We start from the raw sequence: 55,644 nt of genomic DNA, 5'->3' as shown, positions 1-55,644 counted from the left end.
GCTCACGCAGTCCAGCAAGGCCGACCTGACCCGGCTCGGGGTGCTGCTCCCGTCCCGCAAGAAGAACGAGAAGGCGGAGGCGAGCGCCTGATGAGCCGGAACGCGAAGATCAACTCCCTGCTCCTGCTCGTCGTCGCGGCCCTTGCGGTGCTGCCGCTGGTCCTGGGCCTCGGCGACCACAAGGAGGAGCCGTTCGCCGGCGCGGACGGCGAGGCGGAGGCGGCGATCACGGAGATCGCTCCCGACTACGAGCCGTGGTTCAGCCCGCTCTACGAGCCTCCGTCCGGCGAGATCGAGTCGGCGCTCTTCTCCCTTCAGGCCGCGCTCGGCGCGGGCGTGCTGGCGTACTACTTCGGTGTGCACCGGGGCCGCAAGCAGGGGGAGGCGCGCGCCGAGGCGAAGGCGCTGCGGTCGGCGTCGTCCGGCGACGACGTCTAGCCGCCGGTGCTGCCGATCGACGCGGCGGCGCACAGCAGTCGCTGGCGCCGCCGTCATCCGTGCGAGAAGGCCGCGCTCGGCTTCGGTCTCACGCTGTGCGCGGTCTGTCTGCCGCCGTGGCCGGGTGCCGTCCTGGTCGCGGCGGCCACCCTGGCCGTCCTGCTCGGTCCGGCGGGCGTGCCGGGGCGTCAGCTGTGGCGCGCGTTCCGCATCCCGCTGGGCTTCTGTGTGACGGGCGCGATCCCGCTCCTCTTCGAGGTGGGCGGGGCGCGGGGTCTCGTCGTGCTCGCGCAGGACGGCCCCGTCCACGCCGGTGAGCTGCTGCTGCGGACCTCGTCGGCGTCCCTGGGCGTGCTGCTGTTCGCCTTCACCACGCCCGTGTCGGACGTGCTGCCCCGGCTCGTGCGGGCGGGGGTGCCGGCGCCGGTGGTGGATGTGGCGCTCGTGATGTACCGGATCAGCTTCCTCCTGCTGGACACGATGTCCAAGATCCGGCAGGCGCAGGCCGCCCGGCTGGGGCTGACGACCCGCGCGGCGACCTGGCGTTCGCTCGCCGGGCTCGGCGCGACCTCGTTCGTCCGCGCCTTCGACCGGGCCCAGCGGCTGCAGTCCGGGCTCGCCGGGCGGGGCTACGACGGGACGCTGCGCGTCCTGGTGCCCGAGGCGGCGGTCTCGGGCCGGTTCCTCGCCTCGACGGCCGGCCTGCTCACCGGACTCGTCGTCCTCACTCTCGTCCTGGAAAGGTCACTGCCGTGAGTCCCGCACCCCCTGTCGTGGAACTGGTGAAAGCCACGTTCGCCTACGAGGACGGGCCGCTGATCCTCGACGGTGTCGACTTCGCCGTGCCGGAGGGCCGGGCGCTCGCGCTGCTCGGCCGCAACGGCGGCGGCAAGACGACGTTGCTGCGGCTGCTCAGCGGTGGCCTGCGCTGCGGCGGCGGCGCGCTCCGGCTGGACGGTGCGGAGGTGTCGTACGACCGGAAGGGGCTGACGCGGCTGCGGACGACGGTGCAGCTCGTGGTCCAGGACCCGGACGACCAGCTCTTCGCCGCGTCGGTCGGGCAGGACGTGTCGTTCGGCCCGATGAACCTGGGGCTTCCGGAGGAGGAGGTACGGCTCCGGGTGCGCGAGGCGCTGGAGGCGCTGGACATCGTCGCGCTGGAGGACCGGCCGACGCATCTGCTGTCGTACGGGCAGCGGAAGCGGGCCGCGATCGCGGGCGCCGTCGCGATGCGCCCCCGGGTCCTGATCATGGACGAGCCGACCGCGGGGCTCGATCCGCACGGGCAGGAACGGCTCCTGGAGGTGCTCGGCCGGCTGCGAGACGCGGGCACGACGGTGGTGATGGCGACGCACGACGTCGACCTGGCCCTGCGCTGGGCGGACGAGGCCGCCGTCCTCACTCCGGAGGGCCTGCGGACCGGGCCGATCGAGGAGCTGCTCGCCGACGACGCCCTGCTCGACGCGGCGCGGCTGCGGCGGCCTTGGGGCATGGCGGTCACCCGTCTCCTCCGGTCCCATGGGCTGCTCGCCCCGGACGCGCCCGGTCCGCGTACGGCGGAGGAGCTCGCCGTGTGGGCGGAGACGGCGGTTACCGAGTAGTAGTACAGATCACTCGACCAGCCTTCTGCAACTAGTTGCATAACGGGGTCGGGGTCACTTAGAACAGGGGGGACGATCCTGCGCGAGGAGGCGCCCCCATGAACCCGACCCCGGCCGCGACCCCGTACCCGCACCTGTTGAGCCCGCTCGACCTCGGGTTCACCACCCTGCCCAACCGGGTGCTCATGGGTTCCATGCACGTCGGTCTCGAAGAGACCGAGAACGGGTTCGCGCGCATGGCCGCCTTCTACGCCGAGCGCGCCCGCGGCGGTGTCGGGCTCATCGTGACCGGCGGCATCGCCCCGAACGAGGCGGGCCGCCCGTGGGACGGCGGGGCCAAGCTGACCACCGAGGAGGAGGTCGCCGAGCACCGGCAGATCACTGACGCCGTGCACGCCGAGGGCGGGCGGATCGCCATGCAGATCCTTCACTTCGGCCGGTACGCCTACCACCCCGGGCTCGTCGCCCCGAGCGCGATCCAGGCGCCGATCAGCCCCTTCGTACCGAACGAGCTGACCGACGCCGAGGTCGAGCGGACGGTGGAGGACTACGCCCGCTGCGCCGAGCTCGCCAAGGAGGCCGGGTACGACGGCGTCGAGGTCATGGGCTCCGAGGGCTACCTCATCAACGAGTTCATCGCGGCCGCCACCAACCACCGCACCGACCGCTGGGGCGGCAGCTACGCCAACCGCGTGCGCTTCCCGCTGGAGATCGTCCGCCGGATCCGCGAGCAGGTCGGCGAGGACTTCATCGTCATCTACCGCCTCTCCATGCTGGACCTGGTGCCCGGCGGCTCCACGCTGGAGGAGGTCGTCTCCCTCGCGAAGGAGATCGAGGCCGCCGGCGCGACCATCATCAACACGGGCATCGGCTGGCACGAGGCCCGCATCCCGACCATCGCGACCTCCGTCCCGCGCGGCGCGTACACCTGGGTCACCCAGAAGCTGATGGGCTCGGTGAGCATCCCGCTCGTCACCAGCAACCGCATCAACACCCCCGAGGTCGCCGAGCGGATCCTCGCCGAGGGCCGCGCCGACATCGTCTCCATGGCCCGCCCCTTCCTGGCCGACCCCGACTTCGTCGCCAAGGCCGCCGCGGACCGCGCCGACACCATCAACACCTGCATCGGCTGCAACCAGGCCTGCCTCGACCACACCTTCAGCCTGAAGATCACCTCCTGTCTGGTGAACCCGCGCGCCTGCCACGAGACCGAACTGGTCCTCTCCCCCACCCGGCTCGCCAAGCGGATCGCCGTCGTCGGCGCGGGCCCGGCCGGTCTCGCCTTCTCCGTCTCCGCCGCCGAACGCGGCCACGCGGTCACCCTGTTCGACGCGGCCGACGAGATCGGCGGGCAGCTCAACATCGCCAAGCGCGTCCCCGGCAAGGAGGAGTTCGACGAGACGCTCCGCTACTACCGCGTCCAGCTGGACGCGCGCGGCGTCGAGGTCCGGCTGAACACCCCGGTCGAGGCCGGCGACCTGGAGGGGTACGACGAGATCGTCGTCGCCACCGGCGTCACGCCGCGCACCCCGGAGATCGAGGGCGTCGACCACCCGAGCGTCGTCAGCTACCTCGACGTCCTGCGCGACGGCGCGCCCGTCGGCGAGCGCGTCGCGATCCTCGGCGCGGGCGGCATCGGCTTCGACGTCGCCGAGTACCTGACGGACGGCGGCGAGGGCGCGAGCCAGGACCCCGAGACGTACTTCAAGCAGTGGGGCGTCGACACCTCGTACGAGGGCCGGGGCGGGCTGCGGGCCCCGGAGCGGCCCCGGCCGCCGCGCCAGGTCCACCTGCTGCAGCGCAAGACCTCCAAGGTCGGCGCCGGTCTCGGCAAGACCACCGGGTGGATCCACCGCGCGGAGATGAAGCACCGGGGCGTCACGATGGTCGCGGGCGTGGCGTACGAGCGGATCGACGACGAGGGCCTGCACCTCACCGTCGACGGCGAGTCACGGATCGTGCCGGTCGACACCGTCGTCCTGTGCACCGGCCAGGAGCCGCGCCGCGGTCTGTACGAGGAGCTGCTCGCCGCGGGCCGCACGGCGCACCTCATCGGCGGCGCGGACGTGGCCGCCGAACTGGACGCCAAGCGCGCGATCGACCAGGGCACGCGGCTCGCCGCCACCCTGTGATCGCGTCGGCGGGCCGAATCTAGGATGCGGGCATGTCCCTCCCGCACGCGATCCTCACGGCGCTGCTCGAGAAACCGTCCTCGGGCCTCGAACTGACGCGCCGCTTCGACCGGTCGATCGGCTACTTCTGGTCGGCGACGCACCAGCAGATCTATCGCGAGCTGGGCAAGCTGGAGCAGGCGGGGCACATCAGGGCCCTGCCCGCTCCGGTGCCGGCGCGTGGCCAGAAGAAGGAGTACGAGGTGCTGCCCGCGGGCCGCACCGAGCTGGCCGACTGGGTCGCCCGGACCGAGGACCCCAAGCCGCTCCGCTCCGCCCTCCTGCTCCGGATGCGCGCGGCGGCGGTGGTCGGGGCGCCGGGCATGCGCGCGGAGCTGCGCCGCCATCTCGATCTGCACCGGAAGCAGTGGGAGGAGTACCTGGCGATCGAGGCACGGGACTTCCCGGCCGCCCGCAGGGAGACCGAACCCGACCGGCTGCGCCACCTCGTCCTGCGGGGCGGGATCGACCTGGAGCGCTTCTGGGTGGAGTGGCTGACCCACGCGCTCGCCGAGCTGGAGGACTGAGCGCGTCACGGCGTCCGGGGACGCCCTTCCGCGGAGGCCTTGCGCCAGGCCGCGTCGCGCAGCAGGCGCAGGCCGTTGAGGCCCACCAGGACCGTGGAGCCCTCGTGTCCGGCCACACCGAGCGGGAGCGGCAGGTGGCCGACCAGGTCCCAGACGACCAGGGCGGCGATGCAGGTGCCCGCGATCACCAGGTTCTGCACGACCAGGCGGCGGGCGCGGCGGGAGAGGGCCACGACGGCGGGAACGGCGGCCAGTTCGTCGCGTACGACCACGGCGTCCGCGGTCTCCAGGGCCAGGTCGGAGCCGGCCCGGCCCATGGCGATGCCGCTGTGCGCGGCGGCCAGGGCGGGGGCGTCGTTGACGCCGTCGCCCACCACCAGGACCCGCGCGCCGGTCCGCTCCCACTCCCGTACCACCGCGACCTTGTCCTCGGGCAGGAGCCCGGAGCGCACGTCGGTGATGCCGGTCCGCTCGGCGATCCTGGCCGCCGCGCCCGCGTTGTCGCCGGTGAGCAGGGTGGGCGTGACGCCGGTGAGGCGGGTCAGCGCGGCCACCGCCTCGGGGGCGCCGTCACGGAGCCGGTCGGCGAGGGCGAGGACGGCGACGCGGGTGCCGTCGACGAGGACCTCGACGGCCGTGTCGGCGTGTTCGCCCGGCGCGCGGCGCACCCGTACCTCCCGCCCCTCGACCGTCGCCCGTACGCCCTCGCCCGGGATCGAGGCGAAGTCGCTCGCTTCGGGAACGCGCAGCCCACGCGCGCGTGCGGCGGCCACCACGGCGCGGGCCAGCGGGTGTTCGCTGGGCAGTTCGGCCGCGGCGGCGAGGGCGAGCGCCCGCTCGTCGCCCTCGACGCCGGTGACGCGTGGCGCGCCCTCGGTCAGGGTGCCGGTCTTGTCCAGCGCGACCCGGTCGACCGCGCCCAGGCGTTCCATGACCACGGCCGACTTGACGAGGACGCCGTGCCGGCCGGCGGTCGCGATGGCGGAGAGCAGCGGTGGCATGGTGGCGAGGACGACCGCGCAGGGCGAGGCGACGATCATGAAGGTCATGGCGCGCAGCAGGGTGGGGGTCAGGTCGGCGCCGAGGGCGAGCGGGATCACGAAGAGCGCGAGGGTGGCGACGACGACGCCGACGGAGTAGCGCTGTTCGATCTTCTCGACGAAGAGCTGCGTGGGCGCCTTGGTGGCGCTGGCCTCCTCGACGAGGGCGACGATCCGGGCGACGACGGAGTCGGCCGCGTCCTTGTCGACCCGTACCCGCAGCGCGCCCGTGCCGTTGAGGGTGGAGGCGAAGACCTCGTCGCCCGGCGCCTTGGGGGCGGGCAGCGGCTCGCCGGTGATGCCGGCCTGGTCGACGTCGCTCGCTCCGTCGAGCACGGTGCCGTCGGCGGGCAGCCGCTCCCCCGGTCGTACGAGGACGGTGTCCCCGACCCGCAGGTCGGCGACGTCCACCGGCTCCTCCCTCCCGGCGCCCGTGAGGCGGACGGCCCGGGCGGGTGCGAGGTCGAGGAGTCCGCGCACGGAGTCGGCGGTGCGGCGGGTGGCCAGCGCCTCCAGGGCGCCGGAGACGGCGAAGATGACGATGAGCAGACCACCGTCGAGGTACTGGCCGATCGCCGCGGCGCCGAGGGCGGCGACGACCATGAGCAGGTCGACGTCGAGGGTCTTCTCCCGCAGCGCGGCGAGGCCCTCCCGGCCGGGTTCCCAGCCGCCGGCGGCGTAGCAGACCGCGTAGAGCGGGCCCCAGGCCCAGGCAGGGGCTCCGGCCAGGTCGAGGGGCAGGGCGAGCAGGAAGGCGAGGGCGGACAGCGCCGCCCAGCGGACCTCCGGCAGGGCCCACGCGCGCGTGCGCCGGGGGGACGGCCCGGCCTTGTCGGGGGACGCGGCGGTCCGCGCGTCGAGCACCGGGGAAGCCATGGGCGGGCACCTCTTCGATCGTGGGGCGGGGCGGATGACGGGGGTGGCCGGCGGGCGGCCGACCCGACCACCATAGCGGAATACATGAAGAGGTCTTCATTCATCAGTTTCACATCCGCGGCGATTCCCCGACCGCGACTACGATGAGCCCATGGGACACGGAGCGAACGGCGGGACGACCCCGGCAACCCACCTGGACGCGGAGTCCGCGGCCACGATCGCCGCCACCCTCCAGGCGCTCGCGACACCCTCTCGGCTGATGATCCTCACCCGACTGCGGCAGGGCCCCTGCGGAGTCACCGAACTGGCCTCGGCCATCGAGATGGAACAGTCCGCCGTCTCCCACCAGTTGCGCCTGCTGCGGGCGCTGGGCCTGGTGACCGGGGTGCGGCAGGGCCGCCGGATCGAGTACAGCCTCTACGACAACCACGTCGCCCAACTCCTCGACGAGGCCGTGTACCACATCGAGCACCTCCGGCTCGGCGCACGCGACGTGCCCCGGGAGACGGTGGATACTGGATCGCCGTAGACCGGACTTCGTTGAAAGGGCGGGGATGACCGACGAGTTGGGGCACCGCGAGACACGACACGCGGTGGTCATCGGGGGCAGTCTCGCGGGCCTGCTGGCGGCGCGCGTACTCAGCGAACACGCGGAACGGGTCACGGTCGTCGAGCGCGACCGCTTCCCGGAAGGACCCGAAGCGCGGCCTGGCGTCCCCCAGTCGCGCCACGTGCACGTGCTGCTCGACTCGGGGCAGGAGGCGCTCGACGCGCTGCTGCCCGGCTTCATGGGCGAACTGAGCGAGCTCGGCGCACCGCGGGTGGGCATGCCCGCGGACATGGTGCAGTGGCAGAACGGACGCTGGTTCAGCCGTCTTCCGTCCACGACCCACCTCTACACCGGGCCGCGCGCCCAGCTCGAGTGGCTAGTGCGCCGCCGGGTCCTCGCCGATCCGCGGATCGAGCTCGTCGAGGGCACGGAGACCGTCGGCCTCCTCGGTGACGCCTCGCGCGTGCGGGGCGTGCGGCTGCGTGAGCGCGGCGCGGGCAAGGAGCGCGAGAGCCGCCCCCTGGAGGCGGACCTGGTGGTCGACGCCTCGGGGCGTGGCACACACGCCCCTGACTGGCTCGCGTCGATCGGCGCGGAGGCGCCGCACGAGGAGACGATCGACACCGGTCTCGGCTACGCGACCCGGATGTACCGGGGGCCGGCCGACCCCGGCATGGACGCCGTGGGCTTCAACATCGTCCCCAACCCCGAGCAGGTGTACGGCGGTGTGGCGCTGCCCGTCGGGGACGGACTCCACCTGGTCACCTTCTCGGGGCTGCGCGACGACCTGCCGCCCACCGACGAGGAGGGCTTCGAGGCGTTCGCGGCCAAGCTCCCGCACCCCGTCCTGAGCGAGTGGATCGCGAAGGCGACACCCGAGTCGCCGGTGCACGGATTCCGGCAGACGGCCAACGTCCGCCGCCGGTACGACCGTCCGGGCCGCAGGCCGGCCGGCTTCCTCGCCGTCGGCGACGCGCTCTGCGCGTTCAACCCCATCTACGGACAGGGCATGGCCGTGGCCGCGATGAGCGCGGTGACCCTGCGGCGGGTGCTCGCCGACCCGAAGCGGACCCCGACCACGCGGACCGTGCAGAAGGCGCTGCTCGACGCCTCCAAGCAGGCCTGGGACATCGCGGCAGGGGCGGACCGCAAGATGCCGGGCGCGACGGGGAACGACCTCGCCGCGCGGGCGGTGGACCGGCCGGTGGGCTGGTATCTGCGCCGGCTCCAGGAGCGGTACGGAGGGGACCCGGTCGTGGGCGCCGCGTTCCGCTCGGTGCTGACCCTCAAGGTGCCGATGACCGCCCTCTTCGCCCCTGCGGTCGCCCGACAGGTGCTCTTCGGCCCGGTGCCGAAGACCCCGGCCGAGCCGCCGATGCGGCGCGAGGCGCAGGGGCTGCGCGAGGCGTAGGGCGGCGCGAGACGTAGCCGCGGCTCGGCGGCGCCGGGGCGGGTGTCAGACGCCCGGCGCCGCGGTGATCACGCCCGCGGCGATCCCCGCGCCCAGGGCCGCGTAGTCGTCGGCGTTCTGGTCCGTGTAGCGCATCGCGAAGTCGGCGACGGCCTGGTCGAAGACACCCGACGAACCGAGGTAGGCGGCGATGGCGATGCGGTCGCCCGAGCGGGCGTGCGCGCGGGCCAGGGCGCGGCCGCAGAGGCCCGCGTACGCGCGGAGCATCGCGGGCGACATGGCCTCCACCTCGGCCGAGCCCTTCATGTCACGCAGCTGCCGCCAGTAGAAGTGACGCTTCTCCGGGCCGGTCATCCAGCCGAGGAAGATGTCGCTCGCGGCCTGGGTCAGTCGCTGGCCCCGGACGACCCGCTGCCCCTGGTGCCGGTACACGGTCGGCGGCAGGTACTCCTCCAGTACCGACGGGCCCGCCTCCTTGATCTGGAGGATCAGCGGGTCGCCGTCGTCCCTGCCCTGGAGCAGCAGGATGAAGCAGCGGGTGCCGACACTGCCGACGCCCACGACCTTCCGGGCCGCGTCCACGTAGTGGAAGCGGTCCAGGAGGAGCCGGCGCTCCTCGGAGAGCGAGCTGCGGTAGTCGCTGAAGACCTTGCCGAGGGTCACCCGGTCGAGGTCCGCGGCCCGTTCCAGGAGCGGGGGGTCGTCGACGATCTGCCGGACCCCCTGTTCGTCGAGGGCCGTGAGCTTGCCCAGCGCCTGCAGGCTCGTGCGGCGGCGGGCCTTGGCGAGGCGGTTCTCGAACGTGGCACGCCGGTTCCGGCGGACCAGCGGGGCCAGGTCGTCGGCGTCGATCCGCTCGTACCAGACGGCGAGCTCGCCGAGGCTCGCGAGGCGGCGCATGGCCTCGCGGTACGCCTCCCCCACTACGACGGCCGCCTGGCGGGCCTTGGCCTTGCTGGTGCCGTTCTGCAGGGCGGCGACGGCCACACTGGCGGCCAGCCGCTTGACGTCCCACTCGAAGGGTCCCGGCAGGGTCTCGTCGAAGTCGTTCACGTCGAAGAGGAGCGCCCGTTCGGGTGAGGCGTAGACGCCGAAATTGAGCAGATGGGCGTCGCCGCAGAGCTGGACGGTGAGTCCGGTGTGCCGTTGCGGGGCGAGGTCGGCGGCCATGACGGCGGCCGCGCCGCGCAGGAACGCGAACGGCGAGACGGCCATCCTGCCGTACCGGATCGGGATCAGTTCGGGCACCCGGTCGACGGACTGCCGCTCCAGGATGCGCAGGGGGTCCTGGCGCTGCGAGGGGGGTATCCAGCGGCCGTGTGAGGAGCGCGGCACTCTCTTGCGCGCCGCCTTCCCCGCCTCGGCCCGCTCCGCCGGTGTCGTCATCCGGCCTCACCCGCCTCTTCCGCAGCCATGTCCGGTTGAGACTCATTACAAGGTCAGACGGCGCGGTCCGCACTCCGGGGCGATCCGGCTTTCGGCCACTCCCTTTCGCCGCCCCTTCCTTAATGGTTTAGACCAATGATAGGAATTGATCACCCCTGCGGACCAGACTGTCACGCTGAGCAAAGAGAGGGGTTCGCACCATGACCGAAGCCGCACCCGTACCGGAACCCGAGCACCCGGCGGCGGTCCCGCTCTACCTGAAGGTCGCCGCGGCACTGCGGGACGACCTCGCCGACCGGCGGATCGCGCCGGGCAGCCGGCTCCCGTCCGAGCGCTCGCTCGCCCACCGCTACCACGTCAACCGGCAGACCGTCCGCAGCGCGCTCCAACTCCTGCGCGAGGAACGGCTCGTCGTCACCGACCGGCGCGGCACGTTCGCCGCGGGCACCGGACGCGAGCCGGGCGAACCGGCTCTGACGGTACGCCGGCAACTCTTCCCCGGCGGCACGGAGGCCGCCGACGCCCTCGTGCGCACCTCGCTCACCTGGGAGGCGCCGCCGGCCGGACTGACGACGCGACTCGGGCTCGTACCCGGCGAGCCGACCCTCGTCCACCGGCACGTCGTCCTCTCCCCCGGCGGGACGCCGATGCAACGGTCGGTCTCCTGGTTCTCGCGGGCCGCGCTGATCGAGATCCCGCAGCTCGCCAAGTACCGGCGCACCAGGGGCTCCGTGCTCCACCCGGACATGCGCCTGCTCTACCACTGGATGCACCAGGCCGGACTACGGCTCACCCGACGGGAGTCGATCGGCGTGCCGCCGGGCCGGGCGACGGGAGTCGGAGGCGGGGCGCCCCGGCTGGCCGTCCACCGGGTGGTGTGCGACCAGCACGGGCACGCGCTGGAGATCACGGACATCGACTGCGCGGCCCAGGGGGTCTCCTGGACCTACGAGTTCAGCGGCTGACGACGGAGGATCGGATCCAATATCCTGGATCACGGATCACGGATCACGGATCACGGATATTGGATCTTGGATCCGATATCCGATCTCCGCTATCCGCCGGCTGGGACCCGTCAGACGATCCCCTCCTCGATCTCCGCCTCCTCGCGCGCCGTTCCGTACGCCGACGGCGTGCCGTACGAGCGGCGCGCCACGTACCACCACACGCTGGCCAGCACGAGGACCACGGCCAGCGCGATGACCGCGTAGTTCATCGAGTCGATCGTCACCGGCGACTTCTGGGGCAGGCAGAAGAGCACGGTCACGAGCGCGACCCAGACCACGGCGACCCAGCCGATCGGGCGACTCCACCGGCCCAGGCTCCACGGTCCTGGCGTGAACCGCTTGCCCGCGCGCAGGCGCAGGTAGATGGGGATCGCGTAGGCGGGGGTGATGCCGATGACGTTGATCGCGGTGACGGCGCCGTACGCGGTCGCGGAGTAGAGCGAGGGGACGGCGAGGAGGGCGGCGACGCCGACGGCGAGCCAGACCGCGGGCACCGGGGTCTGCGTCCGGCTGCTGACCTTCCGCCAGAGGGCGGAGCCGGGCAGGGCGTTGTCCCGGCTGAAGGCGAAGACCATCCGGCTGGCGGCGGCCACCTCGGCGTTGCCGCAGAAGAGCTGGGCGACGATCACCACGAGCAGCAGCGCGCTGGCGGCGCCGGAGCCGAGCGCGTCGAGGAGGATCTGCGCCGGGGGTACGCCGGTGGCGCTGTTCTGGGTGCCCGCGTAGTCCTGGATCGCGAAGGTCAGTCCTGCGAGCAGGGCGAAACCGGCGATCCATGAGACCCAGATGGCCCGGACGATGCCCTTGGCGGCGCTGACCGAGGCGTTGGAGGTCTCCTCGGAGAGGTGGGCGGAGGCGTCGTACCCGGAGAAGGTGTACTGGGCGAGCAGCAGGCCGATGGCCGCGACGTAGAACGGGTTGGCCCAGCCGGTGTCGTTGACGAACTCGGTGAAGACGAACTCGGCGGACTGGTGGCGGTCGGGGATGAACGCGAGCGCCCCGACGATCACGGCGACTCCCGCGAGGTGCCACCAGACGCTGATGGAGTTGAGCACGCTGACGAGCCGTACGCCGAAGAGGTTGAGGCCGGCGTGCAGCAGCAGGATGGCGAGGAAGATCAGGAAGGTCGAGCCGGCGGTGGGCACGATGCCCCACTGGAGGTTGAGGAACGCTCCGGTGAACAGTGCGGCGCCGTAGTCGATGCCGGCGATCGCGCCGAGCAGGCCGAGCAGGTTGAGCCAGCCGGTGTACCAGCCCCAGCGGCGGCCGCCCAGCCGGTCGGCCATGTAGTAGAGCGCGCCGGAGGTCGGATAGGCGCTGGTGACCTCGGCGAGGGCGAGTCCGACGCAGAGCACGAAGAGCCCGACGCCCGCCCAGCCCCACAGCATGACGGCGGGGCCGCCGGTGCCGAGGCCGAACCCGTAGAGCGTCATGCACCCGGAGAGGATCGAGATGACGGAGAAGCTGATGGCGAAGTTGCCGAAGCCGCCCATGCGACGGGCCAGGACGGGCTGGTAGCCGAGTTCCCTCAGCCGGGCCTCGTCGTCCTGGCCGCCCGCGCGGGGCCTGGCTGTCTCGTCGACGGGCGCGGTGCGGGACATGGCGTACCTCCGGAGTGGGGGGCAGGGGAGAGGGAAGGCTGAGCGGACGGAGCGGGTGTCAGGGGTCGAGACAGCGCGCGCGGGCGCGGACGAAGAACTCGGTGGCGAGCGCCCGGTCGTCGGGGTGCTCGGTGCGGTACGCCCAGGGCAGCACCGTGTGGTACGGCCCCAGGGCCTCGAAGACCCGGGCGGCGTCGGCGAAGCGCTGGGCGCCGAAGAGCGCGTGGGCGAGGTGGTTGAGGTCGAGCAGGGACGCCTCGTCGGTGGCGCAGAAGAGGAACCAGGACCGCAGGGCCTGCTGGGCGTCACGGACCGCGTCCTCGGCGACCCAGTGCAGGTCCAGGGCGTGCGTGTGGCCGCGTTCCCGTCGGTAGCGCTCCACCCTGACGTACAGCGGCAGGGCGTGCAGGGCCGAGCCGGTGGGGGCGGAACCTGCGGCCCACTGCGCGTAGTTGACGGCCTCGGAGAAGGAGCCCGCGCGGCGGACGTAGAGGAACTGCAGCAACCGGTGGTGCGCCTCGCGGTTCTGCGGATCGCGCCGCTCGGCCTCGGCGAGCAGCCCCCAGGGGCCGGGCGGGAGGAGCGGCGCGGGCGGGGACTGCCGGTGCTCGGGCATCCGCTGCCGGTCGTCGAGGGCGGCGAGGGCCAGCAGGCAGATCCAGGGGACGGGGTCGGCGGGCGCGCTCTCGGCGGAGCGACGGCAGGCGGTCCAGGCCTCCTGCCACAGTTCGCGGGTGCGGGGGTGACCGCCGCGGTGGGCGCGTACGGCGCGTTCGACGGCGACGCGGGTGTGCAGGACGAGCGCGGGGACGCTGTCCGGCTCCTCGGTCCGCCAGGTCTGGACGACGTCGCCGCCCGCGGCGACGGTGGCGAGCACTTGGGTACGCCGTGTCCAGTCGGCCCAGCCGGGGGTCTCGTCGAGTAATCGGGCCGTCGACACCCAGCGGCCGGTCCGCAGCTCCTGGACCGCGTTGCGCAGGGCGTGGTCGTGGCCCGCCGGATGGTAGACGGGCTTGAATCCGTGCCCAGCCATCACGGAACGTGACGTGCGGTGGGTGACATGGCTCCTCGGTGGGTGGGGCGCATCGGTGACGCGTATCGGCCGCTGGTCGGCGTCGGTCAGTGGTGATCGGCGATGATCGGCGATCACTATAGGCTCCGCCGGTTGATCGCGATCATCTTTCGAATCTGACCGTAACTATCCAGCCACGGAGCGAATTTGAGCATGTGTCACCTCCCATGGAGGAAGCCGACGGACAGGCTCCGCTCCGCTTGACGGGACGCGGCGCGTGCACCAGTCTTGCCGGTTCCGCGATCAAGGCCCGCGACCCTTCGAGGGGCAGGAGGACGAGTGATGACGGGTCCGGTGCTCGCCGTCGACCAGGGAACGTCGGGGACCAAGGCGCTCGTCGTCTGCCCCGAACGGGGCGTCATCGGAACGGGCTCCGCGCCCGTACGGCCTCGCCATCTGCCCGGTGGCCTGGTCGAGGTCGATCCGGCACAGCTCTACGACTCCGTCGTCGCCGCAGGCCGCGCCGCGCTCGCCGAGGCGGACACCCCGGTCGCCGCCGTAGCTCTGGCCAACCAGGGCGAGACCGTCCTCGCCTGGGATCCCGCGACGGGTGAACCCCTCACCGACGCGCTCGTCTGGCAGGACCGCAGAGCGGCCGACATCTGCACCGAACTCGCGCAGCACGCGGCTGAGCTGAAGGAGCGGACCGGACTTCCGCTCGATCCCTATTTCGCCGCTCCCAAGATGGCCTGGATCCGTCGTCGGCTCACCGGGGCGGGAGTGGTCACCACGAGCGACGCGTGGCTGGTGCACCGTCTGACGGGCGCGTTCGTCACCGATGCCGCGACGGCGGGGCGCACCGGGCTCCTCGACCTGGACTCGGTGTCCTGGTCCGCGCCCGCCCTCGACGTCTACGGCCTGGGCGCCGAACGGCTGCCGCAGGTGGTCGACGCGGACACGCACATCGGAACGACGACGGCGTTCGGCCGGCCGATCCCGTTGACGGGGCTGCTCGTGGACCAGCAGGCGGCCCTGCTCGCCCAGAGCGTCACCACCCCCGGCGCGGCCAAGTGCACCTACGGAACCGGGGCGTTCCTGCTCGCCCAGACGGGCTCCTCGCCGCGCCGCGGCGACTCGGGCCTGGTGAGCTGTGTGGCCTGGCGCCTGCGGGGCCGGACGAGCTACTGCCTGGACGGTCAGGTGTACACGGCCGCGTCCGCCGTGCGGTGGCTGACCGATCTCGGGGTGCTGTCGGGCGCCGGAGAACTCGACGCGGTGGGCGCGACGGCGCCGGACACCGGCGGGGTCACCTTCGTCCCGGCACTCGCGGGTCTCGCCGCGCCCTGGTGGCGGGGCGACGTCCGCGGCTCCGTGCAGGGCCTCGGCCTGGACACGACCGCGGGACACCTGGTCAGGGCGCTCTGCGAGGGGATCGCCGCACAGGTCGTGGAGCTGGCGGCCGCGGCGGCGAGCGATCTCGGCCGACCGCTCACCTCCCTGCGCGTGGACGGCGGTCTCACCCGCTCGGCGCTCTTGATGCAGACGCAGGCGGACCTGCTCCAACTCCCCGTCGAGGTCTCGGCCCTGCCCGACGCGACGGCGCTCGGCGTCGGCGCGGTCGCGCGGCTCGGGCTCGACCCCGGGCTCCCTGTGCACGAGGCCGTACCGGAGTGGAAGCCGTCGGCCGTCTACGAGCCCGCCGTGACCGGAGCGGAGGCGGACGAGCGCCTCGGCCGGTTCCGTACGGCCGTGGCGGCGCTGCTCGACGGGACCGAGGGGGCGGCCCGGCCATGAACCCGGACAGACCGGCGCCGCCGGACCGGCGGATCGGGGCGGTGACCCGCGCCGGTACCCTGCCGGACACCTCGGCGCCCGGCGCCGCGTACGACGTCGTGGTCGTCGGCGCAGGGGTGGTCGGTTGCGCGATCGCGCGCGAACTGGCCCGCAGACCGTTGCGGGTCGCCCTGGTCGAGGCGTCCGGGGACGTCGGCGAGGGCACGTCGAAGGCCAACACCGCGATCCTGCACACGGGTTTCGACGCGGTCCCCGGTTCGCTGGAAGCGCGACTGGTGCGGGAGGGGCAGCGTCTGCTCCTCGACTACGCGGCGGAGACGGGCATTCCCGTGGAGCCCCTCGGCGCACTCCTCGTCGCCTGGGACGAGGAGCAGCTGGCCGCACTCCCCCGCCTCGCCGACAAGGCCGTACGCAACGGCCGTCGAAGCACTCGCCTCCTGGCCGCCGACGAACTCCGGGCGCGGGAGCCCCACCTGGGTCCGGGGGCGCTCGGAGCCCTCGACGTGCCGGGCGAGTCGATCATCTGCCCCTGGACGACGACCCTCGCGTACGCCACCCAGGCCGTCCGCTCCGGAGTCGACCTGCACCTCAACTGTCCTGTGGAGAAGGCCGATCCGGGCGCGCCGCACCGACTGGTCACGCCCCGGGGCGTGCTGCGGGCCCGCTATGTCGTCAACGCCTGCGGGCTCCACGCGGACCGCTTCGACGCGCTGTTCGGGCGCCGGGACTTCACGGTGACGCCGCGGCGCGGCCAGTTGATCGTCTTCGACTCCTTCGCCCGCTCGCTCGTCCGCCACATCCTCCTGCCCGTGCCGGGCGCTCTGGGCAAGGGGGTGCTGGTCGCGCCGACGGTGTACGGGAAGGTGCTGCTCGGCCCGACGGCGGAGAACCTCGACGACCGGACGGCCACCGGAACGACCGCCGAAGGACTTGCGGGCCTCCTGGACCAGGGGCGGCGCGTGCTGCCCGCACTGCTCGACGAGGAGGTCACCGCGGTCTACGCGGGGCTGCGGGCGGCCACCGAGCACGACGACTACAAGTGCGCCGCCCATCCCGGGCTGCGGTACGTCACCGCGGGCGGCATCCGGTCGACCGGCCTGACGGCCTCGCTTGCGATCGCCGCGCACATGGTGGAGCTGCTCGCCGAGTGCGGCCTCGCGCTCGGGGCGGAGCGGCCGCTCGCGCCGGTCCGGATGCCCAACCTCGGCGAGGCCTTCCCGCGCCCGTACCGGGATGCCGAACTCATCTCCCGGGAGCCGGAGTTCGGGGCGATCGTCTGCCACTGCGAGCGGGTGACCCGGGGCGAGATCCGGGCGGCGCTCGCCTCGACGGTCGCACCGGCCTCGCTGGACGGGCTGCGGCGCAGGACGCGGGCGCGGGGCGGCCGGTGCCAGGGGTTCTCCTGCGGCGCAGAGGTACGGGCGCTGTTCGAGGAGGGGGTGGGGCGGCCGTGGCGGGAGGGGTGAGCGGGCAGCCGAGTCACGACGGACCCGTGCAGCGGTTCGTCGATGTCCTCGTCGTCGGCGCGGGGCCCGCCGGACTCGCCTCGGCGCAGCGGCTCGCCGCCGCGAGTGCGGGGCGGTTCCGGGTCGAGGTCCTGGAGCGTGAGCGGGAGGCCGGCGGGGCACCGCGCCACTGCGCCCACGGCGGTTTCGGCCTGGCGGACTTCGGGCGGCCGCTGGACGGGCCGGGATACGCCCGCCGGCTGGCGCGCGCGGCGGGCAGGGCCGGCGCCACGGTCCGTACCGGTGTGTCGGTGACCGGTTGGGCCGGGCCGCTCACCCTGGACGTGACGGCACCGACCGGCCTGGAGAGGATCACCGCGCGGGCGGTGATCCTGGCGACCGGTGCGCGGGAACGGCCGCGCAGCGCACGTCTCGTACCGGGGACCCGTCCTGCCGGAGTGCTGACGACCGGTGAGCTCCAGCAGTCCGTGCACCTGTACGGGGTCCGGCGCGAGCGGCTCGGGCGGCGCGCCGTCGTGATCGGCGCGGAGCCGGTGGCCCACAACGCGGTGCGGGCGCTCCGCCGGGCGCAGGTCGACGTGGTGGCGCTGGTCACCGAACATCCCCGGTCCCGGAGGTGGTTCGGCGCGCTCCCCGCGCCCCCGTTGCTGACCGGCACCGCGGTCACCGAACTGCTGGGCCGGGGGCGGCTCACGGGTGTCCGGGTGCGCCGCGCGGACGGCCGGGAGGGTGTGATCGGCTGCGACACGGTCGTGTTCACCGGGGACTGGATTCCCGAGCACGAACTGGCCCGGTCGGGCGGGGTGCCCCTCGACGGCGGTACGCGCGGCCCTTCGGTCGACGGCGCCCACCGCACCGCCACGGCGGGCGTCTTCGCGGCGGGCAACGTCCTGCGCGGGGTCGAGTCGGCGGGGGCCGCGGCGGCCGAGGGGAGGGCCGCGGCGGACGCCGTGCTGCGCCATCTGGCCGGAGAGCCCTGGCCGGTGACGGCGGTGCCGGTGCGGGTGGAAGGCCCGGTGGAGTGGGTGGCTCCGAACCGGTTCACGCCCCAGCCGCCCGAGGGCCCCGCGCGCTGCCCGCTCCTCCTGCGGGTGAGCGAGCCCTTGGCCCGGCCGCTCGTGGAGGTCCGTCAGGACGGCCGGGTCCTCCACCGCTCCCGGCTTCTGGGTACGGCGTCGCCGCACCGTTCGGTGCGGGTGGCCGCCGGATGGGCGCGCCATGTCGATCCGGCGGGTGGGCCCGTGACGGTTCGGGTCACGGCCTGACCTGCCAGTGGCCTGGGCCACTGGCAGGTGCCCGGAACCGTTGACCGCCGCGTCACCTCCCCCCATCCTGCTGGTCATGTTCATGGCAAATACTGCGGGCGGAGACCCCGTCCAGTTACGACACGGAGGTGTCATGGTCCGGCGCATGGTCAGATCCCTGCTCGCCACGCTTCTGGTGGTGGCCGCCGCCCTCACGGGCACGGTCGCGACGTCCGGCACGGCGCACGCCGACGAGTGCTACACCTGGGGCCGCACGCTCTCGTCGGGCATGTCCGGTGCGGACGTGACACAGCTGCAGATCCGGGTGGCCGGCTACCCCGGCTACGGGGCGGTCCTCGCGGTCGACGGCTCCTACGGCCCGGCCACCCAGGCCGCCGTGACCCGTTTCCAGCAGGCGTACGGACTCGCCGCGGACGGCGTCGCCGGTCCGGCGACCTTCGCGAAGCTGTACGCCCTCCAGGACGCGGACTGCACACCGATCCACTTCACCTACGCCGAGCTCAACAAGTGCAACGGCGACTTCTCCGGCGGGGCCGTCAGCGCGGCCACCGCCAAGTCCAACGCCCTGCGCGCGATGTGGAAGCTGGAGGCGCTGCGCCACGCGCTGGGCGACGTGCCGATCTCGGTGAGCAGCGGCTTCCGCTCGTACGCCTGCAACTCGGCGGTGGGCGGCGCGTCCGACAGCCGCCATCTGTACGGCGACGGCATCGACCTGACGGGATCGCCCTCGCTGTGCACGCTCGCGAAGCAGGCACGCAACCACGGCTTCAACGGCATCCTCGGCCCGGGCTACCCGGGCCACGGCGACCACGCGCACGTGGACACCCGCGCCTCGCGCTTCTGGTCGGCGAGCAGCTGCGGTATCTGACCCGCTCGGCGACACTGAGCGGTATGCCGGACAAGCGCAGCGCTGGGCTCCTTCTCTTCCGCCGGACGGCGGACGGCGGTTTCGAGGTGCTCATCGGCCATATGGGCGGGCCCTTCTGGGCGTCGAAGGACGTCTCCGCCTGGTCGATCCCCAAGGGCGAGTACGGCCCCGAGGAAGCACCGCAGGCCGCCGCCCGCCGCGAGTTCGAGGAGGAGCTCGGCCTGCCGGCACCCGAAGGCGAGCGGATCGCGCTCGGCGAGGCCCGGCAGACGAGCGGAAAGACCGTCACGATCTGGGCGGTCGAGGGCGACCTCGACCCGACCCTGGTCGTACCGGGCACGTTCACCATGGAATGGCCGCGGGGCTCCGGTGCCGTACAGGAGTTCCCGGAGATCGACCGGGTCGGCTGGTTCACCCCGGAGTCGGCCGCGCCCCTGCTCGTTCCGGGCCAGCGGATCTTCCTCGAACGGCTCGCGGAGTGGCTGGACGGGCGGGGCGGGTCCTGATCGACGCTCGGCCGGGGGCCGGTCGGGCCGGTCGGTCCTGTGGGGCGGGTTCCGGTCGGGCCGGCCGGTCGGGGGGCCGGCCGGCCGGGCTGGTTCAGGCGGACGGAGCGGGCGGCCAGTCCGGGGCGGGGTCGTCGGCGAGCAGGGGGCGCAGGGCGCCGACCGCCGCGCCGATGCAGGTGTCCCGCAGTTCGGTGCGGGTGCAGGTCTCGCGCGTGAGCCAGTCCACGCACAGCACTTGGACGAAGACGAGCCAGGCCTTCAGCGCCGCGGAGACGGCGGCGTGCGTGCGCGCGTCGGCGAGCGGGAGCACACCGAGCAGGCGTGAGCGCAGGGCGTCGAGTTCGTCCGTCATGATCGTCTGGATGACGGGATCACCCGCCAGCACCCGGTTCGCGGCAAGGACGGCGTGCCGGTTGGCGACGAAGTAGTCGAGGTGGGCGTCAAGTCCCTGGGCGAGCTGCTCGACGAGCGTGGCGTCAGGATCGAACGCGGTCGCCTCCAGCAGCCGTTCGGCGGCCTCCTGGTACACCGCCGCGAAGAGCGCGTGCTTGCTCGGGAAGTGCTGGTAGAGCAGGGCACGGGACACATCGGCCTGCCGGGCGACGTCCTCCATCAGCACGTCGTCGTAGGGGGCGGCGGCGAAGAGCCGGGCGCCGACGGCCAGCAGTTGGGCACGGCGGTCGGCAGGGCTCAGACGTCGGCGGGGAGGCACGCACCCAGATTACTTGACACTCGTCCACCAAGGGGCCCTACTCTGAAGCTAAGTAGACACACGTCAACTAAGTGGGGTGGAGTCATATGGCCAGGGCACTCCGGGCGTTCGCCTGGGTGATGGGCCTCGCCTGCACGGCGATCGGGCTGTTCCACGTGGTCGGCGGCAACGCCGCGATTCCGGGCGAGGCCGACGCCGGCCCCACTCTGGACAGCCTGGGCCGGTTCTTCGGCGCGATCTTCGCCGGGTACGGGCTCGTCTGGCTGTGGGCGGCCAGGCAACACCCCGTCCCGGCGCGGGTGGTGCGGTGGCTCGCGGCGGTGTTCCTCCTGGGCGGCGCGGGGCGGTTGTTGTCCCTGGCGGTGCACGGATGGCCGCACTCGTTCCAGGTGGCGCTGACCGTGATCGAGCTGGTCCTCCCGCCCATCTGGTTCTGGTTGGCGGACGCCGACGAGCGGGCGTCCCGAGAGCGGAGGGCGGGGTCCCCGGGTGCGGCGGCCGCCTGGCCGTCCCTTCCGGATCCGGCCTGAGCCACGCCCACCGGAACCCGGTTCGAGGGTCGATGTCAGACCCGTACGAGAGGGTGGAGGCAGCCAACCTGTCGAGAGGGAGCCAGACATGACCACGATCACCGTCCGTGAGCGCGCCGCAGCCCAGGCGTACCTCCGTCTGCTGGAGTCCACCCAGGCCGTGCTGACGGATCCGCACCTCGTTCCCTACGCGGCGGCGATGCTCACTCACCCCATGGCCGAGGCCGACGAGGCGCTGCGCGCGGCGGGGCTGTCCGGGAACGAGGCGAGACTGCTGCATCTCGTGTCGGCCCTGCGCGCCTCCCCCGCCGCCGACCTCGGCCGGACGGGGTGAGGGACCGCGCGTCGGCCTGGGGCCTTTCGATCCGAACGAAAGGCCCTAGGGGGTGAGGCGGACGGGGAGGGTGCGGACGCTGTTGCCGACGAAGCTCGCGTGGCGGGTCAGGTCCGATTCCGGCACGGCCAGGTCGAGGGTGGGGAAGCGGGTGAAGAGCGCCTCCAGGGCGATGGTCGCCTCCATCCGGGCGAGCGGGGCGCCCAGGCAGTAGTGGGCGCCGTGCCCCAGGGAGAGGTGCTTGGCCGCGGGGACGCGGGTGACGTCGTAGCGGTCGGCGTCCGGGCCGTGGGCCTTCGTGTCGCGCCCGGCCGCCGAGTAACCGGCCAGGACCGGTGTGCCCTTCGGGATGAGCGTGCCGTCGACGGTCAGGTCGCGGGTGGGGTAGCGGAACGGGAAGTAGCTCACCGGGCTGTCCCAGCGCAGCGTCTCCTCGACCACGTCCGACCAGGCGGCGCGCCCCGCCATGACGTGGGCGAGCTGGTCGCGGTGCGCGCACAGGGCGCGGACCGCGTTGGTGACGAGGTTCAGGGTCGTCTCGTGGCCGGCGATGATCAGCAGGACCATCGTGCCGATCAGCTCGGGCGGGCTGAGCCGGTCGCCGCCCTCGTCGCGGGCGGCGATGAGGGCGCTGGTGAGGTCGTCACCGGGGTGGCGGGCGCGGTCGGCGGCGACGGCGGTGAGGAGCTCCAGAAGCTCCCGGTTGGCGGCGAGGGCCTCCTCGGGACCGATGTCGGTGGCCACGACCTGGTTGGAGAGGTGGTGCAGCCGCTCCTGGTGGCCCTCGTCGACACCGAGGAGGTCGCAGATGACGCTCAGGGGCAGCGGCAGGGCGAAGTGCCGGCGCAGGTCGGCGACGCCGTCCGCGGAGCGGGCTGCGTCGGCCAGCCGGTCCAGGAGTCCGGCGGTGAGCGTCTCGATGCGGGGCCGCAGCGCCTCGACCCGGCGGACGGTGAACGCCTTGCCGACGAGGGAGCGCAGCCGGCGGTGGTCGGCGTCGTCTGCGGTGGTCATGCCCCGCACGGTGGCGAACGTCCGCAGGGGCCAGCCGGCCGGGATCCTGCCCTCGGCGAGGGCGCTGAAGTGCTGGGCGCTCTTGGCGACTTCGGGGTGGGTGAGGAACTCGCGCAGCGCTTCGTGGCCGAGCACGGCCATGCCTTCTATCTCTCCGGGCAGGACCACGGGGCTCACGGCCCCTTGGGCGAGCAGTCGCGCGTTGGCGGCGTGCGGGCAGCCGCCGGTGGGGTCGAGGCGGTGGGGCGTGGCGTTCAACGGCTTCTCCTGACGGCGAGGACGTTCGATGCGACGCGCGTGGGTGACGGTTGGTGCGGGGTTCGGATCCTACGGTCAACCCGCCCTGTGGCGGGTGGAATCGGGCCGCTCCTGACGCGGGGGACGGGGGTGACGGCCGAGGAGTTCGGCCAGACCGCGCCGGGTGGTGGCGACGAGGACCCGGTCGCCCGCGCCGAGGACCCGGTCCGGCTCCAACTGCCAGACGAGCCCCGCCGCGTGCCTGCCGAGAGGCGCCGAACCCGTGGCGCGGGCGATGATCCGCCAGGCTCCCGGCCGGAAGGCCTCGGCCACCGTACGGCCCTCCAGGTACGGGTTGCCGCCCGCCTCCACGGCCGCGAAGAGCAGCACCCTGCGCTCCACCGGGATGGCGCCCAGGATCTGGCGGCCCATCATGGCTCCCGCGAAGGCGGGAGCCGCCAGGTGCGAGACGCTGCGGCTGCGGGTGAGCGCCTCGGGGTGGGCGGCGCGCAGGGTTCGGTAGACGGCGGTGGCGAAGTCGTCGTCGTAGAGCCGCAGCGCGACCCGGAGGTCGGGCTTGACCGAACGGGCGGAGAGCGCGGCCTCCAGATTGGTGATGTCGATGCTGGTCAGCGCGAGGAGAGCGTGCGCCCGGTGGATCCGGGCGGCCTCAAGGACGCCCTCCTCCGTGACGTCGCCGATGACGGTGGGGACGCGCAGGCGGCGGGCGAGGGCGATGCCGCGGGCCTCGGGGTCGGACTCGACGCAGACCACGGGGATGTCCAGGCGGCGCAGCCGGGCGAGGACGCGGGTGCCGACCTTGCCGAGCCCGAGCAGCACCACATGTCCGGAGAGCCCGCGGGGCGGGCGGCGGAGCGAGGTCGCGGTACGGAAGGTGCCGAGCGCCTCGAGGATGCCCGCCATGAGCACCGGCATCAGGAGGAGCCCGACGAACCCGGCGAGAATCTGCAGCACCTGACGACCGGTCGTCTCCTCGACCGCCGGGTCTCCGATGGCGAAGATGTCGAGGAGCGTGAGGTAGGCGGCGTGCAGGGGGTGGTCGTCGGTGGCCAGCCACGTGGCGAGGGCGATCGCCCCGACGGCGGCGGTGACGCCCGCGAGCGACCAGCGCAGTCTGCGGGAGAACAGCGAGCCCACGGGCAGGGAGGAGCCGCCGAACCGCTTGTGGGAGAGGGTGGGGCCCGCGTAGGTGATCGCTTCGAGGGCGACCGTGCCCCGGCCGGGGGCGGCGGCGACCGCCCGGTCGTCGGGCAGGAGCAGAGGGCCCTGGGCGCCGCTGCCTTCGGCGCCCTCGACGCCGGCCGGGTCGTTCGTCGTCGCCGAGAGCAGCGCGAGCGTGCAGAGCCCCGGGTCGGCGACCTCGCCCCGGGCGGGCGGGGTCCGCTCGACGGCGTGCAGCAGCAGCCCGCCGGCCTGCACGACCTTGCTCGTACCGGCGACGGCCGTGGCCGCGAGCGCGGGCGCCGCGGTGTCGGCGTCCGAGAGCACGGTCGTCGCCGCGTCGAGCTCCTTCGGGTCGAGGCCGGGCTCGGCGACCGTCGCGGCCTGGTCGAGGAGCGTCTCCAGGTGCTGCCCGAGCCTGCGGTTGTAGAGCCGGATGACCAGGCGCAGTCGCGGGTTGAGCCGGCGGGCCGCGAGGGCGGCGCGGATGTTGGTCTCGTCGTCGTCATGGACGAGGGCGAGCGCGGCGGCCCGCTCCACTCCCGCGTCGATCAGCACCGCGTCGTCGACCACGGCCGTCTCCACCAGTCTGATCGACCGGCCCTCGGGCGCGTCGCGCTGGTCCAGAACGGGTGTACGTGTCATGGCGGCGGTCACCCGGCCGAAGAGCGAGGCGGCGCGGCCAGGGCGGCCGGAGGGCGGCTGCGGCTCGTCACCGCGCACGGGTACGAGGAGGGTGATCCGCTCTCCGTACACGTCGTGGAGCTCATGCGCGAGCCGGTGGGCGAGGACGTCGTCACCGCAGACGATCATGTGCCCTGCCGGGGCGGGCGGCGGGAGCCGGTCGGGGCGCGCCGCGGGCGCGCCCAGGGGCGTGCCCTGCGGATCGGTGGAGGGCGCCCGCCGCGCGGGTTCCGGCGGAACGGGCATGCTCTGGTACGGAAGTGAGGACACGTCACCAGGATGCCGTGTGCCACCGACAGTCCGGGCACCGGGCACCGGGCACCGGGCACCGGGCACCGGGCACCGGGCACCGGGCACCGGGCAGGATTCCGAACCCGGCCCGCCCGCGCCGACCGTGTCGGTGGTTCCCGACGCCCTCGGGTCGGCGCCGCGTCGCGTGTCGTCTCCGTCAGGGCGCGGCCGACAGCGACCCTCGGGGCGCAGTGAGGGATGCGTTCGGGCTCGTTCCGGGCTTCTCCCCGACGAGGATGTTCGGCGGCGGACGCGGCGGCTGCCCACGTCGTCGACCTCCCCCGCCGTTCGAGAGCCCCGAACCGCCCGTACGCCACTCCCTGTACGCCGGTCGGCGCACTCCGATCTGCGAGGGTCGGTCCCGCTTCCTACGGTGGCTGAATGATCGTCATGTCAGCTGTCCGTCATGCTGCCGCCGGCGCCGCGGCGCTGCTGCTCGCGCTGCCCGTGCCGGCGGCAGCGGCGGCTTCCGGCACCGAACCCACGCCTCCTGCCGAACGCTTCATCGATCCCGCCCGCCTCCACCGCTCGGGCGTCCAGGTCCAGGCCCTGCCCGGTGGGCCGGGGGCGCCGTCCTCCGTCTCCGCGCTGTCCTGGGTGGTGGCGGACGCCTCCACGGGCGAGGTCCTGGCGGCGCGCAACGCGCACCGGCGGCTGCCGCCCGCCAGCACGCTGAAGACCCTGTTCGCCGTGACCGCGCTCCCCCGCATCGACCAGAGGGAGCGTCACACCGTCTCCGAGTCGGAGCTGACGGGGATCGGAAGCGGAAGCAGCATGGTCGGCGTCCAGGCCGGACTCACGTACAAGGTCTCCGACCTGTGGAACGGAGTCTTCCTCAATTCGGGGAACGACGCGGTGCGGGTCCTCGCGGCGATGAACGGAGGCTGGGAGTCCACGACCCGTCAGATGCAGGCCAAGGCCCGCGCACTGGGGGCGCATGACACCCGTGTGGTGTCCCCGGACGGATACGACGCGCCCGGGCAGGTGTCCTCCGCCTACGACCTGGCGCTCTTCGGCCGTGCCGGGCTGCAGGATCCGGACTTCGTCCGGTACTGCTCGACGCGGTACGCGGACTTCCCGGCGGGCGGCTGGTCGTACGGCATCCGCAACACCAACCGGCTGCTGACCGGGGAGGACGGCGTGAGCCGCTACCCCGGGCTGATCGGCGTGAAGAACGGATACACGACCAACGCGGGCAACACCCTGATCGCGGCCGCCCGGCAGGGCTCGCGGACGCTGGTCGTGTCGGTGATGAACCCGCAGTGGGGCGGCGGGCTCGCGGTGTACGAGGAGGCGCGGACGCTGCTGGACTGGGGCTTCGCCTCGGCGGGACGGGTCCAGCCGGTCGGCTCGCTCGCTCCAGCGGCCGTACGGAACCGGTCGAAGGACGGGCAGGTGAAGAAGGCCGCGGAGAAGCCGACCGGAGGGAAGCCGACCGGAGGGAAGCCGACCGGAGGGAAGCCGACCGGAGGGAAGCCGGCGGCAGGGAAGCCGGCGGCCGAAGCGGCCGGGAAGGCGGCAGGGAAGACCGCGGGTGCCCTGCCGAAGGCGGGCCCGAAGGCGGGCGCCGAGCACGGCGCCGGTACCGGGCCCGCGACCGGGCCCGACGCACGTACCGCGCCGCGAGCCGGGGCGGCCGCGGTCTCCGGCGACATGGCCGCCCTCTCCGCACCCGCGAAGGCCGTACGCCAGGAGGACGTGCCCTCGGGGCCCTGGGCGGGGCTGCCGCTCGCCCTGGTCGGTGCGTCGCTCGGCGCCGCGCTCTCGCTCTGGGTCTGGCGCCGCCGGTCGGCCGGACGGGGCGACGGGAACGTGTGACCGCCGGTCGCGCGGCGCCGCGAGAGACCGGGGCCCCACGCCACGGGCCCCGGTGAGCGCCGCGCGACCGGCTCCCCGCCGTCGTCAGGCGGGCAGGAACTCCCCCAGCAGTTCGGCGAACTCCTCGGGACCGACCAGCCGGATGCCCAGCTCCTCGGCCTTGGCCCGCTTGGACCCGGCCTTCTCGCCCGCGACGACGAGCCCGGTGCGCTGGGAGACACTGGAGGAGGACCTGCCCCCGGCGCGCTCGACGAGTTCGTTCATCTGATTGCGGCTCAGGGCGGCCAGCGGCCCGGTCATGGCACCGGTGACGACGACGGACAGACCCGCGAGCGGGCCGGCCGGGGCGTCGGCTGCGGCGGCGGCCGGCTCCGCCTCGGAGCCCGTGTCGGCCGTCCCCGGCGCGGGCGCCGGCGTGGCTCCGGGCTCGGTCATGTTCACTCCGGCGGCCACGAGCCTGTCGACGACAGGGCCGAGTTCGGCCAGTTCGGCCACGATGACCGGCGCCTTCTCCGCCCCGATGCCCTCGACACTCCGCATCGCCTCCTCGTCGGCGGCGCGGACGGCGTCCATGGTGGCGAAGTGGCGCGCTATGCGGCGGGACATGGAGCGGCCCGTGCCCCGGATTCCCAGCGCGCACAGGACGCGGGAGAGCGGCCTGGTCCGGGCGGTGGCGAGCGCGGCCAGCAGGTTGTCCGCGCTGGTCTCGCCCATCCGGTCCAGGCCGAGGAGCTGCTCACGGGTCAGGGTGAACAGCCCTGCCACGTCGGCGACGAGCCCGGCGTCGACGAGCTGCACGATCCGGGACGCGCCGAGCCCCTCGACGTCGAGCTGGTCGCGGCCGACGGCGTACGAGAGGGAGGCGACGAGGTGGCAGTTCCTGCCCTGTGCGCACCGCCAGCGCTGCTCGCTGCGGTCGATCTCCGAGCCGCACTGCGGACAGGACTCGGGGAACTCGATGGGCTGTTCCTCACCGGTCCGCAGCTGCGCGACGGGCGCCTCGACCCGGGGGATGATGTCGCCCGCCTTGTGGACCATCACGTGGTCGCCGAGGCGCAGATCGCGGCGGGTGATGTCCGAGGGGTTGTGCAGGGTGGCGTACGTGACGGTGCTGCCGTCGATCTCCACCGGCTCCAGGACGGCCCGCGGCGCGATGACGCCCGTTCGGCCGACGTTCCACTCGACGGCGAGGAGCCGGGTGACCTTCTCCACGGCCGGCAGCTTGTAGGCGATCGCCCAGCGCGGCGCGCGGGAGCCCTCGCCGGCCTCGCGGCGGTCGGCGGCGAGGTCGGCCTTGACGACGATCCCGTCGATCCCGAACGGCAGCTCCGCCCGGAGCGCCGCTATCTCCTCGACCCTGGCCAGGACCTCGGCCGCGCCGGTCACCGACCGGCCGGGAACGGCGGTGGCGGCCGACGTGTGCAGCCCGAGGGAGGCGGCTCGCGCGAGCAGCTCGCTGTGGGCCGCCCCGCCGAGACCGGCACCGCTCCCGGCTCCGCCGCCCCCGTTCCCGTTCCCTTCCACGTCTCCGTTGCCGTCGCCGTCGCCGTCTCCGCTCCTGTCGCCGGTCCCGTACTCCTGGCCGGGCTCGGCCGGCGGCAGCAGGTCGTAGGCGAAGAAGGTCATCTCGACGCGGTACGGCCGGTCCTTGGCGCGCAGGGTGCCCGCCGCCGCGTTGCGCGGGTTGGCGAACGGCTCGCCGCCGTGGGCCACCCTGACCGGGTTGGCGGCCTCGAACTGCTCGGTGGTCATGAGTACTTCGCCGCGGACCTCGACCGTCAGGGGCTCGGCGAGCCGCTCCGGCAGACCCACGATCGTCCCGATGGCGTGCGACACGTCCTCCCCTGCCGTGCCGTCCCCGCGGGTGACGAGACGGGCGAGCCGACCCCGTTCGTAGCGCGCCGCCATCGCGAGTCCGTCGAGCTTGGGTTCGACGCTCCAGCGCTCCACCGGCCGGCCGATCCGGCGCTCCAGCGAGGCGGCCCAGGCCGTGAACTGCTCGGCGGAGAAGACGTTGTCCAGGGAGAGCATCGGCCGTGTGTGCGGGACGTCCCCGGTGGCCGCGCCCCCGGCGACCTTGCCGGTCGGTGAGTCGGCGCGCGCCTGCCCGGGGTGGTCGGCCTCCCAGGCCGCTATCGCCCGGGCGAGGTGGTCGTAGGCATCGTCGTCCAGCGGGGAGGTACCGCCCGCGTAGTAGGCCGCGGCGGCGTGCTTGGCATCCTCGACCGCCCGCGCGTACGCGGCGGCATCGGCGAGAACCGGAGTCGTCGTCATGGTCTCCATCGTGCCGGGCACCACTGACAACGGCCCCTGCCGACCGACGGGTCCGCGCGAGGGCGACTCCCCCGGCCACGCCGCCCCGGAGGTGTCGGGTCACCGCGAGGTCAGTGCGGCCAGGACCTCGGCTTCAGATGGCGCGACCAGCGGATGACCAGCCGCAGCAGGCCGGTCACGGTCAGGACCCACGTGACCGCGAAGGCCCAGACGAGAGCGGGTTCACCGGTCGTGACCGCCAGGACGAGCAGCCCGAGTGACAGCACGCCGAGGAGGGCGACGACCACCGCCGGCGCGTGCCGGCGCCCCGGGCGGGCCCCCCTGCGGCCCCCTCCTCCGAGACGGCGCGTCCGACGCGAGCCGTCCTTCGGCGGCGCATCCGACATGTCCGCGAGGAGATCACGCTCCATCTCCGCCAGGATCCGCCGCTCCCGGTGCGAGAGCCGGGGTTCTTCCATCGCCGGACACCTCCACCTGCACGCCCTGAGCCTGCCACCCTCGCGGGTACCCGCACGGAGCCACCGAACACCTCCCGGCCCGAGGCACCACCCCCGCCAGAAGCGGGCGAATCACCCATACATGGGATAATCAAACCAGGACGCTCGAACGACGGACCGCGCCGCCCTCTCGGCGGCGCAGGCTCGCCACCACCGTCGAGGGAGCCACATGTCCATGCCCCGGAATCCTCCCGCCCCACCCGTCACCGCGCGTACGGGTGCGGCGGCCGCGGTGCGCGAGCGCGCGCTGGACGGCCTGCCCGAGGTCGACCGGCCCACCGAAGTGAGCACCGGCGACGCCCGGACGCTCTCCACCGCGCTGTTCGCCCGGCTGGCGGAGATGGAGGAGGGCACGCCGGAACGGGCATACGTACGGAACACACTGGTCGAGCTGAACCTCAGCCTGGTGAAGTTCGCGGCGCGCCGCTTCCGCAACCGCAACGAGCCGCCGGAAGACATCGTCCAGGTCGGCACGATCGGCCTGATCAAGGCGATCGACCGGTTCGAGACGGGCCGGGAGGTGGAGTTCTCCGCCTTCGCGCTGCCCACGATCGTCGGTGAGATGAAGCGATTCTTCCGCGACACGAGCTGGGCGGTGCAGGTGCCGCGACGCCTTCAGGAGCTCCGTATCGAGCTGGCGAAGGCCGTCGACACCCTGGAGCAGCGGCTCGGCAGACGTCCGACCCGGGCGGAACTCGCCGCCCATCTGCACCTCGACGAGGCGAGGGTGGCGGAGGGCGAACAGGCCTCGAACGGCTATGTGGCCCGCTCGCTCGACACCCCCGCCGGGGACGACGAGCCGTCCGCGTCGGCGGTCGCCCGCCGGCTCGGGGCGGAGGAACCGGCCTTCGAGCTGATCGACACGCTGGAGTCGCTCAAGCCGCTGATCGCACGCCTCGACGTACGGGACCGCCGGATCCTGGCCCTGCGCTTCGGCGAGGAACTGACGCAGGCGCAGATCGGTGAACGGCTCGGGCTCTCACAGATGCACATCTCCCGGCTGCTCGCCAGGATCCTCGGCGAACTCCGCGCGGGCCTCCGAGAGGGCGCCCAGGGGCCGCAAGCCGGCGTGGAGGACCCGCAGGCCGACGCCGCCGAGGACCCGCGAGCCGACGCGGCGGACCGGGGGACCCACGCCCCCGCCCCGTCCGCGTCGCTCAGCGCGGTCGTCCCGGGCGGCTGACCTCGAGCCAGACCACCTTGCCGCTCCCGCGCGGCTCGGATCCCCAGGCTGCTGCCAGCCGGTCGAGGACCATCAGGCCGTGACCGCCGGGCAAGGACGGCGCCCTGGACCGGCGGCGCCGCGGGGGCACGGGACTGGCGTCGGACACCTCGACGCGCAGGCGGTACTCACGGTGACGCAGGACCAGCTCCTCGGGGCCGTCGGCGTGCAGGCAGGCATTGGTGACGACCTCGGAGACCAGGAGCAGGACGTCCTCCGCCCGCTCCCGCCCCTCGTCGTCCTCGGCCGGGAGCCAGCCCCAGTCGCCGAGCGCCGCCTCCGTGAAATCGCGGCACCGCGTGACCACGCCCCTCGTCCCGAACAGCACCAGCCGCCGCACCTGTTCTTCGTCCACGGCGTGCGGGGCCGTGGACGCGCCGTGCTCCGACTCCATCGGGTCACCCGCCTCCCTCCGTGCTCGTACGGGCGCATACCCCACTCACGCCCCGGAACGCATGATTCGTCCCGTCGGCGCAAGAGTCGGCGCGAGAGTCGGCGCTCAGGAGCCGGGCAGCCGTTCCAGCGCCTGGCGGGGCGCGGTGCCCGGGGCTCCGACGTACCGTTCGGCGGCGTGCACCGCCTCACGTGCGGTCCGCTCCCCCATCAGCACACACAGCGTGTACGCGGTGTCCTCGAAGCGGCGACGGACCGACAGGTCGCAAGGCCTGGCCAGGACACCCCGTTCCTGAGCCCGATAGTGCCGCAGCAGCCGGTCGACGGTGTTTCTGTCGGGCATCAACATCAAGTCCTCCTGGCGCGTCCCCCCTCCCTCCGTCGCTCCATATTCGGGTCGACGGGTCACCCGCGCGACCCATGCGACCACGTTCCGTCACGGCGGCCGTCCGGCGTGCGGCGGCGCTCCGGATGGCGGATGGTCGATTCCATGAAGGCGAGTGCGGGTCTGAAGGTCGTCGTCACCGGGGCCACGGGCAATGTCGGCACGAGTCTGGTCCGGGCTCTCGAACGGGAGCCGCGGATCGCCTCCGTGCTCGGTCTGGCCCGCCGCAGACCCAACCTGTCCCTGGGGAAGACCGAGTGGGCCGAGGTGGACCTGTCGCTGGAGGGCGACGAGCCGCGACTCGCCCGGTACATCGAGGACGCCGACGCCGTGGTCCATCTCGCCTGGGCCTTCCAGCCGACCCACGAACCGGCCGCGACCTGGCGGTCCAACGTCCTGGGGGCGATGCGGGTCTTCGACGCGGTGGCGGCGGCGCACGTGCCGACGCTGGTGCACGCCTCGTCCGTCGGCGCCTACTCCCCGGGGCCCGGGAACGGCGCGCCCGTCTCGGAGACCTGGCCCACGCACGGCTGGCCGGGCGCCGCGTACACCCGCGAGAAGGCGTATCTGGAACGCGTCCTGGACACCTTCGAGCGCGACCACCCGCAGACCCGGGTGGTGCGGATGCGGCCCTGCTTCCTCTTCAAGGAGGAGTCCGCGAGCGAGCAGCGGCGGATCTTCGCGGGCCGGTTCTTCCCGGGCTGGCTGATGCGTCCCGATCTGCTGCCGCTCCTCCCCGAGCCGGCCGGGCTGCGCTTCCAGGCCATGCACACGGACGACGCGGCCGAGGCCTACGTCCGCGCGCTCGTGGGGGACGTCCGGGGGGCGTTCAACATCGCCGCCGACCCGGTGATCGACACGGCGGCGCTCTCCTCCCTCCTGGCCGCCCGGCCCGTGAAGGTGCCGAGCGGGGCGGCGCGCGGCCTGCTCTCGGCGGCCTGGCGGCTCCGGGTGGCGGGCGCCTCCCCCGACCTCTTCGACGCGCTCCTCCGACTGCCGCTGATGGCCACCGAGCGGGCCCGTCGCGAGCTGGGCTGGGAACCGTCCCGCACCTCGGTGGAGGCGCTGAGCGCCTTCCTGCGGGGCGTACGGGCGGGCAGCGGCGACGCGACGGCCCCGCTCGCGGGGCGCCGCGTGGGCTGACGGCCTCAGCCGGTCGATCGGTCGGTCGGTCGGGGTCAGCCAGCCGGTCCGTCAGCCCGTCGGCCGGTCAGCCCGTCGGTCCGTCGCTCCGTCCGTACGCCGCCCAGTCCACGACGCCCATGACGGCGCCCGCGGCCTCCCGGCCGCCGCAGTGGGCGCGGTGGTGCGCCGCGATGCCGTCGAGGTCGAGGTGGTGGCCGAACGCCGGGCGGGCGGCGAGGCGTCGGGCGTAGGACCAGAGCGCCGGGTGTCCGGCGATCCGCTCCAGCGCGCCGGCGTCCAGGTGGCGGCGGTGGACGGTGTCCAGCTGGACGAGGGTCACCCAGACGTGGACGTCGGCGGCGGTGAGGGTGTCGCCGAGGACGTACGCCTGGCGCCGCAGCCTGCGCTCGAGGCCGCCGAGGGCGGCGAAGAGCTCGGAGAGCGGGCCCTGATGGGCCGCCTCGTCGTCGAGACCGAGCTCGCCCGCCTGCTGCGCGGCCCGGTCGATGCCGCGCTCGCACAGTGCGGCGATGGCGGCGATCTCGGCCTCGCGCCCCTCGGGCAGCAGGTCGGGGCGGCCGGGCCCACGGAACCGCAGGGCGAGGTCGCGCAGGATGTCGGGCGCGTGGGTGCTGACGATGCGGCCGGTCCAGCCGTCGCTGAGGACGGGCGCGGCGGCCGGCCCCGGGTAGAGGTGGGCACTGGCCTCGTACAGCGGCAGCAGGACCGTGTACCCCCCGCCGGGCGTGTCCGGGGTGGCGGGGAGGAGCGAGAGCGGGACGGTCTCATGGAGCCCGAGCAGGCCGTGGGTGACGGCGATGCGCAGACAACCGGGACAGGCGAGGGAGAGGTGGATCCGATAGCGGTGCGGCACGGCGTAGTGGCCGCTGCGGACGTCCGCGCCGATGCGGCCCCGGAAGGCGGGCGCGGCGGACACGGCGGCGGGGACCGAGGCCGGAGGGGCGGCATAAGGACCGGGGTGCGGGGTGACGGACATGCTTCTCCCTGAGGGTGCTCGGTGCTGGGTCACGGGCGAGCGACGACGTCGACGGGCGTCCGGAGGCAGCAGAGGTACGGGAAGGAGGAGGGCGGAGGGGAGCGGAAGGCCGTGGTCGGGGGCGTACGGCTCGCCCGGGGCTCGACGACCGGCCGACGGACCCGCCCGGTCGTCCGCGCCCGGACTCGACCCGGAGGCCGAATCCCGGCCCGGCCGTACCCGGGCTCGACCCGGGGCTGAAGTCCGGGCCGGCGGCCCGGGGGTCGTCCCTGGACCGAAGTCCGCCCCGGAGACCGGAGTCGGCCGGAGACCGATGCCGGCCGGCGGTCGACGGCCGAGGACCGGGGACCGGGGGCCCGCCCGCAGCCCGAGAGCTGGGGGCCGCAGCCTCAGCGCGCGGAGTCGGTGGCGGGGGTGGCGGCGGTGGGCCGGCGGCGGCGGTGGCGACTCGCCGCGCTGCACACGCGCAGCAGGTCGATGTGACGGCGGGAGGTCAGGGGCAGCGAGCGCACCGGTCGGCCGGCGAAGGCCGTCGTCCGTGCTCCCCTGCGCGCCATCATTCCCTACCCATTCACTCGGATTCCCGTGCCCCGAGTGTCGGCGCGGCCACGGTCCGCGTCAAGAGCGCGGACAGCCCTCGGACACGGATCGCCCCGGCACTCCCCGGTGGGGTACGGATCCGGTCACCGAGGTGCGGAATAATGCGGGCATGCGCATCTCAGCCAGGGCCGACTACGCGGTGCGAGCCGCGCTCCAGCTGGCCGCCGCCCAGGACGCAGGGCCGGTCAAGGCGGAGACGATCGCCGAATGCCAGGACATCTCGCACAAGTTCCTGGAGGGCATCCTCGGCGACATGCGCAGGGGCGGTCTCGTGCAGAGCCAGCGTGGCGGGAACGGCGGCTACTGGCTGGCCAGACCCGCGGACGCGATCTCCGTCGCGGACGTGATCCGGTGCGTGGACGGCCCCCTCGTGTCGGTGCGCGGGGTACGGCCTCCGGAGCTCTCGTACACCGGTCCGGCCGAATCGCTCCTTACGCTCTGGATCGCCCTGCGGGCGAACGTGCGCAACGTGCTCGACGGCGTCTCCCTCGCGGACGTGGCGGCCGGGCAGCTGCCGGCCGCGATCTCCGGGCTCGCGGAGTCGCCGGACGCCTGGACCAATCCCTGACTCCCCCGCACCCTCTCCGACCCCGCACGACGCCGGGCCGTCCCGGCTCGTGGAATTGAACTGTCCATGATGTGAACGCCCCTTGGGGCCCGCGCCCTCCCTCTGCGACTATCCCTACCATTCCAGTGGGAAAACTCGGGATCCTATGAGGTGACGTGAGAACGCCGAAGAAGTCCGCGCTGCGCCCCGCCTCCCGGCCGGCCGACCGCCGTGGTGACGACGAGATCTGGCCCCGCGTCACCCGCGAGCTCGCCGACGACCTCTCCTTCGACGCCCCGGGCCGGGACCGAGCCGGGAAGCCTCCGTTCGACGAGGTCGCCCGGTTGCGGGAGGCCGGACTGCCGGCCCTGCTCACGCCGCCGGGCGCCGGTGGGCGGGGCGCCGACTGGCGGGCCGGGTGCGCCGTGATCCGGGAGATCTCCGCCGCCGACAGCTCCATCGGCGAACTCCTCGCCCACCACTACGTCCTGGCCTGGAGCGCCCGCTTCCTCGGCGGCGGCGAACCACCCTCCGCCGGGGCCTCCCCGCACGCCGCGTTCGAGGACGGCACGGCTCTGGAGGGCCTGCTGCTCGGCGGCGGTGTCGAGCCGGCGGGGACGAGCGGCCCCGAGTCGCCCGCGACGGACATCGGGCGGGGCCTCTCCCTCACCCCGACCCGCGGCGGCCATGTCCTGCACGGGCGCCGCTCCTTCGGCTCCGGGGTGACGGTCGCCGACCGCCTGGTCGTCGGGGCGCGCTGTACGGAGACCGGGAACGTCCTGGTCGTGCTCGTGGATCCGGCGGACCCCGCCGTCTTCGTCGAGGCCGCGGCGGAACGCGTCGGCCAGCGGCTCACGGGCGCGGGGACGGTGACGTTCGACCAGGTCCGGGTGGATGCCCGGCGGATCCTCGGCACGCTCCCCCGCGACGAGCACGACGTCGCCCCGTTCGCGACGCTGGCACCGCTCGCCCTGCGGCTCCTGCTCGTCCACGTCGGGCTCGGCATCGCCGAGGGCGCGCTGGCCGAGGCCCGGGACGTCAGCCGCGCGACCCTGGCCGCCCCTGCGGCGCTCGCGCGCGTCGGGGCGCCCGACCACACACCGGGCCCGGAGGATCCGTACCTCCTCCTGGCCTACGGGGAGTTGGCCACCTCGGCGCACGCCGCGGCGGCGGTCGTCGAGCGCGCCACGGACGCCCTGGCCCGCGGCCTCGCCGCCGGGCGGGCGCTCGGCGTCGAGGACCGCGCCGACATCGCCGTCCTCGTCGCGGCGGCCGAGGCGGTCACGAGCCGGGCGGCCGTCCGGATCACCACCCGCATCCTCGAACTCGTCGACACCACGGCTCCCGCCGACGCCCCGGGCGGCGGCCCCGGCTTCGACCGGTTCTGGCGCAACGCGCGTGCGCTCACCGCGCACTCCTCCCCCACGCACCGCCTGCGCGACATCGGCGACCACTACCTTCACGGCACCAGGCCCGGGCTCAGGCTGCTCGCCTGAGGGGCCGTCCGGCATGTCGGGACCTCCGACCCTCTCCTCGGGCGGCCGTCGGGCCCAAGCTGGAAGGCAGAGGGGCCCGGCCCTCGGCCCGGCCCGCCACGGAAGTGAGGGAGGCAGCCTGATGAGTCGCGAGATCGTCGCCGGTGTGGACGGTTCGCCCGAGAGTCTCGTCGCGGCCGACTGGGCCGCCCGGGAGGCTGTGCGCCGCGGTCTCGGGCTCCGGCTCGTGTACGCCTGGCGGTCGGAACCGCTCAACGTCCCGCTCGACCAGGACCGCGCGCGCCAGGACCGGATGGCCGAAGAGGTGCTGCGGGCGGCCGAGTCGACGGTCGCCGGCCGGCATCCGGGCCTCGCCCTCACCGCCGAGGTCCTGCCCGACACACCGGTCGCGGCCCTGCTGAGCACCGCGGAGCGGGCCGAGATGCTCGTCATCGGCTCGCGCGGGCACGGGCGGGTGGTGGGCTTCCTGCTCGGCTCCCACGGTCAGCAGATCATCGCGGCCGCCACCCGCCCGGTCGTGGCCGTCAGGACGCGGGACGCCGCCGAGACGGACGGCCCCGAGGGCCGCGAGGGCGACGGGGACGCCGGGGACGAGGGCGGCGAGATCGTCGTCGGCCAGGAGGGCGGCCCGGAGGACAGCGCCCCGGCCCTCGGCTTCGCGTTCGCCGCGGCGGCGGCGCGGGGGGCCACGCTCAGGGCGGTACGGGCGTGGAGCGTACCGTCCCTGTACGCCTACAGCCCCGCGTCGATGGCGCTCGCCGACGAGGCCGGCGGGCTCGTCCCGTACGAGGAGAAGGCGCTCCGCGAGGCCCTGGCGCCGTGGCGGGAGCGGTTCCCGGAGGTGCGGGTGACGGAGCAGGTGGAGATCGGGAGCGCGGGTCAGGTGCTGCTCTCCTCCTCGGGTGCCGCGCGGCTCCTGGTGGTGGGGCGGCGGGCCAGGCGCGGGGCGCTCGGGTCCCGGATCGGTTCGGTGGCGCACGCCGCGCTGCACCTGGCGCCGTGCCCGGTGGCGGTCGTGCCCCACGAGTGATGCGGTGGCTCCACGGGGCGGCGTGTTGACGGGCCGGGTTGACGAGGAGTGTCGAACGGACCGGCGCCGGAAAGTGTTCTGACCGCCGCCCCGGCGGCTCTCCCGCGCCGGACGGTCCGGCGGCCCCGGAGAAGAGAGCGGAGCCCATGGCACACCACGACGCAACGAGCCCCGACGAACAGCCGACGCACGACGGGAGCCGTCACCGCAGGGGCGGGGGCGCGGGTCCTCGGACCCGCCGGGGTCCTTCCTTCCGTACGGCGGTGACGCTCGCGGGAACGGCCGCCGTCGTCCTCACTGTGGCCGCCGGGGCGTACGTGGCGACCCGGGGGACCCCGTCCGCCACCCGTTCGGAGGCCGTCGCGCACCCGAACCTGGCGCCGCTCGCCGGAAGGTCCGCACCGGAACCCGCCGCCTCCCCGGCCGCACAGGCCCCGGCGACGCCGGAGCGGACCACCGCGCCGGAGAAGGCGGTACCGGAGCAGACCTCCGCGCCGGACAAAGCGGCGCAGGAGCAGGCGCCCGGTGCCGAGTCCGCGGTAGGCGGGAAGGGCGGGCGGTACGTAGAGGAGGTCATCGCGCTCGCCAACACCCAGCGGGAGAAGTCCGGTTGCGCGCCGCTGCGCGCCGATCACCGGCTGGCCGAGTCCGCCCAGGCGCACGCGGACGACATGGCGGACCGCGGCTACTACGAGCACACGACGCCCGAGGGCAAGGACGCCGGCGACCGGATCACGGCGGCCGGGTACGCGTGGTCGAGCTGGGCGGAGAACATCCACCGCGGCCCGAAGACCCCCGTCCAGGCGATGGAGGACTGGATGGGCAGCGACGGGCACCGCCGCCACATTCTCAACTGCGCGTTCAAGGACATCGGCGTGGGGGTGACCCTGACGGCCAACGGGACGTGGTGGGTGCAGAACTTCGGCACCCGGCGCTGATCCGGCCACCCCGTCAAGGACGTGGTCTCACGGCGCGGGCGCGGCCAGCTTCTGCACCCACACCGTGCCGTCGGGCCCGGAGACGGCGGCCACACCGGTGTCCCGGTAGGCGCAGTCCAGCATGTTGCGCTCGTGCATCGAGCCGTCCATCCAGTCGTCGAAGACGGCGGCCGGGTCGGAGCTGCCGCGCGCCAGGTTCTCGGCCCACGCCGACCACTCGTATCCGGCGGCCGAGATGCGCGCGTCCGCGAACCGGCCTTCCGGGCTGCTGTGCGCGTAGTAGCCGCGCCGGACCATGTCCCGCGCGTAGGCGCGGGCCGCGTCGTCGAGCCGGGGATCGGTCCGCAGCGGTGCGCAACCCTCCTGCGCCCGCCGCTGGTTGACGAGTCGGGTGAGCCGCTCCTCCGCGGTCGTCGTCCGCTGCGGCGTGGGCGTCGGCTTCGGGGAGGGCGACCGGGTGGGCGTCGGGGTGGGCGTGGGGCTGGTGGTGGTCGGCAGGGGTGTCGTCGGCCGGTCTGCCGGGGGCGCCGCCACGGGGGCGGCGGGCGCGGGCGCGGGCTTCTCGGGCTCGGAGGGTACGAGCAGGATGAGGCCGCCGAGGACCCCGACGGCCACCGCCCCGGCGATCCAGGCCCGGCCGAGCGAGCCCCCGCCGCCCGCGCCGACGGTCCCGAGATCGGCGGCGGCCGGATCCGTCAGCGGCTCGGGGCCCGCGCCGCCGTTCGGGGCGGCGGCGGTCTGCGGCGCCGTGGCGGCGTCGGCCGCCCACGCCGCCGCCTGGGTCTCCGCACCCGCCGCGCCCCACAGCAGGACCGGCGACACCAGGCCGAGGCCCACCAGGAGCGCCTCGGCGGGGGCCAGGTCGGAGCGGGGTGGCAGGCACCGGCGGCAGGGGGTGACATGGCGGGCGACGCGCTTGCGCCACAGTGGGGAGGGGACGCCGTCCCAGTCGGCGGCCAGTCGCGCGAGCTCCGCACAGCGCGGCCGGGCGCCGAGCGCGCGGACGACCGTCCGGCCGGTCTCCAGGCGCTCCTTCATCCGTTGGACGCGGACCGCCGCGTGCGCCGGGGTGACGGCGAGCGCCCCGGCCAGTTCGGCGCGGTCGAGTTCGCCGCCCGCCTCGAGCCACCACAGGGCGAGGACCTCGCGGTCGCTGTCGTCGAGCCAGCGGGTGGCCTCCGCGACCTCGCGCCGCTGGCCGGTGAGGCCGAGCCGGAGGATGGTCAGGTCGACGAAGTCGCCGGCCGGGTCGGCCAGCTCGGCCGCCCGGTCGAGGCCGGGGACGGGGCCGCTCTGCCGTTCCCGCCAGCGCCGGCGTATCTGGTTGGTCGCGATGGCGACGAGCCAGGACCGGAAGCGCTCGGGGTCACGCAGCCCGGGCAGCCCGTCCAGGGCGCGGACCATCGTCTCCTGGACGACGTCGTCGACGTCCGCGTGCCCGTCGAGGGCGCGGCCCACGATGTTGTAGACCAGCGGAAGGTACGCGCGGACGAGCCGCTCACCGGCGTGCGGGTCTCCCGACACGGCCGCGTCCACCAGTGCGGCCGTGCCGCGCTCGTCGCTGTGCATGTGCCCTGCTCCCTCGTCCTGGGTCCGTACCGTCCCGTCCTGAGGAGACCCGTGGGAGCGGGTGGGATAACACTTCCGTGGCCGGAAGACGTCGGGTCTCCGGCCGGAGGCGCATCCTAGGTGTTGTCCTGTGGGGGCTGTCCCGCGGGCAGTCCCTGTACGGGTGGGTGGGGCAGGTACGGCACGGTCGCCGCGTGCCCTTCCCGTACCGCTTCGACGGCGGCCGCGTGGAGTTCGCGGCTCTCCGCCTCGGAGGCACACGGCACCGGACTGCCCGCCATGGTGAACCAGTCGGAGGCGCCGGTGTACTGCACGGCTACGCGTGCTTCGCCATCTACCCAGGTGGTGTGCACGGTCATGTCGCCCGTGACCGTACCGACCTCGTCGGTGAGCACCCCACCGCGCCCGGTGTAGACGCCGGGGGTCGTCCATGATGCCCAGCTCATCCATCCAGGTTCACACCCGGATGCCACATCCGCCACCGACGGGACCGCCCCGGCCGGAGGAATCCCGGCCGGGGCGGTTCGGCTGTCGCGCCAGGGTCAGGCGAGGGACGCGATGGCCTCGTTGAAGGTGGCGGACGGGCGCATCACCGCGGCGGCCTTGGCCGGGTCCGGCTGGTAGTAGCCGCCGATCTCGGCCGGGGAGCCCTGGACGGCGTTCAGCTCGGAGACGATGGCCGACTCCTGCTCGGTCAGGGTCTTGGCCAGGCCCGCGAAGGCCTCGGCGAGCTGCGCGTCGTCGGTCTGCTTGGCCAGCTCCTGGGCCCAGTACAGGGACAGGTAGAAGTGGCTGCCGCGGTTGTCGATACCACCGACGCGACGGGTCGGCGACTTGTCCTCGTTGAGGAAGGTGCCGGTGGCGCGGTCGAGGGTGTCGGCGAGGACCTGGGCGCGGGCGTTGCCGGTGGTGGTGGCCAGGTGCTCGAAGCTGGCGGCCAGGGCGAAGAACTCGCCGAGGGAGTCCCAGCGGAGGTAGTTCTCCTTGACGAGCTGCTGGACGTGCTTCGGGGCGGAACCGCCGGCGCCCGTCTCGAAGAGGCCGCCGCCCGCCATCAGCGGGACGACCGACAGCATCTTGGCGCTGGTGCCCAGCTCCAGGATCGGGAAGAGGTCGGTCAGGTAGTCACGCAGGACGTTGCCGGTGACGGAGATGGTGTCCTCGCCACGGCGGATGCGCTCCAGGGAGAACGTCGTCGCGTCGACCGGGGCGAGGATCTTGATCTCCAGGCCCTCGGTGTCGTGCTCCGGCAGGTAGGCGTTGACCTTGGCGATCAGCTGCGCGTCGTGGGCGCGGGTCTCGTCCAGCCAGAAGACGGCCGGGGCGCCGGTGGCGCGGGCGCGGGTGACGGCGAGCTTGACCCAGTCCTGGATCGGGAGGTCCTTGGTCTGGCAGGCGCGGAAGATGTCGCCCTCGGCGACCTCCTGCTCCAGGACCACGTCGCCCGCGGCGTCGACGAGGCGGACGGTGCCGGCCGCGGCGATCTCGAAGGTCTTGTCGTGGGAGCCGTACTCCTCGGCCTTCTGCGCCATGAGGCCGACGTTGGGGACGGAGCCCATGGTCGACGGGTCGAAGGCGCCGTGGGCGCGGCAGTCCTCGATGACGGCCTGGTAGACACCGGCGTAGCTGCTGTCCGGGAGGACGGCGAGGGTGTCGGCCTCCTGGCCGTCCGGGCCCCACATGTGGCCGGAGGTGCGGATCATGGCCGGCATCGAGGCGTCGACGATGACGTCGGACGGCACGTGCAGGTTGGTGATGCCCTTGTCGGAGTCGACCATGGCGAGGGCCGGGCCCTCGGCGATCTCGGCGTCGAAGGAGGCCTTGATCTCGGCACCGAGGTGCGGGACGTTCTCCAGGCCGTTCAGGATGGTGCCGAGGCCGTCGTTGGGGGACAGACCGGCGGCGACGAGCGCCTCGCCGTACTTCGCGAAGGTCTTCGGGAAGAAGGCGCGCACGACGTGGCCGAAGACGATCGGGTCGGAGACCTTCATCATCGTCGCCTTGAGGTGCACGGAGAAGAGCACGTCCTCGGCCTTGGCGCGGGCGATCTGCTCGCCGAGGAAGGTGCGCAGGGCGGCGACGTGCATGACGGAGGCGTCGACGACCTCGCCGGCGAGGACCGGGACGGACTCGCGCAGCACGGTGGTGGTGCCGTCGGCGGCGACGTGCTCGATGCGCAGGCTGCCGGCCTCGGCGACGGTGACGGACTTCTCGGTGGAGCGGAAGTCGTTCTGGCCCATGGTGGCGACGTTGGTCTTGGACTCGGCCGACCAGGCGCCCATGCGGTGCGGGTGGGTCTTGGCGTAGTTCTTGACCGAGCCGGGGGCGCGGCGGTCGGAGTTGCCCTCGCGCAGGACCGGGTTGACGGCGGAGCCCTTGACCTTGTCGTAGCGGGCCCGGACGTCCTTGTCCTCGTCGGTCTGCGGGTCGTCCGGGTAGTCCGGGAGGGCGTAGCCCTGCGCCTGGAGCTCGGCGATCGCGGCCTTCAGCTGCGGGATGGACGCCGAGATGTTCGGCAGCTTGATGATGTTGGCCTCGGGCGTCTTGGCGAGCGCGCCGAGCTCGGCGAGGGCGTCGGCGATGCGCTGGCCCTCTTCGAGACGCTCGGGGAAGCCGGCGATGATGCGCCCGGCCAGGGAGATGTCACGGGTCTCGACATTGACTCCGGCCGTCGAGGCGTAGGCCTGGATCACGGGCAGGAACGAGTACGTCGCCAGGGCGGGCGCCTCGTCAGTGTGGGTGTAGATGATGGTCGAGTCAGTCACCGGGTGTGCTCCGCTCCACGTCTGCGTCTGCGAGATTGCTCGACATCAAGATATCTCGTGATCGGCCTCGGTGGGAAAGGGCCCCGCCTCCTCGTTCGCGAGGGTGCCCGTGAGCCGGTACGGGGCGGGGCAGGCGTCCAGGTCGACGCGGCGGAGCAGGCCGAGGAGCAGCAGTGCGGCGGCCGCGCCCGCCCCGACGGCGAGGGCGTGTCCGGCCTGGTAGGCGACGCGCGGGAGGGCCGGGTCGGCCGGGTCGAGGAGGAACATGGAGTCGACGAGGAGGACGGTTCCGAGGCCCAGACCTCCGGCGGCGGCGAGGGTCAGGGGCAGGATCACGAAGAGCGTGCGGTAGGGGCGGCGGCGCGTGCGGGCGGGGGCGACCTTGCCCCGGCGGGCGATGATCGCGAGGAGGCCGCAGCCCACGGCGAGGACGAGGAGGTCGGCGCCGATCACGTCGCTGGGGCGGTGCCAGCCGGCGGCCACGGTGTACGCCCCGACGGCGATCGCCCACAGGGCGCTCAGGCCGACGGCGAGGCCGCGGAGCCGGTACGGGACGACGAGGACGAGCCCGAACATCACGCTGGTCGCGATCGTGGTGTGTCCGCTCGGGAAGCTGTTCTGGGTCAGGTGCGGGGGCGCGCCGACCAGGTCGGGCCTGACCAGGAGGAAGCGTTTGAGGACCTCGGTCAGGAGCAGGGACATGGCGACGGTGCAGACCGCGGCGGCCGTCAGCGCGTACCGCCTGCGGATCGTGCCGATGGCGGCCAGCAGGAGCAGGGCGGCGGCCAGGGAGGAGAGCGTGATGTGCTGGAGCGTGCGGTTCGCCTCGTGGGCGGCGGCCAGCGTCTCGTCGGTGAGCCGGCCGGTGAGGACGGCGTTCTCCCAGCGCTGCCCCGTCGCGGTCAGGACGAGTCCGGCGTAGACGATCGCCATGAGCAGGACCGAGCCGAGGCAGGCGCGCCGCATCCGCTTGCGGACGCGGGCGCTGAAGGAGTCGGCCGCTTCACCGGCGACGGCGGCGTACCACCAGGTGCCGGTCTCCAGGGGCTGCGCGCTGCCGTCGGTGCGGAGCCTGTCGTAGGGAGCCATGCTCCGATTCGAACCCGCCGGGGTCCGGGGCGCCCGCTGGACGCACCCGAACGAATCGCCGAGCGCTCAGGAGGGGAACAGCCGACCGTGCCGGAGCGCCGCGGCACCGCCGCCCCCGAGCAGCAGCCCGATGATGCCGCTCGCCATGCGAAGCACCCGCGCGCGTCCACAGCCCGCCCCCTTCGACCGGCGTCGGCGGGATCACGCCACAGCCGCGCGACCGGCGGGTGAACGATCGTGCCGACGGGTTCCGAAGAGCGTGAAGGCCGTGTTGACCAGGGCCACGTGGCTGAGCGCCTGAGGTGTGTTGCCCAGCTGACGGCGGGCGTTCGGGTCCCACATCTCGGAGAGCAGGCCTACGTCGTTGCGGACGTCGAGGACGCGCTCGAAGACGGTTCGGGCCTCGGCCGGGCGCCCGGTCATCGCCAGGGCGTCGGCGTACCAGAACGTGCAGGCCAGGAAGGCCCCTTCGGCGCCGTCGAGGCCGTCGACCTCGTGCACCTCGCCGTTGCTCACGTCCGCGTACCGCCGCAGGAAGCCCTGCTCGTCGAGGCGGGACATCGCGTCGACCGTGCTCAGGACGCGGGGGTCGGACGCCGGGAGGAAGCCGAGCCGGGGGATCAGCAGCGCGGTCGCGTCGATCCGGCGGGCTCCGTAGTACTGGACGAACGAGCGCTGTTCGTCGCTCCAGCCGAGCGCGCACACCTCCGCGCGCAGGTCGTGGCGGAGTGCCTGCCAGCGCCGGACGGAGGTGCGCTGTCCGGCGACGCGGGCGAGCCGCAGGGCGCGGTCGGCGGCGACCCAGGCCATGATCTTGGAGTGGACGAAGTGGCGCCGTGGGCCGCGCACTTCCCAGATCCCCTCGTCGGGGTCCTGCCGTCGTTTCTCGACGTATTCGAGGAGTGCGGCCATCAGGCTCCAGACGTGCGGGTCGATGGCGACGCCGGCCCGGACGGCCGAGTAGATGGTGCTCAACACCTCGCCGTAGATGTCGAGTTGGAACTGGTCGACGGCCGCGTTGCCGAGCCGGACCGGCCGGGACCCTTCGTAGCCGGGCAGCCAGTCGGCGCGCGTCTCGGGGAGGTTGCGCTGCCCGGCGACTCCGTAGAGCGGCTGGAGGTCCGCCGGGTCTCCGGCGACGGTGCGGACGAGCCAGTCCTTCCAGGCGAGCGCCTCGCGGTGATACCCGCTGCGCAGCAGACAGGAGAGGGTGAAGGTGGAGTCGCGCAGCCAGCAGAAGCGGTAGTCCCAATTGCGCTGGCCGCCGATGGATTCCGGCAGCGAGGCGGTGGCCGCGGCGATGACGCCGCCGGTCGGCTCGTAGGTGAGGGCTTTCAGCGTGAGCAGCGATCGGATGACGGCTTCGCGGTACGGCCCGTCATAACGGAGCTGCCCGGCCCATTCCTTCCAGAAGGCGAGCGTGCGGTCCAATTCCGCGGGCACGTCCGGAAAGGCGGGGGGCGCCGAATGGGAGGGCCGCCAGCCGAGGACGAAGGAGACCTGCTGACCGGCCGTCACCGAGAAGTCGATGGTGGTGCAGGAGTTGGTGACGGCGACCTCGGCGCCCGGTCCGGAGATGAGGTAGGCCGCGTCCGGACCCGCGACCGTCGCCACCGTGCGCCCGTCGACCGGGTAGGACCAGGGGACGACGCTGCCGTGGTTGAATCGCAGCCTCAACTCCCCGTGCAGGTCCACCCGTCCGGAGATGCCCTCGACGAGCCGGACGATCCGCGGGGTCTCCTCGCGGGGCGGCATGAAGTCCGTGATGCGCACGGCGCCCGAGACGGTCTCCCAGACCGATTCGAGGACGAGGGAATCGCCGCGGTAACTCCGCCGGTTGCACGGTCGGTTGCCGACCGGTGAAAGACTCCACCGGCCGTGGGACTCGTCTCCCAGAATCGCGGCGAAACAGGCGGGTGAGTCGAATCGGGGTGCGCACCACCAGTCGACAGCACCGTCCATTCCGATGAGCGCGGCCGTCTCCAGATCACCGATGAGGGCGTAGTCCTCAATTCGCCCTGCCATGTGGGGATTGTAATCCCGCCTTGACGGCGCGGCATTCCGCGCAGGATCCTGAGAAAGGTCGCTCTCGGATTCCGGAGAGCTTCTGCAGAAAGCCGTACCGATGGGTAACGGGCCACATCCGATGCGCCGGTCGACCGACCGCGCGCCGGGGGCCGACGGCCGTTCCGTGACTCTGGTCGTGCCGGTGCGCCCCGGCGACCGCGACCCCGGCTGGCTGCTCGACCAGCTGCCTGCCGACGTCCACGAGGTCGTCCTCGTGGGGCACACGGCACCCGGGGGGAGCGCCGGCTCCGTGACCGTGCGCGCGCTCGGACCGTGGAACTGCGAGGCGGGCGACATCCCGCACGCGGGCCTGATCGCCGCCACCGGAGACCTGATCGTGCTGATGGGCGCGGACGGCAGCATGGCGCCGCAGGAGATCCCGCACTACCTGCACTACCTCGACAGCGGATACGACTTCGTCAAGGGCTCGCGCTTCATCGCGGGCGGCGGCAGCGCCGACTATCCGCTGCTGCGCCGGGCCGGACACGGCGCGCTGCTCCGCGTGGCCCGACGGCTGTACGGTCAACGGCTCACCGACCTCTGGTACGGCTTCTGCGCCTTCCGCAGGGGCTTCGTCGACCTCCTCGACCTGCGGGAGGACGGCGTCGAACTGGGCGCAGAACTCGTCACCCACGCCCTGCACTACGGGCTGCGCGTCGCCGAGGTGCCCAGCGTCGAACGGCCCGGCCACCACGGCCCGTCGCACCCCCGCACGGTCCGTGACGGGGCCCGCATCCTTGGCGGGCTGCTCGACGAACGCCCGCACAACGCCCTGCTCCGGCTCGCGCCCCGGACACGGCGCGCCAGGCACACGGGCGCCGAGCGCACGGAGCGCACGGAGGGCGCCAAGGGCGCGCATCCCCGCTTGACGGATCAGATATCGGATGCTAACGGTTGAAGTCAGGCATTTTTCTCCGTACGTGAGACCCGGACCCTCGCGAGGGTCGGTGGTCGGAAGTAGTACGTCGTGACCGCAGAGCGCGTCAGTCGAACGCCGGCGGCACCCGGTCCGCATCCACTGCGGCGGGTGACCGACTGGCCCACGGCCGGGTCCAGGCGCCGCGGCTCGCACGTCCCTGCCCGCCACCCGACGGCCCATCCGGGACGGCGTGCGACCGACCGGTTCCTGCCCGCGGTCCGCACCTGCCGCTCCGTCCCGCGCCGCCCGCGGACGACCGCCCGACGCCGGCGTTCCCGTACCGTCCGCGCCCGCGCGGCGCGGAACCGACGCGGCAGCGGCTCACACGGCTCACCATCGGAACCCGCCGGACACCCCGAACGCGCGGGCCACCGCGGCCCCTTGGTCCCCATGCGGCCCGCGGCACCGACGACACGCGCCCTGCCCGGGTCGGAGCACGAGCAGCGACCCGGGCATCAGACGTGCCGGCCCCCCGCCCGGGACCAGGGCGGGGACAGCTTCCGGCCGCTGCCGCACGGCAGTGACGAGGTGCGGGCGCCGGAGGCCCTGAGGAAGCTCGACGTGCGCGAGGCGACCGTCTCGCTCGCCGGCGGCCGGGACGCACTCGTCGGCACGCCGAGCCCTCCGCGGGGGGTGTGGCCATGACGACCGTCGGCGCCCTCCCGTACGGGTACGCGAAGCCGGGCACGCTCGGAGCGGACACGGCGCTCGCCGGGCTCTCCCTCGGCGCGCTGGGACTCCTGGCGACCTTCGCGCAGGTGTCGCGCGCCTTCGGGGTGCCGCCTGCGCTGCTCGCCGGACTGCTCGCCGGTCCGCTCTCGCAGGTGTCCGGGCCGACGGTCGTCGGCTGGGCCCCCGGCGGCGTGCCGGGGGCGGCGATCGGCGGGATGTGCGGGACGGTGGTCGCTCTGGGCGTCCTGCTCATCCGCGAGGCGGGCCGACAGGGGTCCGCCGGACGCGCCGCCCCGCAACGCGCCGCCGGGCCCGGGCTCCCGGTCGGGACCCGGTCGCGCCGGACAGGGCCGGACGCGCCGGGTCTCGGCCGGGGTACCGACCAGAACACCGAACCCTCCCTCCGCCTGCTCGTCGACGCCGTCTGGCGGGACGACGTGCGGCCCGCGTCCGACGAGGAGCTGCTGGCCGCCCTGGCCTTCGCCCGGGGCAACCGGGTGGAGGGCCGACTCGCTCGGGCCTACCCGCGTCAACTGGCCACGACGCTCGACGCGGTGAGCGACGCCGCGCGCCGCTTCCGGCGCAACCTCGTCCAGTCGACGGACCGGCTGGGCGCCGCGGACATCCCCGCGGTGCTCATCAGGGCCGACCTGTCCGGGGACGTCGTCCACGGAGACTTCGACCTGGTCGTCCCCACGGAGTGCTGGAAGGCCGCCCAGAAGGCGTTGAGCGGCTGGTACGTGGAGCGGTCGGCGCACTGGCTGGAGCGGTCCACCTCCGTGGCCCTGGAACCGGCCGACGGCCCCTCCGCCCAGCTGCACACATCGGTCGCCTGGCGCGGCGTCTCGGTCATGGCGACGGGCCGCCTCTTCGCCCATGCCGTCCCCGACCACGACGGCCGCGCCTGGCTGGTCCCCTGCCCCGCCGACCGGCTGCGGATCCGGCTGGCCCGGGGGTTGTTCCGCGACCAGTCGCTCGACCTGTCCGAACTCCTCGCGCTGCGCGAACTGCTGGCGCCCGAGGTCGTGGCCGAGGCACGCGCCCAGACCGCCCGGGAGGGCTGGTCCACAGGTGCGGACCGGGCCCTGGACCTCGCGACCCGGACGATGGCCGCGCTGGACCGGGGCGAGTTCGTCCAACTCCCCCTGCCGCTGCCCGTCGCGACCTCGCTGCGCACCGGAATGGAGCACGCCGGACACCTGCTGACCCGTGGGCGGGCCTCCACCGCGGCCCGCGAGGTCGCTCTGCGAGTGCCGCTCGTGGTGACCGGGCGACTGCGGAGGCGCACGTCATGAACACGGCGCGGCCTCTCCTGATCGCGGTGTCCGGCCCCGCGGGCGCGGGCAGGTCCTCGCTGGTCCGGCGCCTGGCCGAGCTGCTGCGACAGCACGGCTTCGAGGTGAGGACGCTCTCCTGCGACGGCCGCTTCCCGCGCCGCCGGTTCGACTCTCCTCCGCGGATGAGGGATGAGGAGGAGACCGCACGGCGCCCTGACGGTCCCCCGCGCCGGGGATCGTGGGCGCGCCGCGCCCATGCCCTGCTCGACTCCTGCGACCTGTCCGTACGGACGCGTGCCACACGGCGCGCCCTGTCGGCACACGCCCGGGGGCGTCCGGCCGTCGTCCTGACGGACGGCGGACCGCTGGACGAGCTGGTCGCGTTCGGCTTCCCGCCCGGGCATCTGGCTTCCGACCGATTCGCCCGGCTCGTCCACCACTACGACCTGACCCTGCTGGTGGAAGCCGCTCCCGTCGCATCGCGCGGGCGTGGCCGGGACCGTGCGGCCGGGCTGCCGGCTCTCCGGTGGGCCCGGTACCGCGACTGGGCCACCCGCCTGCCCCGGGTGGCCCGGCTCGACGGCGGGCATACTCCGGCGCGGGTCGCGGCCGAGGCACTGGAGCAGGTGCTCGGCACGCTCCGGACGCGGCGCCTCCCGGACGGTGGTGAGGGCACGCACCCGGCGCGGCGGAAGCGGGTCGTCGTCTCGGTCTACGACGACGCGGCCGGCGCCGAACACGGAGGCGGTGGGGCTCTGGCGGTCGAGAAGGTCGCCCGGCGCCTGTCGGAGGAGTTCGACGTGACCGTCGTGACGGCCGGCAGGCGCGCCGGCTCTCTCCACGACGACGGCATCCGTTACGTCCGCCTCCCGGTCCGCCGGACCGGTCCGCGCGCCGGGCAGCTGCTCTTCGTGACGATGCTCCCCTTCATGGCCCGCAGGCTTCCCCACGACGCGTGGCTGGAGAGCCTCACGCCCCCGTTCTCGACGAGCTTCCTGCCGTTGTTCTCGCGCGCGCCGGTGGTCGGGATCGACCAGGGCCGCAGCGCCGAGGCGCTGGGGCGCCGCTACCACCTCCCGTTCTTCCTGGTGGAGAAGGCACGGCTGCGCTGCTATCGGCACATCGTGGTGATGAACGAGGCCGACGCCTCCGCCGTGCGACGACTCAGCCCCCGGGCGGACGTCCAGGTCGTCGCCAACGGCGTCGAGCAGCGGCAGATCGACGACGCCCGGATCGGCACCGGCGACCACATCCTCTGCCTGGGGCGGATCGACACCTGGATCAAGGGGCTCGACCTGCTCCTGGAGGCGTACTGGCGGAGCCGTCCTCCGCTGCCGCTGGTGCTCGCGGGCAGCGGTACGCAGGCGGAGGAACGCAAGCTGGCGGCGCTGCTCGCCGCGCACCCGGGCAGCGTCCGCTGGGTGGGGTACGCCGGGGAGGCGCTCAAACGGGATCTTCTACGCAGCTGTGCGTTCCTGGTCATGCCGTCGCGCCACGAGACCTTCGGCCTGGTGGCGCTCGAAGGCATGTCGTACGGGAAGCCGGTCGTGCACTTCGATCTGCCCGCTCTGCGGTGGATGCGCGACGGGGGCGATATCGCCGTGCCGCCGTTCGACGTCGCCGCGCTGGGCGACCGGATGCGGATGCTGGCCGCCGACGAGCGGGCCCGGCGCGCGCTCGGGCGGCAGGCCGGGCAGGCGGCGCAGCACTACACCTGGGACGAGATGACGGGCCGATACCTGGACCTGACGCGTCGTCTGGTGGACGGTTCCGTCCACGGGCGACGGCCGAGGAAGGAGAGGAGGGGCAGGGCATGGCCGACGACCCACTGACCACCGCGATCGCGCCGAGCCACCCGCCGGTCGTGCTGTCGTCGCGCCCGGGCCGGCCGACCGCGATCGGCGAGCCGCCCCGCGCCTCCGAGGGGGCGACGCGGGGGACACCAGCCCCTGACCGGATCCCGCCGTCGGCCGGTACGGACCAGGCGGCCGACCCCGGATGTGGCTCATGACCGTCAGCGCACGGCCGCCCCGTGTCCTCCTTCTGACCGGCAGCCCGCTGGACGGTGCGGACGGTTCGGACGTGACGCTGGCCAGGGACGTGCTCGGAGCCCTGCCCGACATCGAGTTCCTCTGGTTCTCCCAGTGGCCCGCGCGGCGCGGGCTGCCGCCGCCGTCCGTCGGCCGGGCGATCCGCCTCTGGTCCCCGGACGGCGCGCCGCACGCTCCGGTCCGTCTGCAGGCCGCGCTCGCCGGGGGTGTCGCGGCCCGCCGCGCCGATCTCGTCCACGCGTTCCTGACGATCGGGCACGCCTTCCCCGCCTTCTCCTGGCTGCGCCCCCTGATGCTGGGGGCGCGCCCGGTCGTCCACACCGTGCCGGGTGTGCTGGAGGCGCGACTGCTCGCGAGGACCCGGCCGCTGGGGACGACGGTCGCGCAGTCGGAGTCGCTGGCCAGGCGGCTGCGTGCCGCGAACTTCGGCGACGTGCGGGTGATCCCGCCGATGATCCGGCTGAGCGAGTGGCCCTTCCTTCCCCGCCCCGAGGGTGTGCCGACCGTCCTCTTCGCCGGCCGTCTCGATCCGGGGGGCGGCGCCGTGACCGCCGTCGAGGCGGCGGCGGAGGCGGCGCGGTCCGGGGCGGTGTTCCGGCTTGTCCTGGCCATGCGCGGGCGGCCGGGGCAGAACACGGCCACGCTGCGTGAGGAGTTGAGGGAGCGAGCCGGGGCCGGGGGTCTGACCGACGTGGACGTGCGCGGCTTCGTCGACGACATGCGCGCCCTGCTGGCCTCGGCGCACGTCCTGCTCTTCCCGCCGCCGGTGACCGGTGGCAAGGCAGACATCCCGCTCATCATCCTGCAGGCGCTGGCAACCGGGCGGCCGGCCATTCTGAGCGACCTTCCGCAGTTCGCCGAGTTCGGGGACTCGGTGCTGCGCGCTCCCGCCGGTGATGCCCGCAGGACCGGGCAGCAGCTGGCCTGGCTGCTCGAACAGCCGCGGGTCTGGGACATGCTCGCGGAGCGCGGCCGGGCGACCGTGGAGGAGTCCTTCGGACCCGAGCGGTTCGCGGCCCAGTACGGGTCCCTGTACCGGGAGTTGCTGACCTGAGGCCGCCGGGCCGTGCCCCGTCACCGGGACGGCACCGGCCCGCCCGCCGAGCTGCTCTTGACGCCGGGCACCGAAGGGCGCAAGGTGTACGTATACGTCGTAAATCGACGTTGTGTGTCTACAGCGGAGATTTCCGACGCTCCCCCAGAACCCGCTGAGGGTGTTCCCCACGGAGTGACCTGCGATGAGCAGCCTGTCGGTCGTCATGCCCGCCTACAACGAGGCGTCCAATCTGCCCGCTGTGATCGCCACCGTCCCCGTGGCGGAGTTGGCGGAAGCGGGTTGGGAGACGGAATTGGTCGTGGTGGACAACGCGTCCACCGACGGCACGGGGGATGTCGCCCGTTCGCTCGGGGCGCGCGTGGTCCCCCAGCCCCAGCGGGGTTACGGCAACGCCTACCACGCGGGGTTCGCTGCGGCGCGGGGGGACGTGATCGCCACCGGTGACGCCGACTGCACCTACCCGTTCGACGCGCTGCCGGGGCTGCTCACGGTCCTGGACGCCCTGGACGTGGAGTTCCTGACGACGGACCGGCTCGTCCCCGGCAACCGCGAGGCGATGCATCCGACCCACGCGATGGGCAACCACGTGCTGAGCACGGTGAGCCGTCTGCTGTTCCACAACGGACTGCACGACTCGCAGTCGGGCATGTGGGTGTTCCGCCGCTACGTCTGGCAGAGCCTCGACGTCCGGTCGACGGGCATGGCGTTCTCCCAGGAGATCAAGAACGCGGCGACGCTCGCGGGGTGCCGTTGCCTGGAGGTCCCGATCACGTACCGCGTGCGCGGGGGCGAAGTGAAGCTGCACGCCCTGCACGACGGCACGGCGAACCTCTGCCAGCTCTTCGTGCACCGGTTCCGCCGCCAGGGCACGTCCACCGCCGCCCTGCCCGCCGGGAGGCCCGGCGCGGCCGTCCGGGGCGCTCGGCGACCGCGGCACCGCGTGAACGCGGGCCCCGCTGCACCTCCTCGGCCGTGAGGTCCCGCTACACGTCCTCTGCCGTGAAGCGGTCGAGCAGGGCGTCCAGGCCCACGACGAGACCCGCGCGACCGCCCCGCTCGGCGAGTACGGGGGTGATCCCCCGCAGGGTGGGGAGTTCCTGGGCCGGCATGCGGTGCAGGCCGAGCCGGAACGAGGGATCGGTTTCCGCGGGGTTGTCCACCATGGGCCCCAGCTCCACGGACACGTACCCGAGGATCCAGGCCGTGACGGCACGGAAGGCGGCCGCGGTCCGGGCCGGGCCGAGTTCCGCCGTCCCGAGCAGGGCGAGGATGCGCTCGTGACTCCTGAGCACCGCGAGCGGCCGTTGCGCCAGAGGCACCGCCAACATCCGGGTGGCCAGCAGGGGCACCACATGGGGGTGCCCGAGGCACACCTCGTAGGTGTGCACCGCGATCCGGTGCAGGCCGGCTCGCCAGTCGGCGTCCGGGGCGGCCCGCCCCTCGTCGAGTTGGAGCTCCAACTCCAGGTGGAGGGCCTCGACCAGCCCGTCGAGGAGCGCGTCCTTGCCGTTGGCGTAGCGGTACAGGGCCATGGCCTCCACGCCGAGTTCGGCGCCGAGCCGCCGCATGCTCAGTGCGGACAGGCCCTCCCGGTCGACGAGTTCCAGGGCCGCCGCCAGCACGACCTCCCGGCTGAGCCGGCCGCGGCGCCCGTGGTCGCCCGCCCGGCGGGCGGGGCCTGCTGCCGAGTCCTGTGCCATGGACGTTCCTCCGTCTTGACTCCGACCGGGAGAGGGAAGAGTATGGACGTATACGGCGTAAATAGACGAAGTCATCTTACACCGGATGCCGTCCGTTCCGGGGGGACACCCCGAACGGGAGGTCGTATGCGCCTTGCGTGCTCGGGGCTGTGTGTTCGCGCGTGTGCGCCGAAAGCGTCTCCAAGCGTCCGAGCGCCCGCTACGGGTGTTCCCACGGAGTGACCTGCGATGAGCAGTCCGTCGGTTGCCAAGCTCGCATGGACCGAGGCGTCGGAAGTCTGCCGACGCTCGGTGCGCCGACTGCGCCCCCGCCCGCGCCCGCGGCACGGGTCGCCCCGGCTGCGCAGGACGGTCCTCGTCCTCCTCGCGGTCGCGGTGGCCGTCACGGTCGCGTTGGCCACACCCGCGATCCGCAAGGAACTGAAGCAGTCCTTCTCCCCGGTTCCGGCCGCGTACACCGAGCTGTACTTCACCCGCGACCCGGTCGTGCGGGGAGACTCGGTGCTCGTCCCGGTCTCCGTGGACGACAGCGGGCCCGGTGAGCGAACGCACCACCTGCGGGTCTCGGTCGAAGCGTCCGACGGCCGAACCACGGCGTCGACCACGACAGCCCTCACGCCGGGCCCCGACGCTCCCGCGTCGGCCGTCTCCCGGCTGCCGCTCCAGGACGGGTCCGTCATCGTGCGGGTCGCGCTGCTGGACAGCGGTCAGAGTCTGCACTACCGGCTGCCCGCCGAGGGCGCCCCGGCACCGGGGAGCACGCCATGACCGAAGGGACACGCGTGCACTCCCGTGTCGTGGTGACGACCAGCTGGGACGACGGGCACCGGCTCGACGACCGCCTCGGCGGGCTGCTCGACCGGTACGGCATCGCCGGCACGTTCTACATCGCGCCGCACAACGTCGAGATCGCCGCCCGGGACCGGCTGTCCCCGGCCGGGGTTCGCGAGCTGGCCGAGCGGTTCGAGATCGGCGGGCACACGCTGACGCACCGGCGGCTGCCGATGCTGACGGACAGCGCGGCCGCGGACGAGATGCGGGCCGGCAAGGAGGAACTGGAGGGGACGGTGGGCACGGCGGTCACCAGCTTCTGCTATCCGCGCGGCGAATACACCTCCGCCCACGTCGCCTCCGCCCGCGCGATGGGCTTCCGGCGCGCGCGCACCGTGCGCCGCAACTCGCTCGCCGCGGGTCCACCCCTGGAACTGCCCACGACGGTCCATGCCTACGCCCACCGCGTCGACGGACCGGTCGCCCTCCGGCTGGCGCGGCTGCGGCCGTGGACGGCCGCCGGGCTGTACCTCCGGTGGGACGACCTCGCTCTCCGGTGGTTCGACCTCTGCCTCGAACGGGGTGGTGTGTTCCACCTCTGGGGCCACAGCTGGGAGGTGGAGGCGCACCGCGACTGGCACCGCCTGGAGCGGGTGCTCGCCCACATCTCGGGTCGACCCGGGGTCGGATACCTGTCCAACCGCGACCTCCCCGGGCAGGTGCGGCGATGACCGGGAACCGGACTCGACGAGCCCCCGCGACAGCCGCCGCGTCGGCGGAGGGGGTGGCGGGCCGGATCGGCCGGCGCGTCGCCGCCCGCCGGGTCGTCCTCGCGGCGAGCGCCCTGGCCGTCGTCGTCGAACTCCTGCCCGCCGTTCTCGCCCCGCTGCCGACCCTGGCCGGTGTGTGGCTCCTCCTCGGCGCGCCGACCGTGGTGTGGTACGGGCCCGCCTCCCGCATCGTGTCGACGCGGGACGGTCGCGTGCTGCTGGCCGGCGGTCTGGCCCTCCTCACCTCCCTCGTCGTGGCGCTGGCGGTCAACTCGGCCCTTCCGCTCGTCGGAGTGGACGGGCCCCTCGGCCGCCCCGCGCTCGCCATCGCCTCGGCCCTGGCCGTCGCGGCCGTCGCGGCCTCGGCGGACCCTCCGGCCAAGGACCCGGCCGCTCCCGCGTGGTGGCAGCGGATCCGCGCGGAGGGCCTGCCGGCGGGCCTCGCCACAGTGACGGTCCTGGGCGCGCTCGCGCTCACGCTCTCCGTCGCGGGGCCGATACGGCTGAACAACCGGCTGGGCTCCGGCGTCAGCATCGCCGCGCTGGTCACCATCGGGGTTCTCCTGGCGCTCCTGATGACCAGGTACCGGCGCTACTCCTCGTCCGTCGTGGGGGTCGGCCTCTTCTTCGCCGCCTCCGGACTGCTCCTGCTCAGCTCGCTGCGCGGCTGGTACATCACCGGCCACGACATCCAGCGCGAGTACGAGGCCTTCGGGCTGACGGAGGCCCAGAGCCACTGGGACATGGCCGCGTTCGTCGACCCGTACAACGCGTGCCTGAGCATCACCCTGCTGCCGACATCGTGGGTCCGGCTGACCGACATTCCCGGCCCGTACGTCTTCAAGGCCGTTCTGCCGCTCCTCTTCGCCCTCGCACCGGTGCTCGTCCACCGGTCGGTGCGCAACGTGGCGCCCCCGTTCGTGGCGGTCCTTTCGGCCGTCCTGTTCATGATCTTTCCGACGTTCTTCACGGACATGATGTTCCTGACCCGTCAGGAGGTCGCGTTCCTCTTCCTCGGCTGTGCCATGGTCGTGCTGACCGACAAGAGCCGCGCGCTGCGCCGCCGTCGGATCACCTTCGTCCTGCTGGCCGCCGGGATCGTCCTGGCG

Annotated in this window: 50 protein-coding genes and 1 pseudogene (1 of these 51 only partly in view); 32 read left to right on the top strand and 19 right to left on the bottom strand. The window is 73.7% G+C overall.

What is annotated here, in order from left to right; translation table 11 throughout:
- The 6 genes from AB0E14_RS17125 to AB0E14_RS17100 form a co-directional block, all read left to right on the top strand.
- A protein-coding gene (locus tag AB0E14_RS17125; protein ID WP_362417827.1) for an energy-coupling factor ABC transporter permease crosses the window boundary here: on the top strand, nucleotides 1–91 show its end. Its footprint begins 608 nt before the window's first position; only the last 91 of its 699 coding nucleotides appear in the window; its start codon lies beyond the left edge, outside the window; the stop codon is at nucleotides 89–91.
- Nucleotides 91–438: an energy-coupling factor ABC transporter substrate-binding protein gene (locus tag AB0E14_RS17120; RefSeq protein ID WP_362417824.1), complete on the top strand. Its 348-nt coding sequence runs from the start codon at nucleotides 91–93 to the stop codon at nucleotides 436–438. Before AB0E14_RS17125 ends, AB0E14_RS17120 begins: the two co-directional genes overlap by 1 nt.
- Nucleotides 439–444: 6 nt before the next feature.
- A complete protein-coding gene (gene cbiQ / locus AB0E14_RS17115) occupies nucleotides 445–1,194 on the top strand; it encodes a cobalt ECF transporter T component CbiQ (protein ID WP_362417821.1) in 750 nt (249 codons plus the stop codon).
- Nucleotides 1,191–2,039, top strand: coding sequence for an ATP-binding cassette domain-containing protein (locus tag AB0E14_RS17110; protein ID WP_362417818.1), 849 nt, complete (start codon nucleotides 1,191–1,193; stop codon nucleotides 2,037–2,039). Before cbiQ ends, AB0E14_RS17110 begins: the two co-directional genes overlap by 4 nt.
- 98 nt (nucleotides 2,040–2,137) lie before the next feature.
- Complete coding sequence (locus AB0E14_RS17105) at nucleotides 2,138–4,171, top strand: NADPH-dependent 2,4-dienoyl-CoA reductase (protein ID WP_362417815.1); 2,034 nt, start codon at nucleotides 2,138–2,140, stop codon at nucleotides 4,169–4,171.
- Between the two features lie 32 nt (nucleotides 4,172–4,203).
- Nucleotides 4,204–4,737: a PadR family transcriptional regulator gene (locus AB0E14_RS17100; protein ID WP_362417812.1), complete on the top strand. Its 534-nt coding sequence runs from the start codon at nucleotides 4,204–4,206 to the stop codon at nucleotides 4,735–4,737.
- A gap of 5 nt (nucleotides 4,738–4,742) precedes the next feature.
- On the opposite strand, the gene AB0E14_RS17095 is transcribed toward AB0E14_RS17100, so the two are convergent.
- A complete protein-coding gene (locus AB0E14_RS17095) occupies nucleotides 4,743–6,653 on the bottom strand; it encodes a heavy metal translocating P-type ATPase (protein ID WP_362417809.1) in 1,911 nt (636 codons plus the stop codon).
- A 151-nt stretch (nucleotides 6,654–6,804) separates the two neighbouring features.
- Here AB0E14_RS17095 and AB0E14_RS17090 point away from each other — a divergent pair, with 151 nt between their 5' ends.
- Together AB0E14_RS17090 and AB0E14_RS17085 are read left to right on the top strand one after the other, a co-directional pair.
- Nucleotides 6,805–7,182, top strand: coding sequence for a metalloregulator ArsR/SmtB family transcription factor (locus tag AB0E14_RS17090; protein WP_362417806.1), 378 nt, complete (start codon nucleotides 6,805–6,807; stop codon nucleotides 7,180–7,182).
- Nucleotides 7,183–7,207: 25 nt separating this feature from the next.
- A complete protein-coding gene (locus AB0E14_RS17085) occupies nucleotides 7,208–8,614 on the top strand; it encodes an FAD-dependent monooxygenase (protein WP_362417803.1) in 1,407 nt (468 codons plus the stop codon).
- Nucleotides 8,615–8,659: 45 nt separating this feature from the next.
- Here the strand turns inward: AB0E14_RS17085 and AB0E14_RS17080 are convergent, their stop codons facing one another.
- The gene (locus AB0E14_RS17080) at nucleotides 8,660–10,000 is read right to left on the bottom strand and encodes a DUF2252 domain-containing protein (protein ID WP_362417799.1); all 1,341 of its coding nucleotides are present in this window, start codon (nucleotides 9,998–10,000) and stop codon (nucleotides 8,660–8,662) included.
- Between the two features lie 200 nt (nucleotides 10,001–10,200).
- Between AB0E14_RS17080 and AB0E14_RS17075 the strand changes: the two genes are divergently transcribed.
- Nucleotides 10,201–10,965 (top strand): GntR family transcriptional regulator, encoded by a 765-nt coding sequence (locus AB0E14_RS17075; RefSeq protein ID WP_362417796.1) that lies wholly within the window; start codon nucleotides 10,201–10,203, stop codon nucleotides 10,963–10,965.
- Nucleotides 10,966–11,075: 110 nt separating this feature from the next.
- Here the strand turns inward: AB0E14_RS17075 and AB0E14_RS17070 are convergent, their stop codons facing one another.
- Both AB0E14_RS17070 and AB0E14_RS17065 read right to left on the bottom strand, forming a co-directional pair.
- Nucleotides 11,076–12,608: an amino acid permease gene (locus AB0E14_RS17070; RefSeq protein ID WP_362417793.1), complete on the bottom strand. Its 1,533-nt coding sequence runs from the start codon at nucleotides 12,606–12,608 to the stop codon at nucleotides 11,076–11,078.
- 58 nt (nucleotides 12,609–12,666) lie between these two features.
- Nucleotides 12,667–13,641: a hypothetical protein gene (locus tag AB0E14_RS17065; RefSeq protein WP_362417790.1), complete on the bottom strand. Its 975-nt coding sequence runs from the start codon at nucleotides 13,639–13,641 to the stop codon at nucleotides 12,667–12,669.
- A gap of 321 nt (nucleotides 13,642–13,962) precedes the next feature.
- Between AB0E14_RS17065 and AB0E14_RS17060 the strand changes: the two genes are divergently transcribed.
- The 5 genes from AB0E14_RS17060 to AB0E14_RS17040 all read left to right on the top strand — a co-directional run bounded on the left by AB0E14_RS17060 (nucleotide 13,963) and on the right by AB0E14_RS17040 (nucleotide 19,519).
- Nucleotides 13,963–15,414, top strand: coding sequence for an FGGY family carbohydrate kinase (locus tag AB0E14_RS17060; RefSeq protein ID WP_362417787.1), 1,452 nt, complete (start codon nucleotides 13,963–13,965; stop codon nucleotides 15,412–15,414).
- Nucleotides 15,411–16,880: an FAD-dependent oxidoreductase gene (locus tag AB0E14_RS17055; RefSeq protein ID WP_362417784.1), complete on the top strand. Its 1,470-nt coding sequence runs from the start codon at nucleotides 15,411–15,413 to the stop codon at nucleotides 16,878–16,880. The genes AB0E14_RS17060 and AB0E14_RS17055 overlap by 4 nt, the downstream gene beginning before the upstream one ends.
- Nucleotides 16,881–16,906: 26 nt before the next feature.
- Nucleotides 16,907–18,145, top strand: coding sequence for an FAD-dependent oxidoreductase (locus AB0E14_RS17050; RefSeq protein ID WP_362417781.1), 1,239 nt, complete (start codon nucleotides 16,907–16,909; stop codon nucleotides 18,143–18,145).
- 133 nt (nucleotides 18,146–18,278) lie between these two features.
- Nucleotides 18,279–19,013 (top strand): D-Ala-D-Ala carboxypeptidase family metallohydrolase, encoded by a 735-nt coding sequence (locus tag AB0E14_RS17045; protein WP_362417778.1) that lies wholly within the window; start codon nucleotides 18,279–18,281, stop codon nucleotides 19,011–19,013.
- A gap of 23 nt (nucleotides 19,014–19,036) precedes the next feature.
- Nucleotides 19,037–19,519, top strand: a complete 483-nt coding sequence (locus AB0E14_RS17040) for an NUDIX domain-containing protein (protein ID WP_362417775.1) — start codon at nucleotides 19,037–19,039, stop codon at nucleotides 19,517–19,519.
- Nucleotides 19,520–19,613: 94 nt separating this feature from the next.
- Here AB0E14_RS17040 and AB0E14_RS17035 read toward each other — a convergent pair whose 3' ends face one another.
- Nucleotides 19,614–20,234: a helix-turn-helix domain-containing protein gene (locus tag AB0E14_RS17035; protein WP_362417772.1), complete on the bottom strand. Its 621-nt coding sequence runs from the start codon at nucleotides 20,232–20,234 to the stop codon at nucleotides 19,614–19,616.
- Nucleotides 20,235–20,320: 86 nt separating this feature from the next.
- On the opposite strand from AB0E14_RS17035, the gene AB0E14_RS17030 reads away from it, so the two are divergent.
- On the top strand, nucleotides 20,321–20,764 hold the full coding sequence (locus AB0E14_RS17030; protein ID WP_362417769.1) for a DUF4345 domain-containing protein: 444 nt from the start codon (nucleotides 20,321–20,323) through the stop codon (nucleotides 20,762–20,764).
- A gap of 88 nt (nucleotides 20,765–20,852) precedes the next feature.
- Nucleotides 20,853–21,098, top strand: coding sequence for a hypothetical protein (locus AB0E14_RS17025; RefSeq protein ID WP_362417766.1), 246 nt, complete (start codon nucleotides 20,853–20,855; stop codon nucleotides 21,096–21,098).
- Nucleotides 21,099–21,143: 45 nt separating this feature from the next.
- On the opposite strand, the gene AB0E14_RS17020 is transcribed toward AB0E14_RS17025, so the two are convergent.
- Both AB0E14_RS17020 and AB0E14_RS17015 read right to left on the bottom strand, forming a co-directional pair.
- Nucleotides 21,144–22,370, bottom strand: a complete 1,227-nt coding sequence (locus AB0E14_RS17020; protein ID WP_362417763.1) for a cytochrome P450 — start codon at nucleotides 22,368–22,370, stop codon at nucleotides 21,144–21,146.
- Between the two features lie 75 nt (nucleotides 22,371–22,445).
- Nucleotides 22,446–24,344, bottom strand: a complete 1,899-nt coding sequence (locus AB0E14_RS17015) for an NAD-binding protein (protein WP_362417941.1) — start codon at nucleotides 24,342–24,344, stop codon at nucleotides 22,446–22,448.
- 543 nt (nucleotides 24,345–24,887) lie between these two features.
- Between AB0E14_RS17015 and AB0E14_RS17010 the strand changes: the two genes are divergently transcribed.
- Nucleotides 24,888–26,324, top strand: a complete 1,437-nt coding sequence (locus AB0E14_RS17010) for a serine hydrolase (protein WP_362417760.1) — start codon at nucleotides 24,888–24,890, stop codon at nucleotides 26,322–26,324.
- Nucleotides 26,325–26,408: 84 nt separating this feature from the next.
- Here the strand turns inward: AB0E14_RS17010 and ligA are convergent, their stop codons facing one another.
- Both ligA and AB0E14_RS17000 read right to left on the bottom strand, forming a co-directional pair.
- Nucleotides 26,409–28,607 (bottom strand): NAD-dependent DNA ligase LigA, encoded by a 2,199-nt coding sequence (ligA, locus tag AB0E14_RS17005; RefSeq protein ID WP_362417756.1) that lies wholly within the window; start codon nucleotides 28,605–28,607, stop codon nucleotides 26,409–26,411.
- A 101-nt stretch (nucleotides 28,608–28,708) separates the two neighbouring features.
- Nucleotides 28,709–29,056: a hypothetical protein gene (locus AB0E14_RS17000; protein WP_362417753.1), complete on the bottom strand. Its 348-nt coding sequence runs from the start codon at nucleotides 29,054–29,056 to the stop codon at nucleotides 28,709–28,711.
- Between the two features lie 214 nt (nucleotides 29,057–29,270).
- On the opposite strand from AB0E14_RS17000, the gene AB0E14_RS16995 reads away from it, so the two are divergent.
- Nucleotides 29,271–30,278, top strand: coding sequence for a SigB/SigF/SigG family RNA polymerase sigma factor (locus AB0E14_RS16995; protein ID WP_362417750.1), 1,008 nt, complete (start codon nucleotides 29,271–29,273; stop codon nucleotides 30,276–30,278).
- Here AB0E14_RS16995 and AB0E14_RS16990 read toward each other — a convergent pair.
- Both AB0E14_RS16990 and AB0E14_RS16985 read right to left on the bottom strand, forming a co-directional pair.
- Complete coding sequence (locus tag AB0E14_RS16990) at nucleotides 30,253–30,711, bottom strand: ATP-binding protein (protein ID WP_362417747.1); 459 nt, start codon at nucleotides 30,709–30,711, stop codon at nucleotides 30,253–30,255. The genes AB0E14_RS16995 and AB0E14_RS16990 overlap by 26 nt on opposite strands.
- Before the next feature lie 105 nt (nucleotides 30,712–30,816).
- Nucleotides 30,817–31,059, bottom strand: coding sequence for a DUF5133 domain-containing protein (locus AB0E14_RS16985; RefSeq protein WP_362417744.1), 243 nt, complete (start codon nucleotides 31,057–31,059; stop codon nucleotides 30,817–30,819).
- A 141-nt stretch (nucleotides 31,060–31,200) separates the two neighbouring features.
- On the opposite strand from AB0E14_RS16985, the gene AB0E14_RS16980 reads away from it, so the two are divergent.
- A complete protein-coding gene (locus AB0E14_RS16980) occupies nucleotides 31,201–32,238 on the top strand; it encodes an NAD-dependent epimerase/dehydratase family protein (protein WP_362417739.1) in 1,038 nt (345 codons plus the stop codon).
- Between the two features lie 67 nt (nucleotides 32,239–32,305).
- Here the strand turns inward: AB0E14_RS16980 and AB0E14_RS16975 are convergent, their stop codons facing one another.
- Nucleotides 32,306–33,217 (bottom strand): glutathione S-transferase C-terminal domain-containing protein, encoded by a 912-nt coding sequence (locus tag AB0E14_RS16975; protein ID WP_362417736.1) that lies wholly within the window; start codon nucleotides 33,215–33,217, stop codon nucleotides 32,306–32,308.
- A gap of 389 nt (nucleotides 33,218–33,606) precedes the next feature.
- Nucleotides 33,607–33,777 carry a hypothetical protein gene (locus AB0E14_RS16970; protein WP_362417733.1) on the bottom strand — a complete coding sequence of 57 codons (171 nt, stop codon included), beginning with the start codon at nucleotides 33,775–33,777 and terminating at the stop codon, nucleotides 33,607–33,609.
- 149 nt (nucleotides 33,778–33,926) lie between these two features.
- On the opposite strand from AB0E14_RS16970, the gene AB0E14_RS16965 reads away from it, so the two are divergent.
- The 4 genes from AB0E14_RS16965 (at nucleotide 33,927) to AB0E14_RS16950 (ending at nucleotide 37,828) form a co-directional block, all read left to right on the top strand.
- Nucleotides 33,927–34,385, top strand: coding sequence for an Rrf2 family transcriptional regulator (locus AB0E14_RS16965; RefSeq protein ID WP_362417729.1), 459 nt, complete (start codon nucleotides 33,927–33,929; stop codon nucleotides 34,383–34,385).
- Between the two features lie 155 nt (nucleotides 34,386–34,540).
- Nucleotides 34,541–35,860, top strand: a complete 1,320-nt coding sequence (locus AB0E14_RS16960; protein ID WP_362417726.1) for an acyl-CoA dehydrogenase family protein — start codon at nucleotides 34,541–34,543, stop codon at nucleotides 35,858–35,860.
- A 121-nt stretch (nucleotides 35,861–35,981) separates the two neighbouring features.
- Entirely contained in the window at nucleotides 35,982–36,890 is a 909-nt protein-coding gene (locus AB0E14_RS16955) for a universal stress protein (RefSeq protein WP_362417723.1), read from the top strand.
- Nucleotides 36,891–37,153: 263 nt separating this feature from the next.
- On the top strand, nucleotides 37,154–37,828 hold the full coding sequence (locus tag AB0E14_RS16950) for a CAP domain-containing protein (protein ID WP_362417720.1): 675 nt from the start codon (nucleotides 37,154–37,156) through the stop codon (nucleotides 37,826–37,828).
- Between the two features lie 27 nt (nucleotides 37,829–37,855).
- Here the strand turns inward: AB0E14_RS16950 and AB0E14_RS16945 are convergent, their stop codons facing one another.
- From AB0E14_RS16945 to AB0E14_RS16925, 5 genes are all read right to left on the bottom strand, one after another.
- On the bottom strand, nucleotides 37,856–39,397 hold the full coding sequence (locus tag AB0E14_RS16945) for a sigma-70 family RNA polymerase sigma factor (protein WP_362417717.1): 1,542 nt from the start codon (nucleotides 39,395–39,397) through the stop codon (nucleotides 37,856–37,858).
- Nucleotides 39,398–39,513: 116 nt separating this feature from the next.
- Complete coding sequence (locus AB0E14_RS16940; RefSeq protein WP_362417714.1) at nucleotides 39,514–39,843, bottom strand: hypothetical protein; 330 nt, start codon at nucleotides 39,841–39,843, stop codon at nucleotides 39,514–39,516.
- 96 nt (nucleotides 39,844–39,939) lie between these two features.
- Nucleotides 39,940–42,162, bottom strand: coding sequence for an NADP-dependent isocitrate dehydrogenase (locus AB0E14_RS16935; RefSeq protein ID WP_362417711.1), 2,223 nt, complete (start codon nucleotides 42,160–42,162; stop codon nucleotides 39,940–39,942).
- A 45-nt stretch (nucleotides 42,163–42,207) separates the two neighbouring features.
- The gene (locus tag AB0E14_RS16930; protein WP_362417708.1) at nucleotides 42,208–43,251 is read right to left on the bottom strand and encodes a phosphatase PAP2 family protein; all 1,044 of its coding nucleotides are present in this window, start codon (nucleotides 43,249–43,251) and stop codon (nucleotides 42,208–42,210) included.
- Nucleotides 43,252–43,452: 201 nt separating this feature from the next.
- Nucleotides 43,453–45,276 carry a glycoside hydrolase family 15 protein gene (locus AB0E14_RS16925; protein ID WP_362417705.1) on the bottom strand — a complete coding sequence of 608 codons (1,824 nt, stop codon included), beginning with the start codon at nucleotides 45,274–45,276 and terminating at the stop codon, nucleotides 43,453–43,455.
- Nucleotides 45,277–45,442: 166 nt separating this feature from the next.
- Here AB0E14_RS16925 and AB0E14_RS16920 point away from each other — a divergent pair, with 166 nt between their 5' ends.
- From AB0E14_RS16920 to AB0E14_RS16895, 6 genes are all read left to right on the top strand, one after another.
- Entirely contained in the window at nucleotides 45,443–46,216 is a 774-nt protein-coding gene (locus tag AB0E14_RS16920; protein WP_362417702.1) for a glycosyltransferase family 2 protein, read from the top strand.
- A gap of 662 nt (nucleotides 46,217–46,878) precedes the next feature.
- Nucleotides 46,879–48,204 carry a hypothetical protein gene (locus tag AB0E14_RS16915; protein WP_362417699.1) on the top strand — a complete coding sequence of 442 codons (1,326 nt, stop codon included), beginning with the start codon at nucleotides 46,879–46,881 and terminating at the stop codon, nucleotides 48,202–48,204.
- Nucleotides 48,201–50,018, top strand: a complete 1,818-nt coding sequence (locus tag AB0E14_RS16910; protein WP_362417696.1) for a glycosyltransferase — start codon at nucleotides 48,201–48,203, stop codon at nucleotides 50,016–50,018. Before AB0E14_RS16915 ends, AB0E14_RS16910 begins: the two co-directional genes overlap by 4 nt.
- Complete coding sequence (locus AB0E14_RS16905; RefSeq protein ID WP_362417693.1) at nucleotides 50,000–50,197, top strand: hypothetical protein; 198 nt, start codon at nucleotides 50,000–50,002, stop codon at nucleotides 50,195–50,197. Before AB0E14_RS16910 ends, AB0E14_RS16905 begins: the two co-directional genes overlap by 19 nt.
- Nucleotides 50,194–51,291 (top strand): glycosyltransferase family 4 protein, encoded by a 1,098-nt coding sequence (locus tag AB0E14_RS16900; RefSeq protein WP_362417690.1) that lies wholly within the window; start codon nucleotides 50,194–50,196, stop codon nucleotides 51,289–51,291. Before AB0E14_RS16905 ends, AB0E14_RS16900 begins: the two co-directional genes overlap by 4 nt.
- Nucleotides 51,292–51,475: 184 nt before the next feature.
- On the top strand, nucleotides 51,476–52,270 hold the full coding sequence (locus tag AB0E14_RS16895; protein WP_362417687.1) for a glycosyltransferase family 2 protein: 795 nt from the start codon (nucleotides 51,476–51,478) through the stop codon (nucleotides 52,268–52,270).
- A 7-nt stretch (nucleotides 52,271–52,277) separates the two neighbouring features.
- On the opposite strand, the gene AB0E14_RS16890 is transcribed toward AB0E14_RS16895, so the two are convergent.
- Complete coding sequence (locus tag AB0E14_RS16890) at nucleotides 52,278–52,994, bottom strand: TetR family transcriptional regulator (RefSeq protein ID WP_362417684.1); 717 nt, start codon at nucleotides 52,992–52,994, stop codon at nucleotides 52,278–52,280.
- Nucleotides 52,995–53,222: 228 nt separating this feature from the next.
- Between AB0E14_RS16890 and AB0E14_RS16885 the strand changes: the two genes are divergently transcribed.
- From AB0E14_RS16885 to AB0E14_RS16875, 3 genes and pseudogenes are all read left to right on the top strand, one after another.
- Complete coding sequence (locus tag AB0E14_RS16885; RefSeq protein WP_362417681.1) at nucleotides 53,223–53,762, top strand: hypothetical protein; 540 nt, start codon at nucleotides 53,223–53,225, stop codon at nucleotides 53,760–53,762.
- Nucleotides 53,759–54,496: a polysaccharide deacetylase family protein gene (locus tag AB0E14_RS16880; protein WP_362417678.1), complete on the top strand. Its 738-nt coding sequence runs from the start codon at nucleotides 53,759–53,761 to the stop codon at nucleotides 54,494–54,496. The genes AB0E14_RS16885 and AB0E14_RS16880 overlap by 4 nt, the downstream gene beginning before the upstream one ends.
- Nucleotides 54,493–55,644, top strand: a pseudogene (locus AB0E14_RS16875) (hypothetical protein); the annotation flags it as partial. The gene AB0E14_RS16880 and the pseudogene AB0E14_RS16875, both read left to right, overlap by 4 nt.

Source organism: Streptomyces sp. NPDC047981, assembly GCF_040653315.1.
Taxonomy (GTDB): domain Bacteria; phylum Actinomycetota; class Actinomycetes; order Streptomycetales; family Streptomycetaceae; genus Streptomyces.
This window is presented reverse-complemented; position numbering and strand designations above follow the sequence as displayed.

Bases quoted from the DNA above. Each gene is read 5' to 3' on its own strand.
- AB0E14_RS16945 (WP_362417717.1), bottom strand. From the start codon at position 39,397: ATGCACAGCGACGAGCGCGGCACGGCCGCACTGGTGGACGCGGCCGTG.
- AB0E14_RS16985 (WP_362417744.1), bottom strand. From the start codon at position 31,059: ATGTTGATGCCCGACAGAAACACCGTCGACCGGCTGCTGCGGCACTAT.
- AB0E14_RS16910 (WP_362417696.1), top strand. From the start codon at position 48,201: ATGAACACGGCGCGGCCTCTCCTGATCGCGGTGTCCGGCCCCGCGGGC.
- AB0E14_RS17095 (WP_362417809.1), bottom strand. From the start codon at position 6,653: ATGGCTTCCCCGGTGCTCGACGCGCGGACCGCCGCGTCCCCCGACAAG.
- AB0E14_RS16890 (WP_362417684.1), bottom strand. From the start codon at position 52,994: ATGGCACAGGACTCGGCAGCAGGCCCCGCCCGCCGGGCGGGCGACCAC.
- AB0E14_RS17055 (WP_362417784.1), top strand. From the start codon at position 15,411: ATGAACCCGGACAGACCGGCGCCGCCGGACCGGCGGATCGGGGCGGTG.
- AB0E14_RS16990 (WP_362417747.1), bottom strand. From the start codon at position 30,711: ATGGAGTCGGAGCACGGCGCGTCCACGGCCCCGCACGCCGTGGACGAA.
- AB0E14_RS16885 (WP_362417681.1), top strand. From the start codon at position 53,223: ATGAGCAGTCCGTCGGTTGCCAAGCTCGCATGGACCGAGGCGTCGGAA.
- AB0E14_RS16940 (WP_362417714.1), bottom strand. From the start codon at position 39,843: ATGAGCTGGGCATCATGGACGACCCCCGGCGTCTACACCGGGCGCGGT.
- AB0E14_RS16915 (WP_362417699.1), top strand. From the start codon at position 46,879: ATGACGACCGTCGGCGCCCTCCCGTACGGGTACGCGAAGCCGGGCACG.
- AB0E14_RS17000 (WP_362417753.1), bottom strand. From the start codon at position 29,056: ATGGAAGAACCCCGGCTCTCGCACCGGGAGCGGCGGATCCTGGCGGAG.
- AB0E14_RS17060 (WP_362417787.1), top strand. From the start codon at position 13,963: ATGACGGGTCCGGTGCTCGCCGTCGACCAGGGAACGTCGGGGACCAAG.
- AB0E14_RS17100 (WP_362417812.1), top strand. From the start codon at position 4,204: ATGTCCCTCCCGCACGCGATCCTCACGGCGCTGCTCGAGAAACCGTCC.
- AB0E14_RS17065 (WP_362417790.1), bottom strand. From the start codon at position 13,641: ATGGCTGGGCACGGATTCAAGCCCGTCTACCATCCGGCGGGCCACGAC.
- AB0E14_RS16965 (WP_362417729.1), top strand. From the start codon at position 33,927: ATGCGCATCTCAGCCAGGGCCGACTACGCGGTGCGAGCCGCGCTCCAG.
- AB0E14_RS16980 (WP_362417739.1), top strand. From the start codon at position 31,201: ATGAAGGCGAGTGCGGGTCTGAAGGTCGTCGTCACCGGGGCCACGGGC.
- AB0E14_RS16930 (WP_362417708.1), bottom strand. From the start codon at position 43,251: ATGGCTCCCTACGACAGGCTCCGCACCGACGGCAGCGCGCAGCCCCTG.
- AB0E14_RS17010 (WP_362417760.1), top strand. From the start codon at position 24,888: ATGATCGTCATGTCAGCTGTCCGTCATGCTGCCGCCGGCGCCGCGGCG.
- AB0E14_RS17040 (WP_362417775.1), top strand. From the start codon at position 19,037: ATGCCGGACAAGCGCAGCGCTGGGCTCCTTCTCTTCCGCCGGACGGCG.
- AB0E14_RS17120 (WP_362417824.1), top strand. From the start codon at position 91: ATGAGCCGGAACGCGAAGATCAACTCCCTGCTCCTGCTCGTCGTCGCG.
- AB0E14_RS16970 (WP_362417733.1), bottom strand. From the start codon at position 33,777: ATGATGGCGCGCAGGGGAGCACGGACGACGGCCTTCGCCGGCCGACCG.
- AB0E14_RS17015 (WP_362417941.1), bottom strand. From the start codon at position 24,344: ATGATCGTCTGCGGTGACGACGTCCTCGCCCACCGGCTCGCGCATGAG.
- AB0E14_RS16880 (WP_362417678.1), top strand. From the start codon at position 53,759: ATGACCGAAGGGACACGCGTGCACTCCCGTGTCGTGGTGACGACCAGC.
- AB0E14_RS16955 (WP_362417723.1), top strand. From the start codon at position 35,982: ATGAGTCGCGAGATCGTCGCCGGTGTGGACGGTTCGCCCGAGAGTCTC.
- AB0E14_RS17070 (WP_362417793.1), bottom strand. From the start codon at position 12,608: ATGTCCCGCACCGCGCCCGTCGACGAGACAGCCAGGCCCCGCGCGGGC.
- AB0E14_RS17075 (WP_362417796.1), top strand. From the start codon at position 10,201: ATGACCGAAGCCGCACCCGTACCGGAACCCGAGCACCCGGCGGCGGTC.
- AB0E14_RS17085 (WP_362417803.1), top strand. From the start codon at position 7,208: ATGACCGACGAGTTGGGGCACCGCGAGACACGACACGCGGTGGTCATC.
- AB0E14_RS17030 (WP_362417769.1), top strand. From the start codon at position 20,321: ATGGCCAGGGCACTCCGGGCGTTCGCCTGGGTGATGGGCCTCGCCTGC.
- AB0E14_RS17025 (WP_362417766.1), top strand. From the start codon at position 20,853: ATGACCACGATCACCGTCCGTGAGCGCGCCGCAGCCCAGGCGTACCTC.
- AB0E14_RS16895 (WP_362417687.1), top strand. From the start codon at position 51,476: ATGAGCAGCCTGTCGGTCGTCATGCCCGCCTACAACGAGGCGTCCAAT.
- AB0E14_RS17090 (WP_362417806.1), top strand. From the start codon at position 6,805: ATGGGACACGGAGCGAACGGCGGGACGACCCCGGCAACCCACCTGGAC.
- AB0E14_RS17045 (WP_362417778.1), top strand. From the start codon at position 18,279: ATGGTCCGGCGCATGGTCAGATCCCTGCTCGCCACGCTTCTGGTGGTG.
- AB0E14_RS16975 (WP_362417736.1), bottom strand. From the start codon at position 33,217: ATGTCCGTCACCCCGCACCCCGGTCCTTATGCCGCCCCTCCGGCCTCG.
- AB0E14_RS17080 (WP_362417799.1), bottom strand. From the start codon at position 10,000: ATGACGACACCGGCGGAGCGGGCCGAGGCGGGGAAGGCGGCGCGCAAG.
- AB0E14_RS16905 (WP_362417693.1), top strand. From the start codon at position 50,000: ATGGCCGACGACCCACTGACCACCGCGATCGCGCCGAGCCACCCGCCG.
- ligA (WP_362417756.1), bottom strand. From the start codon at position 28,607: ATGGAGACCATGACGACGACTCCGGTTCTCGCCGATGCCGCCGCGTAC.
- AB0E14_RS16995 (WP_362417750.1), top strand. From the start codon at position 29,271: ATGCCCCGGAATCCTCCCGCCCCACCCGTCACCGCGCGTACGGGTGCG.
- AB0E14_RS17105 (WP_362417815.1), top strand. From the start codon at position 2,138: ATGAACCCGACCCCGGCCGCGACCCCGTACCCGCACCTGTTGAGCCCG.
- AB0E14_RS16925 (WP_362417705.1), bottom strand. From the start codon at position 45,276: ATGGCAGGGCGAATTGAGGACTACGCCCTCATCGGTGATCTGGAGACG.
- AB0E14_RS16900 (WP_362417690.1), top strand. From the start codon at position 50,194: ATGACCGTCAGCGCACGGCCGCCCCGTGTCCTCCTTCTGACCGGCAGC.